General features: G+C 72.5%; 52 protein-coding genes and 1 riboswitch (2 of these 53 only partly in view). Of the genes, 12 read left to right on the top strand and 40 right to left on the bottom strand.

The features are described from left to right. Both OHS82_RS34720 and OHS82_RS34715 read left to right on the top strand, forming a co-directional pair. Positions 1-231 carry the 3' portion of a hypothetical protein gene (locus OHS82_RS34720; protein WP_057583713.1) on the top strand. It extends 225 nt beyond the left edge of the window, so only the last 231 of its 456 coding nucleotides appear in the window; its start codon lies beyond the left edge, outside the window; the stop codon is at positions 229-231. 290 nt (positions 232-521) lie between these two features. After that, the gene (locus OHS82_RS34715) at positions 522-719 is read left to right on the top strand and encodes a hypothetical protein (protein WP_107105371.1); all 198 of its coding nucleotides are present in this window, start codon (positions 522-524) and stop codon (positions 717-719) included. 254 nt (positions 720-973) lie between these two features. Here the strand turns inward: OHS82_RS34715 and OHS82_RS34710 are convergent, their stop codons facing one another. The 3 genes from OHS82_RS34710 to OHS82_RS34700 all read right to left on the bottom strand — a co-directional run bounded on the left by OHS82_RS34710 (position 974) and on the right by OHS82_RS34700 (position 3,364). Continuing rightward, positions 974-1,633, bottom strand: a complete 660-nt coding sequence (locus OHS82_RS34710) for a TetR/AcrR family transcriptional regulator (RefSeq protein ID WP_057583709.1) — start codon at positions 1,631-1,633, stop codon at positions 974-976. A 74-nt stretch (positions 1,634-1,707) separates the two neighbouring features. After that, positions 1,708-1,848 (bottom strand): SCO1431 family membrane protein, encoded by a 141-nt coding sequence (locus OHS82_RS34705; RefSeq protein WP_266723913.1) that lies wholly within the window; start codon positions 1,846-1,848, stop codon positions 1,708-1,710. Positions 1,849-1,939: 91 nt separating this feature from the next. Further along, positions 1,940-3,364, bottom strand: coding sequence for a peptidase C39 family protein (locus OHS82_RS34700; protein WP_328435185.1), 1,425 nt, complete (start codon positions 3,362-3,364; stop codon positions 1,940-1,942). Between the two features lie 276 nt (positions 3,365-3,640). Between OHS82_RS34700 and OHS82_RS34695 the strand changes: the two genes are divergently transcribed. Beyond that, the gene (locus tag OHS82_RS34695) at positions 3,641-4,297 is read left to right on the top strand and encodes a uridine kinase family protein (RefSeq protein ID WP_057583707.1); all 657 of its coding nucleotides are present in this window, start codon (positions 3,641-3,643) and stop codon (positions 4,295-4,297) included. Between the two features lie 438 nt (positions 4,298-4,735). Beyond that, the gene (locus OHS82_RS34690; RefSeq protein WP_057583706.1) at positions 4,736-6,604 is read left to right on the top strand and encodes an AAA family ATPase; all 1,869 of its coding nucleotides are present in this window, start codon (positions 4,736-4,738) and stop codon (positions 6,602-6,604) included. A 173-nt stretch (positions 6,605-6,777) separates the two neighbouring features. Here OHS82_RS34690 and OHS82_RS34685 read toward each other — a convergent pair whose 3' ends face one another. The 9 genes from OHS82_RS34685 to OHS82_RS34645 all read right to left on the bottom strand — a co-directional run bounded on the left by OHS82_RS34685 (position 6,778) and on the right by OHS82_RS34645 (position 14,144). After that, positions 6,778-7,863 carry a hemolysin family protein gene (locus OHS82_RS34685; RefSeq protein WP_057583704.1) on the bottom strand — a complete coding sequence of 362 codons (1,086 nt, stop codon included), beginning with the start codon at positions 7,861-7,863 and terminating at the stop codon, positions 6,778-6,780. Beyond that, positions 7,860-9,185: a hemolysin family protein gene (locus OHS82_RS34680; protein ID WP_057583702.1), complete on the bottom strand. Its 1,326-nt coding sequence runs from the start codon at positions 9,183-9,185 to the stop codon at positions 7,860-7,862. The genes OHS82_RS34685 and OHS82_RS34680 overlap by 4 nt, the downstream gene beginning before the upstream one ends. 205 nt (positions 9,186-9,390) lie before the next feature. Continuing rightward, complete coding sequence (locus tag OHS82_RS34675; RefSeq protein WP_057583700.1) at positions 9,391-9,858, bottom strand: PH domain-containing protein; 468 nt, start codon at positions 9,856-9,858, stop codon at positions 9,391-9,393. Positions 9,859-9,872: 14 nt separating this feature from the next. Next, entirely contained in the window at positions 9,873-10,721 is an 849-nt protein-coding gene (gene hisG / locus OHS82_RS34670) for an ATP phosphoribosyltransferase (RefSeq protein ID WP_057583698.1), read from the bottom strand. Between the two features lie 67 nt (positions 10,722-10,788). After that, positions 10,789-11,061, bottom strand: a complete 273-nt coding sequence (locus tag OHS82_RS34665) for a phosphoribosyl-ATP diphosphatase (protein WP_057583788.1) — start codon at positions 11,059-11,061, stop codon at positions 10,789-10,791. A 34-nt stretch (positions 11,062-11,095) separates the two neighbouring features. After that, entirely contained in the window at positions 11,096-11,581 is a 486-nt protein-coding gene (gene ribH / locus OHS82_RS34660; RefSeq protein WP_057583696.1) for a 6,7-dimethyl-8-ribityllumazine synthase, read from the bottom strand. Between the two features lie 30 nt (positions 11,582-11,611). Beyond that, positions 11,612-12,901 carry a bifunctional 3,4-dihydroxy-2-butanone-4-phosphate synthase/GTP cyclohydrolase II gene (locus OHS82_RS34655; RefSeq protein ID WP_057583694.1) on the bottom strand — a complete coding sequence of 430 codons (1,290 nt, stop codon included), beginning with the start codon at positions 12,899-12,901 and terminating at the stop codon, positions 11,612-11,614. Further along, a complete protein-coding gene (gene pnuC, locus OHS82_RS34650; protein WP_057583692.1) occupies positions 12,898-13,539 on the bottom strand; it encodes a nicotinamide riboside transporter PnuC in 642 nt (213 codons plus the stop codon). The genes OHS82_RS34655 and pnuC overlap by 4 nt, the downstream gene beginning before the upstream one ends. Then, the gene (locus tag OHS82_RS34645; RefSeq protein WP_057583690.1) at positions 13,536-14,144 is read right to left on the bottom strand and encodes a riboflavin synthase; all 609 of its coding nucleotides are present in this window, start codon (positions 14,142-14,144) and stop codon (positions 13,536-13,538) included. The genes pnuC and OHS82_RS34645 overlap by 4 nt, the downstream gene beginning before the upstream one ends. Before the next feature lie 145 nt (positions 14,145-14,289). Further along, positions 14,290-14,420, bottom strand: a riboswitch (FMN riboswitch). A 235-nt stretch (positions 14,421-14,655) separates the two neighbouring features. Here OHS82_RS34645 and OHS82_RS34640 point away from each other — a divergent pair. Both OHS82_RS34640 and OHS82_RS34635 read left to right on the top strand, forming a co-directional pair. Continuing rightward, entirely contained in the window at positions 14,656-15,558 is a 903-nt protein-coding gene (locus tag OHS82_RS34640) for an RNA polymerase sigma-70 factor (protein ID WP_328435184.1), read from the top strand. A gap of 113 nt (positions 15,559-15,671) precedes the next feature. Then, complete coding sequence (locus tag OHS82_RS34635) at positions 15,672-16,415, top strand: SDR family oxidoreductase (protein ID WP_057583686.1); 744 nt, start codon at positions 15,672-15,674, stop codon at positions 16,413-16,415. Between the two features lie 58 nt (positions 16,416-16,473). Here the strand turns inward: OHS82_RS34635 and OHS82_RS34630 are convergent, their stop codons facing one another. After that, positions 16,474-17,991 (bottom strand): ROK family transcriptional regulator, encoded by a 1,518-nt coding sequence (locus tag OHS82_RS34630; protein ID WP_057583684.1) that lies wholly within the window; start codon positions 17,989-17,991, stop codon positions 16,474-16,476. 135 nt (positions 17,992-18,126) lie between these two features. Between OHS82_RS34630 and OHS82_RS34625 the strand changes: the two genes are divergently transcribed. Then, positions 18,127-19,347 carry an MFS transporter gene (locus tag OHS82_RS34625; RefSeq protein WP_057583682.1) on the top strand — a complete coding sequence of 407 codons (1,221 nt, stop codon included), beginning with the start codon at positions 18,127-18,129 and terminating at the stop codon, positions 19,345-19,347. Here the strand turns inward: OHS82_RS34625 and OHS82_RS34620 are convergent. Both OHS82_RS34620 and OHS82_RS34615 read right to left on the bottom strand, forming a co-directional pair. Then, positions 19,307-19,765, bottom strand: a complete 459-nt coding sequence (locus OHS82_RS34620) for an acyl-CoA thioesterase (protein ID WP_328435183.1) — start codon at positions 19,763-19,765, stop codon at positions 19,307-19,309. The two genes, OHS82_RS34625 and OHS82_RS34620, sit on opposite strands and share 41 nt — an antisense overlap. A gap of 245 nt (positions 19,766-20,010) precedes the next feature. Further along, on the bottom strand, positions 20,011-21,132 hold the full coding sequence (locus OHS82_RS34615; protein WP_328436138.1) for a glycoside hydrolase family 6 protein: 1,122 nt from the start codon (positions 21,130-21,132) through the stop codon (positions 20,011-20,013). A gap of 142 nt (positions 21,133-21,274) precedes the next feature. Here OHS82_RS34615 and OHS82_RS34610 point away from each other — a divergent pair, with 142 nt between their 5' ends. Continuing rightward, on the top strand, positions 21,275-21,988 hold the full coding sequence (locus tag OHS82_RS34610; protein WP_057583676.1) for a DUF5995 family protein: 714 nt from the start codon (positions 21,275-21,277) through the stop codon (positions 21,986-21,988). A gap of 18 nt (positions 21,989-22,006) precedes the next feature. Here the strand turns inward: OHS82_RS34610 and OHS82_RS34605 are convergent, their stop codons facing one another. The 8 genes from OHS82_RS34605 to OHS82_RS34570 form a co-directional block, all read right to left on the bottom strand. After that, on the bottom strand, positions 22,007-23,704 hold the full coding sequence (locus OHS82_RS34605) for a flavin monoamine oxidase family protein (protein WP_328435182.1): 1,698 nt from the start codon (positions 23,702-23,704) through the stop codon (positions 22,007-22,009). Between the two features lie 62 nt (positions 23,705-23,766). Next, entirely contained in the window at positions 23,767-24,555 is a 789-nt protein-coding gene (locus OHS82_RS34600) for a carbon-nitrogen hydrolase family protein (RefSeq protein ID WP_057583672.1), read from the bottom strand. 241 nt (positions 24,556-24,796) lie between these two features. After that, positions 24,797-26,023, bottom strand: a complete 1,227-nt coding sequence (locus OHS82_RS34595) for an MFS transporter (protein ID WP_242433422.1) — start codon at positions 26,021-26,023, stop codon at positions 24,797-24,799. Between the two features lie 106 nt (positions 26,024-26,129). Further along, positions 26,130-27,608 carry an HAD-IA family hydrolase gene (locus OHS82_RS34590; RefSeq protein WP_057583667.1) on the bottom strand — a complete coding sequence of 493 codons (1,479 nt, stop codon included), beginning with the start codon at positions 27,606-27,608 and terminating at the stop codon, positions 26,130-26,132. Between the two features lie 22 nt (positions 27,609-27,630). After that, positions 27,631-28,710, bottom strand: coding sequence for an ABC transporter ATP-binding protein (locus OHS82_RS34585; RefSeq protein ID WP_057583666.1), 1,080 nt, complete (start codon positions 28,708-28,710; stop codon positions 27,631-27,633). A 4-nt stretch (positions 28,711-28,714) separates the two neighbouring features. Continuing rightward, on the bottom strand, positions 28,715-29,527 hold the full coding sequence (locus OHS82_RS34580) for an ABC transporter permease (protein ID WP_328435181.1): 813 nt from the start codon (positions 29,525-29,527) through the stop codon (positions 28,715-28,717). Further along, the gene (locus OHS82_RS34575; RefSeq protein WP_328435180.1) at positions 29,515-30,411 is read right to left on the bottom strand and encodes an ABC transporter permease; all 897 of its coding nucleotides are present in this window, start codon (positions 30,409-30,411) and stop codon (positions 29,515-29,517) included. Before OHS82_RS34575 ends, OHS82_RS34580 begins: the two co-directional genes overlap by 13 nt. Beyond that, positions 30,408-31,565, bottom strand: a complete 1,158-nt coding sequence (locus tag OHS82_RS34570) for an ABC transporter substrate-binding protein (protein ID WP_057583664.1) — start codon at positions 31,563-31,565, stop codon at positions 30,408-30,410. The genes OHS82_RS34575 and OHS82_RS34570 overlap by 4 nt, the downstream gene beginning before the upstream one ends. Before the next feature lie 211 nt (positions 31,566-31,776). Between OHS82_RS34570 and OHS82_RS34565 the strand changes: the two genes are divergently transcribed. After that, a complete protein-coding gene (locus tag OHS82_RS34565) occupies positions 31,777-32,517 on the top strand; it encodes a GntR family transcriptional regulator (protein WP_057583663.1) in 741 nt (246 codons plus the stop codon). Between the two features lie 31 nt (positions 32,518-32,548). Here the strand turns inward: OHS82_RS34565 and OHS82_RS34560 are convergent, their stop codons facing one another. The 6 genes from OHS82_RS34560 to rpe form a co-directional block, all read right to left on the bottom strand. Further along, positions 32,549-33,001 (bottom strand): Lrp/AsnC family transcriptional regulator, encoded by a 453-nt coding sequence (locus OHS82_RS34560; RefSeq protein ID WP_020128883.1) that lies wholly within the window; start codon positions 32,999-33,001, stop codon positions 32,549-32,551. A gap of 10 nt (positions 33,002-33,011) precedes the next feature. Further along, positions 33,012-34,487, bottom strand: a complete 1,476-nt coding sequence (locus tag OHS82_RS34555; RefSeq protein WP_057583662.1) for an amino acid permease — start codon at positions 34,485-34,487, stop codon at positions 33,012-33,014. A 351-nt stretch (positions 34,488-34,838) separates the two neighbouring features. Continuing rightward, positions 34,839-36,278 (bottom strand): GuaB1 family IMP dehydrogenase-related protein, encoded by a 1,440-nt coding sequence (locus tag OHS82_RS34550; RefSeq protein ID WP_057583786.1) that lies wholly within the window; start codon positions 36,276-36,278, stop codon positions 34,839-34,841. A 130-nt stretch (positions 36,279-36,408) separates the two neighbouring features. Continuing rightward, positions 36,409-36,714: a barstar family protein gene (locus tag OHS82_RS34545; RefSeq protein WP_057583661.1), complete on the bottom strand. Its 306-nt coding sequence runs from the start codon at positions 36,712-36,714 to the stop codon at positions 36,409-36,411. A 124-nt stretch (positions 36,715-36,838) separates the two neighbouring features. Then, a complete protein-coding gene (locus tag OHS82_RS34540; protein ID WP_079041594.1) occupies positions 36,839-37,882 on the bottom strand; it encodes a sugar-binding transcriptional regulator in 1,044 nt (347 codons plus the stop codon). Between the two features lie 90 nt (positions 37,883-37,972). Then, a complete protein-coding gene (gene rpe, locus OHS82_RS34535) occupies positions 37,973-38,659 on the bottom strand; it encodes a ribulose-phosphate 3-epimerase (protein WP_057583659.1) in 687 nt (228 codons plus the stop codon). Between the two features lie 161 nt (positions 38,660-38,820). On the opposite strand from rpe, the gene OHS82_RS34530 reads away from it, so the two are divergent. Both OHS82_RS34530 and argG read left to right on the top strand, forming a co-directional pair. Continuing rightward, positions 38,821-40,983, top strand: a complete 2,163-nt coding sequence (locus OHS82_RS34530; RefSeq protein WP_057583784.1) for an MMPL family transporter — start codon at positions 38,821-38,823, stop codon at positions 40,981-40,983. 27 nt (positions 40,984-41,010) lie between these two features. After that, positions 41,011-42,465 carry an argininosuccinate synthase gene (gene argG / locus OHS82_RS34525; protein WP_266723855.1) on the top strand — a complete coding sequence of 485 codons (1,455 nt, stop codon included), beginning with the start codon at positions 41,011-41,013 and terminating at the stop codon, positions 42,463-42,465. A gap of 115 nt (positions 42,466-42,580) precedes the next feature. Here argG and OHS82_RS34520 read toward each other — a convergent pair whose 3' ends face one another. Together OHS82_RS34520 and fmt are read right to left on the bottom strand one after the other, a co-directional pair. After that, the gene (locus OHS82_RS34520; RefSeq protein ID WP_079041596.1) at positions 42,581-44,008 is read right to left on the bottom strand and encodes an RsmB/NOP family class I SAM-dependent RNA methyltransferase; all 1,428 of its coding nucleotides are present in this window, start codon (positions 44,006-44,008) and stop codon (positions 42,581-42,583) included. A 170-nt stretch (positions 44,009-44,178) separates the two neighbouring features. Then, positions 44,179-45,111, bottom strand: coding sequence for a methionyl-tRNA formyltransferase (fmt, locus tag OHS82_RS34515; protein WP_328435179.1), 933 nt, complete (start codon positions 45,109-45,111; stop codon positions 44,179-44,181). A 221-nt stretch (positions 45,112-45,332) separates the two neighbouring features. On the opposite strand from fmt, the gene OHS82_RS34510 reads away from it, so the two are divergent. After that, positions 45,333-45,881, top strand: a complete 549-nt coding sequence (locus OHS82_RS34510) for a hypothetical protein (protein ID WP_057583657.1) — start codon at positions 45,333-45,335, stop codon at positions 45,879-45,881. 289 nt (positions 45,882-46,170) lie between these two features. Here the strand turns inward: OHS82_RS34510 and OHS82_RS34505 are convergent, their stop codons facing one another. The 9 genes from OHS82_RS34505 to carB form a co-directional block, all read right to left on the bottom strand. After that, positions 46,171-48,351, bottom strand: coding sequence for a primosomal protein N' (locus OHS82_RS34505; RefSeq protein ID WP_328435178.1), 2,181 nt, complete (start codon positions 48,349-48,351; stop codon positions 46,171-46,173). Between the two features lie 320 nt (positions 48,352-48,671). Then, positions 48,672-49,880, bottom strand: coding sequence for a methionine adenosyltransferase (metK, locus tag OHS82_RS34500; protein ID WP_328435177.1), 1,209 nt, complete (start codon positions 49,878-49,880; stop codon positions 48,672-48,674). A 239-nt stretch (positions 49,881-50,119) separates the two neighbouring features. Then, positions 50,120-51,322 carry a bifunctional phosphopantothenoylcysteine decarboxylase/phosphopantothenate--cysteine ligase CoaBC gene (coaBC, locus tag OHS82_RS34495; protein ID WP_057580329.1) on the bottom strand — a complete coding sequence of 401 codons (1,203 nt, stop codon included), beginning with the start codon at positions 51,320-51,322 and terminating at the stop codon, positions 50,120-50,122. Between the two features lie 122 nt (positions 51,323-51,444). Then, positions 51,445-51,717, bottom strand: coding sequence for a DNA-directed RNA polymerase subunit omega (gene rpoZ, locus OHS82_RS34490; RefSeq protein ID WP_003988945.1), 273 nt, complete (start codon positions 51,715-51,717; stop codon positions 51,445-51,447). A 52-nt stretch (positions 51,718-51,769) separates the two neighbouring features. Continuing rightward, a complete protein-coding gene (gene gmk, locus OHS82_RS34485) occupies positions 51,770-52,363 on the bottom strand; it encodes a guanylate kinase (RefSeq protein ID WP_079041349.1) in 594 nt (197 codons plus the stop codon). Positions 52,364-52,422: 59 nt separating this feature from the next. Further along, on the bottom strand, positions 52,423-52,746 hold the full coding sequence (locus OHS82_RS34480; RefSeq protein WP_003977346.1) for an integration host factor: 324 nt from the start codon (positions 52,744-52,746) through the stop codon (positions 52,423-52,425). Between the two features lie 290 nt (positions 52,747-53,036). Continuing rightward, positions 53,037-53,879 (bottom strand): orotidine-5'-phosphate decarboxylase, encoded by an 843-nt coding sequence (pyrF, locus tag OHS82_RS34475; protein ID WP_328435176.1) that lies wholly within the window; start codon positions 53,877-53,879, stop codon positions 53,037-53,039. After that, on the bottom strand, positions 53,876-54,982 hold the full coding sequence (locus OHS82_RS34470) for a quinone-dependent dihydroorotate dehydrogenase (protein ID WP_057580332.1): 1,107 nt from the start codon (positions 54,980-54,982) through the stop codon (positions 53,876-53,878). Before OHS82_RS34470 ends, pyrF begins: the two co-directional genes overlap by 4 nt. Positions 54,983-55,108: 126 nt before the next feature. After that, positions 55,109-56,617: the 3' portion of a carbamoyl-phosphate synthase large subunit gene (carB, locus tag OHS82_RS34465; protein WP_057580333.1), read on the bottom strand. The gene runs 1,800 nt beyond the window's last position; only the last 1,509 of its 3,309 coding nucleotides appear in the window; its start codon lies beyond the right edge, outside the window — the gene reads right to left on this strand; its stop codon occupies positions 55,109-55,111.

Genomic DNA, 56,617 nt, shown 5'->3' with positions numbered 1-56,617 from the left:
CTGTGCGCCTCACCGTGGAACCCGTTCGGGCTCACGGTCTGCGCCGGCACGGGGCGCACGGCGGCCGAGGCCCGCCCTGCGGACGAGTCCGCGGAACTCCAGGAGCAGGACACCGCACTCCTGCTGACGCTCCCTCAGGGACTGGACTGGCGTACGCAGCCCTTCTCGCACGTCGGCGGCCCGGGTTCGCGCCCGATGCGCGTCCCGGTGATGCGCCGCGCGGCCGCCTGAGCGGCGCTCCCGCGCCCGCTCCCTCTGCTCCGATCCCGTAACGGGACCGCACCATGACCGGCAGGAGGGCGTGGTGCAGGTTCGGCGCGCCCTGCTCGACCGGACGGGCACCCCCGGGAGTACGTCTGCGCGGACGTCGCAGCGACCCGGGGGCACATCCCGAACTCACGCGCACCCCTGTGCGCCGGTGACTCCGTCGCGCGGACCCGCGTTGCCCTGGTATGACCCCCACCTACTCGGCTGCTCCCGGGCGTCACCGCCAGCTCTTCGCACCGACGCATCCGGAGCCCGTGCACGCAGAATCGGTTCCGCTGGCCCCGCCGCCCCCTCAGGACCCGCCCATCTACCGTGACCTGCTGCGGACCTGGGCCGACCGGGGCCGCACCCTGCCGGGGCGTCACGACCCGGAGTGGGTGCGGCTGACCGCGCCGCAGGTGCGGCGGGGACAGTTCAGCGGGCTCGCGGATCCGGTGGGCGACGGGCGATGACCCGCCGAACGGCGAGCTGAGCCAGGGCGTCAGGTGGCCCGCCGGGCAGGTCACGGCTGGGCCGGAGGGCCGGGGGCCGAAAGGGCGGGGGCCGAAAGGCCGGGGGCCGAAGGGCCGTGAGCCGGAGGGGCGTGAGCCGGAGGGGCGTGAGCTCTCACGCCTGAGCAGTCGCCCCGGCGGGTCCGCCCCGTCGGCGGGTGGGCCGCTGTGCGTGCGCCCCGCCGACGGTGCGCGCTGTGCGCCTGCCCTGCCCGTCAGCCCTCGCGGCGGGCCGGCTTCGGCGCCGGAAACGCGGGGTCGAGGTCCTCGATGGCGCGCAGGGCGCCGCCCAGGGTCTTCACCAGCAGCTCGACCATGACCTCTCGGGTGAGCTCGGGACGGTCGATCCACTCCAGCGTGACCCCCTCCACGCTGCACACCCAGGCGAGCAGGGCCATACGCGGCAACGGCGGCACGTCACTGCGGCCGTACGCGCCCTCGGCGATGGTCGCCACCATCGCCGCACGGACACCGTCCCGGATGCCGTGGACCTCGGTGTCGAAGCCGACGCCGCCGCTCACGATCGTGCGGTAGGCGGCCTGGTTGTGCTCGGCATAGCGCAGATAACCGTCGATGGTGCGCTGCACCCGGTCCACCTGGGACAGTTCCAGGCCGCTCGCCGCGAAGGTGACCAGATCGGCGACGGAATCCTGGATGATGGCCAGGTAGTAGCCGCGCTTGGACTGGAAGTAGTAATAGATCAGCCCCTTGGCGACATGCGCCTGCCGGGCGATGTCGTCCATCGAGAGCGTGTCGTACGACGTGTCGGCGAACAACTTCCGCCCGATGGAGATGAGTTCGGCGCGACGCGCCAGTGAGCGCTCGGTGCCGCGCGCCCGGGGGCGCACGACTTCGCGCTGTTCACTGATATTCAATTTCGACCCTGGTCTCGGGCAGTCGGCGGGACATCCGCAGTATGTCAGGTCAACCGTGCGTCAGATCGCACCCGTCAGAGCAGTCCGAGCTGGGTGACCAGCATCGCGAGGACCGCGACGAGTACCCAGCCCAGAGCGTGCTCCAGGATCTTCGGACCGTCGGTTTTCGGGCCGCCGGTACGGGTGCGAGTGGCAGTGGCTGTCTGAGCGGTCATGGTGTCTCGCTGAAGTCGGACGTACTGGTGGATCCCCCCACCGATCCGACCACCCTGCCACTCGCCGGGCCTTTTGTGGCAGAGATCTTGCTCACATCCGGATTCCCACCGCCGTCAGGGCCTGGCGCTGGCGGGCGCTGGGACGCGCCGGGAAGTAGAGGTAGCAGACGCCGCCCGTGCCGGAGACGACCTTTCCCGTCGCGTTGTGACGCCTGGTCCTGAGCCAGACGTTCTCGAACTCCCGCCGCGGATACACCCGGCGCACCGTCGCGTCGTCCGCCGAGAACGGGTCGTTGGCGATCACGTCGCCCCCGGCGGTGAAGCCGATCACGGTCATCAGGTGCCCGGAGGTCCCGTACCCGGCTCCGGTGAGCTCCTCCTTGAGGAAGGACTGTGACGTCATGGCCGGGATCCCCGCGCCGATGAGCGTCTCGAGGTCGGTGAGGGAGCCGAGCCGGGTGACCACGCCCTGCAGATCCTCGAAGGTGGCCGCGTAGGCGGCGTTGAACGGCCAGTTGCCGCAGCCGGCGTACTGGTGGTCATAGGTGTGCCTGGCCGCGTGGCACACCTGCGGGTCTGCGTAGGAGGGGTCGACCCACGCCAGCTGCTCGTCGGTGAGCCGCCCGCCCCAGTACTCGACGATCATCTGCGAGGAGGTGGGGCTGCACCAGGCCTCGCCGCCGTTGTCGTACTCGGGGTACTGGCCCTTGTGGACCTCCTGCGAGTAGCGGGGGACCCGCAGTTCCCGCGCGAGGCCGGGCACGGAGGCCGGCACGGTGAAGCGGTCCGGCACGTCGGAGCCCATCGCCCCCAGCCGCCACACGGTCGGCGTGACATCGGTGCCGGGGCGGCGGTACAGGGTGAGCCGGAGGCGGTAGGCGTCGAGACGCAGACCGCCCGCGGCATCGTCGATCGCGAGCGTGTCGGTCCACACGGTGCTTCTGCCGTCGCTCTGGCCGTCGACCGAGGACCGCTTGATGTCCTGGTCTCCGGAGGCCCAGCGACCCATCACGTACCAGGGCGTGTCCGTGCCGTCGGAGTACGTGCCCTCGATCTCGACCTGGATCCAGCTGCCGGCGGGTGTGCTCGCGTTCCAGGAGGCGATCACCTCGGTGGCGGGGACGGCGAGCCGGTGGAGGGGCGACGTCCAGGTCGCGTACTCCCAGGACGCGGTCGTCCTGCTGTGCGGGTCGGTGTGGTCGACGACGCCGAGCGGGGCGGCGGCGATGGCGACGCCCGGGCGGATCCCGGCCAGGGCACGGGCGCCCTCGGCGACGCCGGAGCGCCAGTCGGCGTACGTGGTCCAGCCGCGGTAGTCGACGGATCGGGCCGGCGCCGCTTCGGCGCCCGGGGCGCCGGTCGCCTCGGTACCGGTCGCCTCGGTGCCGTCCGCCTCCGTGGCGGACGCGGAGGGCGACGGTCCCCCTGCCACCGCGGCGGCGACCGCGGCAGCGAGGACCGTTCTGCGGGACGGCTGTTCGACTCGGCTCGCGGCTCGGCTCGTGGCTCGGCTCATGGGACTGCTCATGGGTGGAGACTCCCGGGGGTCTGTGCGGTCCGTACGACTCTGTACAGCCCGGTGTCGCTCTGCGGCTGTTCGGCCACTATGAGGGGAGCCGAACGCGGCTTCCAGCAGGTGGGCCCGTGCCGCGCCCACCACCATCGGTCTGGCCCACCGACGGCGGCGGCTCCCCGTAGACTCACCCGCCGTACCGAAGGATCACCGCGCCGAAAGCACCGCCCGTACCGAAGGATCACCGCGCCGAAGGACCGGCGCACCGCCCGCCGCTCCATGGGCCTCGGCCCCGCCCACCCCCCAGGATCCGTCATCCGCCAGCTCGCCTCCCGGCTCCTCCGTCTGCCGCCGTCCTGCGGACCGGTGCGTCTGATCGGCGTCGACGGGCACGCCGGCTCGGGGAAGTCCACCTTCGCCGGACGCCTGGCGCAGGCGCTGGACGGCGCCCCGGTGCTGCACCTCGACGACATCGCGTCCCACGACCAGCTGTTCTCGTGGACCGGCCGCCTGCTCTCCCAGGTGATCGAGCCCTTCCGCAGCGGCGAGAGCGCGCAGTACACGCCCTACGACTGGCATGCCCACCGGTTCGGCCCGCCCCGCACCCTGCCCGCCGCCCCCGTCGTGCTGGTCGAGGGGGTAGGCGCGGGCCGCCGCGCGCTGCGGCCGCACCTGGGGTGCCTGCTGTGGATGGAGGTGCCGCCCGAGGAGTCCTGGGCACGCGGCCGGGCGCGTGACGGAGAGGAGCAGCGCGCGTTCTGGGACGGGTGGGTTCCGGCCGAAGTCCGTCACTTCGCCGAGGACCCGTCGCGGCCGCACGCCGCCCTGCTGGTACGGCAGTTGGAGCAGGGGTACGAGGTACTGCCGGGGCCTGCGAAGGGTTCCGGTCCGGACCGCGATGTCACCCATCGTGAGGAACCGCCCGCGATGTGGTGAACTTGTGAAAACCCTTGCGTCCGAACTTCGCCAAGTACTCCGACTCTGCTTGACCGGCGGCCCGTACAGGTCTTACGTTCTCAATGCGCGGCGATCGTAGCCGCTCTCGGACGCGAAGCCCCCGGTTGTTCCCCCGTGATCGGGGGCTTCGTTCTGTCCGGACCCTGCTCCGGGGCCCCTTTTCGGACCTGACGTGACGTGATCCGCTCACCCAGGGTCACCGCGCGGTATGCGCCCCGTCTGCTTCCACCGCGTCGAACGGCCTGTGCGGCGCCCTACGGCGAGCCCCTCTCCCGCAGGTACGATGCCTTCGGTGCGACCTGGGCGACTGCTGCGCGCACCTGGCAACTCCGGTCCGCGGCACAGCGGTTCGACCAAGGCAGCCGACGGGCGACGTCCGCCGGCATACCGACGGGGGCACGGTCTGTGGGGGACGTGATGGACTTCGGCACGCAGGGCCCCGAGGCTCCCGCCGACCTCGCCTGGCTTCGAGGCGTGGACGCCTACACCATGGGCGCCTATCCGCAGGCGGAGGAGGAGTTCCGCACGGCGGTGCGGATCGATCCCGGCATGGCCGACGGCTGGCTCGGACTGCACGCACTGCGCGTCGACACGACGACCGCGCTGCTGCGGATGTTCCGCCACCGCGAACGGTTCGGGGAGCAGCGCACACGGCACCGCCGGACCCTCAACTCCTGGTACTGGCTGGGCTGGTGGGTGCAGCCGGTCCTGGAGAGCCCCCGCGATCTGCTGCTCGCCCACGCCTCGCACTGGCTCGACGGTCGCCATGTGCCCGAACTGGACCGGGCGCTCGCCGGGCTCCCGCCCGTCGACGCCGACCACCAGGTCCGCTTTCTGCACGCCTGTCGCGCTTACCTGGTCAAGGACTGGGAGCAGCTGGTCCGGTACACCGACTCGCTGCTCGACGACCCGCTGCTGTGCATCGAGGCCGGCCTGTTCGGCGGAATGGCCCGGGTGCGACTGGAGATGTACGGCCAGGCCGAGCCGCTGCTCTCGGCGGCTCTGATGCGCTGCCGCAGCGAGCAGCCGCAGCGCAAGGAACTGCGGTACTGGCTGGCCCGGGCGCACGAGGGCACCGGCCGTTCCGCGGCCGCCCTCCCCCTCTACCGGGCGGTGCACCGCGTGGACGCCGCGTTCATGGACACCTCGGCGCGGCTCGCCGCGATCGCGGAGGGCGACGGATACGACGACACGGCGGATCTGGCGGCGATCGCGCTCACCGGGCTGGGGCAGGACACGGCGGACGGGCCGGACGGATTCGATCCGCTGTTCGGCACGGAGGGCCGCGACCTGCGGCTCGAGCCCTCGGATCCGCCGCCCGTCGTGCCCATGCCCTCGGTGACCGACCCGTCGGTGCGCGAGAAGCACGTCGTCCGCTTGTCGTCACCGCTGCCGGCCGGTCCCACCGATCCCGCGTTACTGGAGGAGGCTCTCGCCGAGCTGGAGCGCATGGTGGGACTGGAACCGGTGAAACGCCAGGTCAAAGCACTCTCCGCGCAGCTCAACATGGCGCGGCTGCGGACCGGGCAGGGCCTTCCGGTCCAGCCGCCGAAGCGGCACTTCGTGTTCTCCGGCCCTTCCGGCACCGGCAAGACGACGGTCGCCCGCATCCTCGGCCGCGTCTTCTACGCCCTCGGTCTGCTGGGCGGCGACCACCTGGTGGAGGCCCAGCGGGCCGACCTGGTCGGCGAGTACCTCGGCCAGACCGCCGTGAAGGCCAACGAGCTGATCGACTCCGCCCTCGGCGGGGTGCTCTTCGTCGACGAGGCGTACTCGCTCTCGAACTCCGGCTACGGCAAGGGCGACGCGTACGGCGACGAGGCGTTGCAGGTGCTGCTGAAGCGGGCCGAGGACAACCGGGACCACCTGGTGGTGATCCTGGCCGGCTATCCGGAGGGCATGGACCGCCTTCTGGCGGCCAATCCCGGGCTGTCCTCCCGTTTCACGACCCGTGTCGACTTCCCCTCCTACCGTCCTCTCGAACTCACCTCCATCGGAGAGGTGCTGGCCGCGGAGAACGGCGACGCGTGGGACGAGGAGGCGTTGGACGAGCTGCGCTCGATCGCCGGGCACGTGGTCGACCAGGGCTGGATCGACGAGCTCGGCAACGGGCGTTTTCTGCGCACCCTGTACGAGAAGAGCTGCGCCTACCGGGACCTGCGTCTGTCGGCCTATCCGGGCGCGCTGACCCGGGACGACCTGTCGACGCTGCGGCTGCCCGACCTGATGCAGGCCTACGGAGAGGTGCTGTCGGGGCGGGGGCCGCAGGACCCGTCGGCCATCTGACGCATCCGGCGCCCTGACAAGGGCCTGCGGGCCGCCCCGGCGCGGGTCGCCGCGCCGACGCCGGCCGGGCAGCTCGCTCGTCGGCTTGTCGACTCGCCGGGCCGAGCCGCCGGGGCGGGCCGGCCCGGCGGCGGCGCATGCCGGACCGCGTCCGCCCGGCCGGCGGGTCCCGGTCAGCTCGCCAGGGCCTCCTCCGGTTCGTCGCTCGCCCTCGGCTCCGTCAGCCGCACCTCGGGAACCTCGCGGTGGGCGGGGTCCGTGACCTCGCCCACCAGCAGTTCCAGCACGTCCTCCAGGGCGACCAGGCCGAGGACCTTGCCGGAGGCGTCGGCGACCTGCGCCAGATGGGTCGCCGCCCGGCGCATCACGGTCAGCGCGTCGTCCAGCGGGAGTTCGGAGCGGAGCGTCGTCATGGGACGCCACAGCTGCTGCGGCACCGCCCGCTCGGAGTCCTCCTGGTCGAGGACGTCCTTCACATGCAGGTAGCCCATGAAGGCGCCGGTCTCCGCGGCCACGGGGAAGCGGGAGTAGCCGGTGCGGGCGGTCAGCTCGACGATCTCGCCCGGGGTGACCGCCGGACCGACCGTGACGAGGGACTCGCGTCGGAGCAGGACGTCGGTGACGGGACGGGAACCGAGCTCGAGGGCGTCCTCCAGGCGCTCTTGCTCCTCCGGGCCGAGCAGACCGGCCTGGCCGGAGTCCTCCAGCAGACGGTTCAGCTGCTCGCTGGTGACCACGGCCTCCACCTCGTCCCTGGGCTCGACGTGGAAGAGCCGCAGGATGCCCCGGGCACAGGCGCCGAGCGCGACCGTGATCGGCCGGCACAGCCGGGCGAAGGCGACCAGGCCAGGGCTGAGCCACAGCGCGGTCTTCTCCGGCGCCGCCATGGCGAGGTTCTTCGGAACCATCTCGCCGATCACGAGATGGAAGAACACCACGGCCGCGAGGGCTATGACATAGCCCAGCGGATGGATCATCCCGTGCGGGAGGTGAACCCACTCGAACAACGGCTCGAGCAGCTCGGCGACGGTCGGCTCTGCGACCGCACCCAGGGTGAGGGAGCAGACGGTGATGCCGAACTGGGCCGCCGCCATCATCTGCGGCAGGCGCTCCAGCCCGTAGAGGACCTGGCGGGCCCGCGTGGTGCCCAGCGGCTCGATCTGGCTGCGGCGGACGGAGACGAGCGCGAACTCGGCGCCGACGAAGAAGCCGTTGGCGAGCACGAGCAGCGCGGCGAAGACGAGTTGCAGGGCGCTCATCGGGCGACCTCCACGACCTGGCCGGTGCGCACCAGCCGGACCCGTTCGGCCCGGTAGTGGCCGACCCGGCGCACCGAGAGCCGCCAGCCGGGCAGCTCCGTCCGGTCGCCGACGGCGGGAATGCGTCCGAGCAGGTCGGCGACGAGTCCGGCGACCGTCTCGTACGGTCCTTCGGGGACCTCGAGGCCTATCCGCTGGAGGGTGTCGACCCGACAGCTGCCGTCCACGTCCCAGGCGGGCCTGCCCTCCTCGGGCGGGGCGGCGGCGAGTTCGGGGGAATCCTGGCCGTCGTGCTCGTCGCGGACCTCGCCGACGATCTCCTCGACGATGTCCTCGAGGGTGACCACGCCGGCCGTGCCGCCGTACTCGTCGACGACGACGGCGATGGGCTGCTCGCTGCGCAGGCGGGCCAGCAGGGGCTGCACCGGCAGCGTCTCCGGGACCAGCAGGGCCGGGCGGGCGATGCGGACGACGGGAGTGCGCAGCCGGTCGTGGACGGGGACCGCCAGGGCGTCCTTCAGATGGGCCATGCCGACGATTTCGTCGATCTTCTCTCGGTATACCGGGAACCGGGACAGACCGGTGGCCCGGGTCAGGTTCACCACGTCCTCCGCGGTGGCCGTGGACTGCAGGGCGCTGACCTTCACGCGCGGGGTCATGACGTGCTGCGCGGTCAGTTCGGCCAGCGAGAGAGTCCGTACGAAGAGGTCGGCCGTGTCCTGTTCGAGGGCGCCGGCCCGGGCCGAGTGGCGGGCCAGAGAGACGAGCTCGCCGGGGGTCCGCGCGGAGGCCAGCTCGTCGGCGGGCTCGACCCCCAGGGCCCGTACCAGGCGGTTGGCGACGGTGTTGAGGGCGGCGATCACCGGCCGGAAGAGGCGGGCGAAGACGTGCTGCGGGCCCGCGACGAAACGCGCGACCTGCAACGGCTTGGACACCGCCCAGTTCTTGGGCACGAGTTCGCCGATCACCATCTGCACGGCGGACGCCAGCAGCATGCCGACGACGACGGCGACCCCGGAGACGGCGCCCTCGGGGACGCCGATCGCCGTGAACGGGCCGCTGAGCAGCTCCGCGAGCGCCGGCTCGGCGAGCATGCCGACCACGAGGGAGGTGATGGTGATACCGAGCTGGGTGCCGGAGAGCTGGAAGGAGAGCTCCTTCAGCGACTCGACGACCGTGCCGGCTCGCCTGTCGCCCTCGGCGGCGGCCCGCTCCGCGTCCGGACGCTCGACCGTGACAAGGCCGAACTCGGCGGCGACGAAGAAGCCGTTGGCGAGGATGAGCAGGAACGCGGCTGCCAGGAGCAGCAAGGGGGTGGTCATGATGCCGCCGCCTCCGAACCAGGTCGGGTGGGGGCGGCGCAGGTACTACAGGACGAACCGTCCATCGCCGGAGGGAGTCACTCCTCGGGTAGAAGGAACCCCCGTGAGCCCGGCAGGGCACAGCAGGGGCGGGGGCGCGAGGGTGCGCCTCCGTCACCAGATTAATCAAGACAGGGGGTTCTGCGGCAGGGCAGCGGGCCCCGAGTCAGCCCTGATCTTGCTCGGGGGGCGTCTCGGGGTCGCGGATCGTGCGGGCCTCGGCGAGCGCCCGAAGCGCCCGCGCGTCGCGGATCGCCTGCTGCTTGTCGATGCCGGGCTGGATGCCGAGAGCGGGCAGGCTGGTGCCGTCGCTGAGGTTCAGGAACACCCACGGATCGCCCGGACGGAGGTTCACCTGGAGGATCTCCGCCCAGGCCAGACGCCTGGAGCTGGCGATGTTCACGACGGTGACGCCGGCGTCGTCGGCGATCACCCGCACCCGGGCGAGCTGGGCCAGCACCCAGAACACGAGGGCGCCGGTGAGGATGAAACTGAGCCGCTCCCCCGGACCGAGCTGCTCCAGGAGCATCGCGACGGCGGAGATGACGACGAGGATCGCCACTCCGGCCGTGAGCAGCACCACACGGGTGCGGCCCGGCCGGAAGACGACGGGGAGCGCAGGCAGGTCGGACATGTTCCCGGGGGAGGTCAGAGGCGGCAGGCGTGGATGGCCGTGGTCAGGATGGCGCGGGCGCCGATGTCGTACAGGTCGTCCATGATCCGCTGCGCCTCCTTGGCGGGGACCATGGCGCGGACGGCGACCCAGCCCTCGTTGTGCAGCGGGGAGACGGTCGGCGACTCCAGGCCCGGGGTCAGCGCGACGGCCTTCTCGAGCTGCTCGACGCGGCAGTCGTAGTCCATCATCACGTACGTGCGGGCCACCAGGACGCCCTGCAGGCGGCGCAGGAACTGCTGCACCTTGGGCTCCTCGGCGTCCGCGCCGGTGCGGCGGATCACGATGGCCTCGGACTTCATGATGGGTTCGCCGAAGACCTCCAGACCCGCGTTGCGCAGCGAGGTGCCGGTCTCGACGACGTCGGCGATGACCTCGGCGACGCCCAGCTCGATCGCGGTCTCGACGGCGCCGTCGAGGTGGACGACGGACGCCTCGACGCCGTGGTCGGCGAGGTGGCCGGCCACGATGCCCTCGTAGGAGGTGGCGACCGTCTTGCCCTTGAGGTCCTCCACGCCGGTCGCCGCGCCGGGCTTCCCGGCGAAGCGGAAGGTGGAGCGGGCGAAGCCGAGCGGCAGGATCTCCTCGGCGTCGGCGCCGGAGTCGATCAGCAGGTCACGGCCGGTGATGCCGATGTCGAGGCGGCCGGAGGAGACGTAGATCGCGATGTCGCGGGGACGCAGGTAGAAGAACTCCACCTCGTTGACCGGGTCGACGATCCGCAGTTCCTTGCTCTCCCGGCGCTGCTGGTAGCCGGCCTCATGCAGCATGTCCCCCGCAGGTCCGGACAGGGAACCCTTGTTGGGGACGGCGATGCGCAGCATGAGGTCGGCTTCCTTCGCGTGGAACGGGAAAAAGGGGGGCGGGCGGGGCGGGGTCGGGAATGCGGTTCTACAGGTGGGCGTAGACGTCGTCCAGCGAGATTCCGCGGGCGACCATCATCACCTGGACGTGGTAGAGCAGCTGCGAGATCTCCTCCGCGGCCGCCTCCTTGCCCTCGTACTCGGCGGCCATCCACACCTCGGCGGCCTCTTCGACGACCTTCTTGCCGATGGCATGGACGCCCTTCCCGACGAGTTCCGCGGTACGGGAAGTGGCGGGGTCGCCGCTGGCGGCCTTCTGCTGGAGCTCGGAGAAGAGCTCCTCGAACGTCTTCTTGGACATGGTGCTGCCCACCCTAGCCGTTCTCCCGGTCCGCCTACCGCCAGGGTTCGGATACTGAACGGAGGGTGGCCGCGGTCGCCACCGCCGCCGTCACCGCCTCGTGTCCCTTGTCCTCGTTGGAGCCCTCGATGCCGGCCCGGTCCAGGGCCTGCTCCTCGGTGTCGCAGGTGAGGACGCCCATGCCGACGGGCACGCCGGTCTCGACGGAGACCTGGGTGAGTCCCTGGACGACCCCTTGGCACACGTACTCGAAGTGCGGTGTGCCGCCGCGGATGACGACGCCGAGGGCGACGATCGCGTCGTAGCCCCGCCCGGCCAGCACCTTGGCCACCACCGGCAGTTCCCAGCTGCCGGGGACCCGCAGCAGGGTCGGCTCGTCGATGCCGAGGTCGTGCAGGGCGCGCAGCGCGCCGTCGACCAGACCGTCCATCACCTTCTCGTGCCACTGGGCCGCGATGACGGCGACTCTCAGGTCACCCACATTGCGTACGGACAGCTCCGGTGCGCCCTTGCCGCTCACGTTCTCGTCTCTCCTCGGTGCCGGTCGTGCTTACTGGTTGCCGCAGGGGGACACGGGGGCCGCGTCCAGCCAGGGCAGGTCGTGTCCCATCCGGTCCCGCTTGGTGCGCAGGTAGCGGATGTTGTGCTCGCCCGCCTGGACGGGCATCGGCTCGCGCTCGACGACCTCGATGCCGTGCCGGACGAGCGCCTCGCTCTTCTCGGGGTTGTTCGTCATCAGACGGACGCTGCGCACGCCGAGGTCCTCGAGGATCTGCGCTCCGGCCCCGTAGTCGCGGGCGTCGGCGGGCAGGCCCAGCTCCAGGTTGGCGTCGAGGGTGTCGTGGCCCTGTTCCTGGAGTGCGTAGGCCCTCAGCTTGGACAGCAGACCGATGCCCCGGCCCTCGTGTCCGCGCAGGTAGACCATCACGCCCCGGCCCTCGCTCTGGATGCGCTCCAGGGACGCGTCGAGCTGGGGGCCGCAGTCGCAGCGCAGGGAGGCGAAGACGTCGCCGGTGAGGCATTCGGAGTGGACGCGGACCAGGACGTCCTCGCCGTCGCCGATGTCACCGTGGACCAGGGCGACGTGCTCGACGCCGTCGACGGTGGAGCGGTAGCCGTAGGCGGTGAACGTGCCATGCACGGTGGGCAGTCGGGTCTCGGCCTCGCGGCGGACCGTCGGCTCGGCGCTGCGCCGGTAGGCGATCAGGTCCTCGATGGAGATGATCGTCAGGCCGTGCTTGCGGGCGAACGGGATCAGTTCGGGCAGGCGCAGCATCCGGCCGTCCTCGCCGGCGATCTCGACGATGGCGCCGGCCGGGCGCAGTCCCGCGAGCCGGGCGAGGTCCACGGCGGCCTCGGTGTGGCCGTTGCGGGTCAGCACGCCGCCGGGCTGGGCGCGCAGCGGGAAGACGTGGCCGGGGCGCACGAAGTCGGCCGGCCCGGCCTCGCCGCTCGCCAGCAGCCGGAGCGTGGCGGCGCGGTCGGCGGCGGAGATGCCGGTGGTGACGCCGTGGGCTGCCGAGGCGTCCACGGAGACCGTGAACGCGGTGGTCATCGACTCGGTGTTGTCGTCGACCATCTGCGGGAGCTTCAGACGCTCCAGCTCGTCGCTCTCCATGGGGGCGCAGATCAGGCCGCGGCACTCGCTCATCATGAAGGCGACGATCTCGGGCGTCACCTTCTCGGCGGCGACGACGAGGTCGCCCTCGTTCTCGCGGTCCTCGTCGTCGACGACCACGATGGGCCGGCCGGCCGCGATGTCGGCGACGGCCTGCGCCACGGGGTCGAGGCTGAGGTCTTCCAGGCCTTCGGTGCTGTACAGGATCGGTGCCGTGCTCATGCCGGCGCTCCTTCCAGAGCGGGTTGCGAGGCCTTGCGGGACCGCAGCCACCAGTCGCGCATGCCCCACAGGACGAGCGCGCCGTAAATGACGTAGACGAAGCCGGAGAAGGCGTAGCCGTTGGCGAAGTTGAGGGGGACGCCGACGACGTCGACGAGGAGCCAGGCGATCCAGAACTCGACCATGCCGCGCGCCTGGGCGTACATGGCGACGATGGTGCCGACGAAGATGTAGGCGTCCGGCCAGGGGTCCCAGGACAGGGACGGGTTGGCCTTGAAGAGGAGCGCGACGGCGACCGTGCCCGCGGCGGCGGCGCCGACCATGGCCGCGCGCTCGGGCCAGGTGGCGAAGCGGGGGGTGATCTGGCCGTCCGCGGACCGCCCCTTGCTGCGGTTCCACTGCCACCAGCCGTACAGGGCGACGACCATGACGACGACCTGTTTGCCGGCGCTGCCGGCGAGGTGGCCGTAGAAGGCGACGAAGAGGACGAGCCCGGAGAGGAACTGCACCGGCCAGGTGAGCAGCGAGCGGCGCCACCCGAGGGCGAGGGTGATCAGGCCGAGGATGTTCCCGATCATGTCCGACCAGATGATGTGCTGGTCGAACGCGACGAACGCTTCGGAGTTCAGCCAGTTCACTTGCCCGCTCCCTGCTGTGCGGTGGTCAGCAGGCGCTCGACGTACTTGGCGACGATGTCGACCTCGAGGTTGACCGGGTCGCCGGGCTGCTTGAGGCCGAGCGTGGTCAGCGCGAGGGTGGTGGGGATGAGGCTGACGGTGAAGTGGTCCCGGCCGGCCTCGACGACCGTGAGGCTGATGCCGTCGACGGTGACGGAGCCCTTCTCCACGACGTACCGGGCGAGTTCGGCGGGGAGGGAGACCTTGACGATCTCCCAGTTCTCGGACGGCCTGCGCTCCAGCACCTCGCCGGTGCCGTCGACGTGCCCCTGCACGATGTGCCCGCCGAGACGCGAGCCGACGGCGGTGGGGCGTTCGAGGTTGACCCGGGAGCCGACGGCGAGTGCGCCGAGGCTGGATCGGTTCAGGGTCTCCGCCATGACGTCGGCGGTGAACTCGTCGCCCTCGTGCTCGACGACAGTGAGACAGACCCCGTTCACGGCGATGGAGTCGCCGTGCTTCGCGCCGTCGGTGACGACGGGGCCGCGCAGCCGGAAGCGGGAGGCGTCGCCGAGATTCTCGACGGCGGTGACCTCACCCAGTTCTTCGACGATTCCGGTGAACACTTCCCGGGTCCTCCTGCCTCATAGGGCACGGACTCCGGGGCCTGTCGATGACGACAGCAGGTACGGGCAGCGACACCGGGACGACGCCGGACAGACTCGTTCAACGACGAGTACATATACGGCGACGCGCACGAATGCCCGCCCGCCGCGCACTGCCTCCCATCCGGACTTTAACCGTCGGTCCAGGAATTTCACCTGGTCAACCGGCCGCTGGAAGCGGACGGGTCGCGGACTGTAACCGCCGGTTCGGACTTTCACCGACCCCGGAGTGCGCTGCTTTTGGTACAGGGTCAGTCTGCCACGGCCGGTAGGCGTCCATACAGGTGAAGGATGTGGGCTGGCTCACAGGACGCCCCTCGCCCGCTCAACACCCCATTGGTCCATACCTATTGACGGATTGGTCTAGTCCTTTCTAGGCTCGAGCCGTGCGGCCCGGCGGCGGTGACGACGGCCCTTGCCCGCCGCCGGGCCCCCTCGCACGGCCGACCGCCCGCTCTGCCAGGGTGCGCCCATGGAGCAGGGTGAACCCAGGACGGCCGCGAGCGCCGACGAGTTCGAGGCGCACCGGTCCCGGCTGTTCGGACTGGCCTACCGGATGCTGGGCTCGGCCCACGAGGCCGAGGACGTGGTGCAGGACGCCTACCTGCGGTTCAGCGGAGCCGACCGCGCGGCCATCGGGCACCCCGCGGCCTGGCTGGCGAAGACCGTCACCCGCCTGTGCCTGAACCGGCTCACCTCGGCGCGCGCCCGGCGCGAGACGTACGTCGGCGAATGGCTGCCGGAACCGGTCCTCACCTCGGACGGCACGCTCGATCCCCTGGAGTCCGCGCAGCAGCGCGAGGCGGTGTCACTGGCGATGCTCATGCTGCTGGAGACGCTCACCCCGCAAGAGCGGGCGGTGTATGTGCTGCGGGAGGCGTTCGCCTACCCGCACCGGGAGACGGCCGAGGTCCTCGACCTGAGCGAGGCCCATTGCCGCCCGTTGCACCGGCGGACGGTGCAACGGGTGACGGCGGCGCGCCCGCGCTTCGAGGCCGCGCCCGCACGCCGGGCGGAGCTGGTCGCCTCGTTCGTGAGGGCGGCGCGGGACGGCGACCTGGGGGCGCTGGAGAAGGTGCTCGCCGCCGACGTCGAGTGGTGGAGCGACGGCGGAGGACGGGTGCGGACCGCCCTGCGGCCGATCCTGGGCCGCGAGAAGGTGCTGCGCTTCCTGGACGCCGGGTTCCGGACGTTCGCGGCCGGCTTCTCGTTGACGGTCGTCGAGCTCAACGCCGCACCGGGCGCACTGGTCCACGACGACGGCGCGCTGATCGCCACGCTCGGCTTCGAGGGCCGCGGGGACGAGATCACAGCCGTACAGGTCATGATGAACCCGGACATAAACTTTGTGGGCCGTCAGCTCGGCCGGATGTAGCACGGGGCGCCGCTCTTCCGCCGGCGCTGTCACATTCCGCGGGGGCTGAGCGGTCTGTGCTGCCGGAGGACGTTCCGGCAGGGAGCGTCCGCTGTCCGGAGGGACTGAACAGCATGAGCACGATCCTGGTGACCGGCGGGACCGGAACCCTCGGCCGGCTCGTCGTGGAGCGGCTGCGAGCGGGCGGGCACGAGGTGCGGGTGCTCAGCCGGCACGCCGAACCGTACGCCGTCGACCTGCGCGAGGGCGGACCCGGCCTGGACACGGCCGTGGCGGGCGTCGACACGGTCGTGCACTGCGCGAGCTCGCCGCGCGGCGGCGACGAGCGGGCGGCCGCGCACCTGATCGCCGCGGCGCGCCGGGCCGGGGTGGCACACCTGGTGTACATCTCGATCGTCGGCGTGGACCGAGTGCCGTACCGCTACTACCGGGCGAAGCTCGCCGTGGAGGAGCTCGTGGCGGAGTCCGGGCTCGGCTGGACGGTGCTGCGCGCGACGCAGTTCCACGATCTCCTGGTCCAGGCGTTCCAGGCACTCGCCAAGGTCCCGGTGCTGCTGCTGCCCGCGCGGGTGAGCGACCAGCCGGTGGAGGTGGCGGAGGTCGCCGACCGGCTCGCCGAACTGGCCGCCGGTGCGCCGGCCGGGCGGGTCGACGACGTGGGCGGCCCCGAGGTGCGCACGGCCGAGTCGCTGGCCCGCGCGTTCCTGAAGGCGAGCGGCAGGCGGTGCGCGGTGGTGAACGTACCGCTGTGGGGCGCGGCCTACCGGGGCTTCCGCTCCGGGGGCCATCTGGCCCCGGAGCGGGCGGTGGGCAAGGTCAGCTTCGAGGACTATCTGGCCACCCGCGTCCGGCGCTAGTCGCGCCGCGTCCGGAGTCGCGCCGCGTCCGGAAAGGTCTGCCGGGTGACCTTTCCGGTCACGGCACCAGGACCCGGGGCGCTTCGGGGCTGCCGGTCGCCGCCGTTGCGAACAGGTCCTCCTGGGCGGATTCGCGGGCCGTGAGCAGCGCCCCGCGCAGCACCGCGCCGCCGCCCAGGACGCCGGGCCGCACCTCGGTGGGCAGCGGGGCCATGTGCCGCAGCCGCCGGGCCACCCGGTCGGCCAGCACTGCCCCGCCGGCCTGGCCGACCTCACCGCCGAGCACCACACAGCCCGGGTCGAGGACGGCGACGACGGAGGCCGCGCCGAGGGCCAGCCGGTCGGCGAGGGCGTCGAGGAAACGCGCGGCGGCGACACGCCGCGCCGACGTCTCGCCCGCCTCCACGCACGCCTCGGCCGCCCCGCCCGCCGTCGTCCGGGCCGCCGTCTTCCGGGCCCCCGCCTCGCCCGCCTCCGCGGACGCCCCGCCCGCTCCGCCCGCTGCCGTCCGGGCCCCCGCCAAGCCCGCCCCGGCCGCCGTCGTCCGGACCGACGCCTCGGTCGCCATGAACGCCCCAGCCGCCGTCGTCCGGGCCCCCGCCTCACCCGCGGCGGTCCCCGCCGCCTCCTGCGTCAAGGACTCCGGTTCTCCGGCGTGCTCCCCTTCCGTGCCGCGCACCGCGGCAACCGCCTCCCGCACCAGGGCCGCGGCCACCGGTTCCTCGGTGTGCGGTCCCGGTGTCAGGCCGAACGTCTGCGCCAGGCCGGCGATCGCCGCCGAGCCGGCCAGGGAGTGGAAGCCGCCCTCGCAGTCGGTCGCCGAGGGCAGCCCGCTCGTGCCGGGGACCGGCAGGAAACCGATCTCGCCTGCGCCGCCGGAGGCGCCCCGACGCAGGGCTCCGTCCAGGACGACGGCCGCGCCGGTGCCGTGGCCCAGCCACAGCAGGACGAACGTGTCGCGGTCGTGGGCCGCGCCCTCGCGCTGCTCGGCCAGGGCGGCCAGGTTGGTCTCGTTCTCGATGTGCGCGTGGGCCTGCGGGAACCGGTGCTGGAGGGCGGCGACCAGACGGCGGTGCCACTCGGGCAGGCCGCTGGAGTCGCGCAGTTCACCGCTCGCGGGGTCGATCAGTCCGGGCGCGCCGATGCCCAGGGTGTGCAGCCGGTCGGCGCCCGCCTCCTTCACCACGCGCTCGACCAGCGCGACCGCGCGTTCCACGGCCGTTCCGGTGCCCGTGTCGCCGCCGATCGGCACCGAGGCCTCCGCGAGCACCCGGCCCACCAGGTCGGAGACCAGCACGGCGACCCCCTCCGTCCGCACGTCCAGCGCGGCCAGCTGCGCGCGGTCGGCGACGATGCCGTAGAGCTTGGCGTTGGGCCCGCGGCGCTGCTCGCCGGCCTCTCCGACCACCCGGATCAGCCCGGCGGCGGTGAGGCGTTCGACGAGGTCGGCCACGGTGGGACGGGACAGGCCGGTCAGTTGTTTCAGCTGCCCCGCCGTCAACGGGCCTTCGCGCTGCAGCAGCCGCAGGGCGAGCCGGTCGTTGATGGCCCGGGCGGTGCTCGGGGTTGCGGGCATGGCGGGAATCCTCCCACGGCCGAGGAGGACCCGGTCGGCGGACCGGCCGGAGGTCCTCTATTTATCAGGCAGGGTTCCTGATAGTTTACTTCGGCGGTGCGCGGGCGCCGTCGACGGAGCCGGGAGGGCGGGAGAATGAGCGGAGTGGGCGAAGTGGTCTGCACACCGGTGAAGGTGCGGCGCGCCCGGTACGCCGTGGCGGCCGTGTTCACCGTGCACGGCGCCGTCACCGGGTCCTTCGCCACCCGGGTGCCCTGGATCCAGGACCACGCCGACGTCTCCGCCGGCCGGCTCGGATTCGCCCTGGCCTTCACCGCGTTCGGCGCGGCCTGCGCGATGCCGCTGGCCGGCTCGGTCACCCACCGCTTCGGCAGCCGTGCGGCCCTGCGCGGACTGCTCGCGCTGTGGACGCTGTCGCTCGTCCTGCCCGCCCTCGCCCCGAACCTGCCGACGCTGTGCCTGGCGATGTTCACCTACGGCGCGGCCGCGGGCATGGCGGACGTCGCGATGAACGCCCTCGGGGTCGAGGTGGAGCGGCTGCTCGGAAAGTCGATCATGTCCGGGCTGCACGGCATGTGGAGCGCTGGTGCGCTGATCGGCTCGGCCGGCGGTACCCTCGCCGCCCACCTCGGCGTGGACGCCCGCGTGCACCACGCGCTGGCCGCGGCCGCCCTCACCGTGCTCGGGCTGCTGGTCTGTCAGTGGGTGCTGGACATCCGGCCGGCCGCGGACGAGGAGCCGCCCCCGCGGTTCGCGCTGCCGCCCCGCCCGGCGCTGCTGATCGGCGCGGTCGGCTTCTGCGCGGTGTTCGCGGAGGGCGCGAGCCTTGACTGGTCGGCGGTGTACCTGCGCGACCGGCTCGAGTCGTCGGCCGGGGTCGCGGCGGCCTGCACGACCGGCTTCATGCTCACGATGGCGGTGGCGCGGATCGCGGGAGACGCGGTGGTCGACCGGTTCGGCGCGGTGCGCACCGTGCGGGCGGGCGGCGTGCTGGCCGCGCTCGGCGGGCTGCTGATCGTCGTCGCGGGGCATCCGGCGGTGGCCATCGGCGGGTTCGCGCTGATGGGGCTCGGCATCGCGGTCGTCGTGCCGCTGTGTTTCGCCGCGGCCGGCCACAGCGGGCCCAACCCCAGTCAGGCCATCGCGGGCGTCGCGACGATCACCTACACCTCCGGGCTGATCGCCCCGAGCCTGATCGGCGGAGTCGCCCAGGCGACCAGCCTGATGGTGTCGTTCGTCGTGGTGACCGTGCTGGCGTGCGGGCTCGTGGCCTTCGCGGGCGTGCTGCGCGGCGGGCAGCGGACGGGCGCGAAGGTCAGTCCGCGGGCCGCAGCAGTGCCCGACCCCCGGCCCTGAGGGTCTCGCTCCAGGGAGCGGGACGCATGGTCGCCGCGTCCAGCCGGACGAGGACCCGGGCGCCCCGCGCGTACGTGAGCGTCCCGTCCGTCGAACAGAAGCGGAAGCCGTAGGTCAGGCCGGTGGTGCCGAGCCGCTCCAGCCACAGGTGCACGGCGTACGCGCCGGGCCTCGTGACCGGCGCCTCGTAGCTGATGCGGAGTTCCTTGACGGCGTTGCAGGCGTCGCCGGCCGCCTCCCAGTCTCCTTCGAAGCGCACCCCGTACTCCTGCCACAGCTGGGTCCAGGCGCGCTCGACCATCAGCGGGTAGCGGGCGTTGTGCAGCAGTCCGAGCGCGTCCAGGTCGTCGAAGTGGACGGTGACCGGGACGAGGCGGCCGTACGACACGGCGGGGGCGAGCGGGGCTTCGGCGGTCACGGCGGGGCTCCTGTGCAGGTGAGGGGGACGATCCCCATCGTATGCGCTCCCTAAGCGGGCGCTCACCCTTCCCCCTGGTGATCGCCCCGGCAGCCCCTCGGCCGCGCGTCCACGGGAGATCTGGCTCAACGCCCGTGTCGATCTGCGCTCGGCACGATCGTCGTCGTCGGCTCCCACGCGCTGCGCGCGTTCGCGGCCGCCCACCTCAGGACCGGGCCGCCGCTGCCGGACGAGGGCGCCAGCAGCTACGACGACGCCAGCTCATAGGCGTACTCGGGGCTGAACTCGCCCGCCGCCCCCTTGCAGCCGTCCGACTCCCCCGGCAGCTTCACCCACAGATAGGCGTCGATCCGGGCCTGGCCGGTGTCCAGGGTGGGCGCCCTGCCGATCCTGCGGCCGGCCGGGTCGCACCACTCGTCGTCGGCCGGCGCGCCGTTGCCGTTGCGGCTCGTGTCGATGACTGCGCCCAGACCCGCCGGACCGCCCAGTGCGTCCAGCACCCGGCGCGCGTAGGCGGCCTCGTCGGCGGTGCCGCGGAAGTTGGAGACGTTGCTGAAGATCCCGTCGGAGGACGCGGCGGAGGCGGCGCCGGCCTGCTTCAGCAGCGCGGCCTGCTCGGCCGGCGGGTTCCAGTGGGAGTGGCCGGCGTCGTAGTAGACACGGGCCGCCGGGTTCGCCGCCTTCAGCACGCGCCCCGCGCGGGCCAGGGCGGCGAAGCGGCCGGCGCGCGCGCCCGCGTCGAGACAGTCGGCCTGGGCGATCGAGTCCGGCTCCAGGACGACGACCACCTCACCGGAGCCGAGCCCGGCGGCGAACCGGTCGATCCAGCCGTCGTAGGAGTCGAGGTCGGGCGCGCCGCCCTCGGAGGCGCCGCCGCAGTCCCGGTCCGGGATCGCGTACGCCACGAGGACGGGGACCCGGCCCTCGGCGGCGGCGCCCGAGGTGACCGCGCGGACCCGTGCGGCGAGCGTGCCGGGCGCGTAGTCGGCGAACCACACCGCGGCCGGCCGGTTCGCGATGCGGGACTCGATCACGGAGGTGCGCGGGTCGGCCGGATGGGCGCGGACCCAGTCGAGGACCTGGGACTCGGAGTGCCGGTACAGGCTCGTGGACGCGGCCGGCGTCCGCGGCTCGCGCGCCGCGCGGCGGACGGCCGAGGGGGTCGGCGTCGCGGTGGGCGACACGGTGGTGGGAGCCGCGGAGGCGGACGGGAGAGGCGGAGGGGAGGGGGACAGCAGCGTCGCGCCGGTCTGCGGCCGGACGCCGTCGGTGTCGCGGCCATGACCGCGCTCGTCGCCGTCGCCGAGCGCGGTCACCATCCCGGCCGCGGCGCCGAGGGCGACCACGACCGAGGCGACCAGGACCATGGCGCTGCGCCGCCCGGCCCGTCGCTCACGTACCCCTGACACCGTGCTGTTCCCCTCCCGCGCGACGGTCCCGTTCCCCCGTTCCGGGGAAGCGTCGGGCTCGTCGGCACGCGGGCCAGCCTAGAACTGCCACCCTGCCCCCATGCCGCAATCGGAACAGTTCACCCCTCCCGTCGACGCGGGGGTCCGCCCGGCCGACCCGCGCCTCGACGGCGTGCTCGCCCGGATGCGGGCCCTCGACGCGGCCCTGCCTGCGCGCGACGGGGTCGCGGTCTTCAACCGTGTCTACCTCGCCGTGACCGAGGAGGTCGGCCGGCGCGTCGACCGGGGCCGCTTCCCCGACCCGTACGCCGCGATCACGCTGGACGTACGGTTCGCCGAGCGTTACCTGGACGCGGTGGATCCGGTGCCCGGCGACCGGCGTCCGCCCGCCTGCTGGCGCCCGCTGCTGCAGTTCCGCCGTCACCCCGGCGTACGTCCGCTGCAGTTCGCGCTCGCCGGCATCAACGCGCACATCGGGCACGACCTCGCGCTCGCCGTGGTGGACGCCTGTCGTAGCCTCGGCTGCGAACCGGCCGAGCTGGAGGACGAGTTCGATCGCGTGGGCGATCTCCTCGTCTCGCTGGAGGAGCGGCTCCGCGAAGAGCTGATGCCGGGCCCCGATCTGCTGCAGATCGCCGATCCGCTCACCCATCTGCTCGGGGCCTGGAGCCTGGAACGCGCCCGGGACGCCACCTGGACGGCGGCCCGGGCGCTGTGGGCGCTGCGCCGACTCCCCGACGTGGCGGTGGAGTTCACCGACCGTCTCGACACGGCCGTCGGCTTCGCGGGACGGATGATGCTCACCCCGCTGTGAGGCGCGCCGGCAGGTGACTCAGTCCTCCGGGAGCTCCACGGGCGCGATCTCGTCGTACACGTCGCCCGGGCCCGGGTTGGTGGCGTCGGTCGCGCCGCCGAAGTGGCGCATGACGCCCCAGACGGCGTTGAGCGCGGTCTGCACGGCGCCCTCGGCCCAGCCGGCCGTCCAGGAGATGTCGTCTCCCGCGAGGAAGACGCCCCGCTTGTCCTCGGGCAGCCGGTCCTGCATGAAGTGGGTGAACAGCCGCCGCTGGTAACGGTAGTGACCGGGGAGGTTGGCCTTGAACGCGCCCATGAAGTAGGGCTCGTTCTCCCAGGACACCGTCACGGGGTTGCCGATGACGTGCTTCCTGATGTCGACGTTCGGGTAGATCTCGCCGAGCGACTTCAGCATGACCTCCATCCGCTCGTTCGCGGACAGCGGCAGCCACTTCAGGCTGTCGTCGCACCAGGTGTACGAGAGGCAGATGACGGCGGGCTTGTCGGGGCCGTCGTCGAGCAGGTACGTCCCGCGCGTCATGCGGTCGGTGAGCGTCATCGACATGACGTCCCGGCCGGTGGTCTCGTCCTTGTCGAGCCAGAACGGCCGGTCGACGGGCACGAACAGCTTGCTGGACTCCATGTAGTGGGTGCGCTCGATCGCGGTCCAGTGGTCGATCGGGAAGAGCGAGTCGTCGCAGGCGATCTTCGACAGCAGCATCCAGGACTGGGCGGTGAAGACCGCCGCCCGGTAGGTGCGGATGTCGCCGTTCGCGTCGGTCACGGTGATGCGGTCACCCGCGGTGCGGTGCAGCCGGGTCACGGCGGGTCGCGGCTCGCCGCCCTCGTGCAGGGAGCTGAGCGAGGTGCCGTACGGCCAGTGGACGATCTTCTCCGGTTCGCGCTCCCACAGGCGCAGCGGCAGCTGCTGGGAGCCGCCGACGATGCCTCGGTGGTGGTCGTCGGCCTCGGTGTAGACGACGCGCAGGATCTCCAGGATGGAGTTGGGGAAGTCGGTGTCCCAGCCTCCGGTGCCGAAGCCGACCTGACCGAAGATCTCCCGGTGGCGGAAGGATTTGAAGGCCTCGGAGTCGCAGAGGAAGCCGTAGAAGGTCTGGTTGTCGAGCTTCTCGACGAGCCCGGCCCAGATCTCGCGGATGCGCGGCACGTCCCGCTCGCGCATGGCCCGGTTCATGTCGGAGAAGTCGGCGCCCTCTTCGAGGCAGGTGTTCCAGGCGGCGGCGACGTCACGGTAGACCTGCGGCAGGTCGTCGATGTTCTCGGCGTAGTGGGACTCGCCCTTGAGGTCGACGACCGTCGAAGGGGTGGCCTCCGCGAGGGGGTTGGGGAACGGCTGGGTCTGCAGCCCCACCAGGTCGATGTAGTGCTGGAGCGCTGTCGATGACGGCGGGAAGCGCATCGCTCCCATCTCGGCGGTGAGCGAGGGGTCGCAGCCCTCGAAGCCGACGGTGCGCAGTCGTCCGCCGATGCGGTCGGCCTCGTAGACGACCGGCTTGAGCCCCATCTTCATCAGCTCGTACGCGGCCACGATGCCGGACAGCCCGCCGCCGATGACCGCGACCTCGGCGCCGTGCTCGGTCGCCGGGATCTGACCGAGGCCCGCCGGATGGGCGAGGAAGTCGTCGTAGGCGTACGGGAAGTCCGGACCGAACATGGTGATCGGCGGCTGCTGCTCGTCTGCGTGCTCGACGGCGTTGGGCACGGTGGACGTCATGGGGTGCGGACTCCTTGCGGCAAAGATGAGCTGAGGATGTGCGGCGTTCGGCGTTGCGGAGGTCAGGCCAGGGACCCGTAGAGACCGGGGCGGCGGTCCCGCAGGTAGGGGTTGGCCTCACGGGAGGCGGCGAGGGCGACCGGGTCGGCGTCGGCGAAGACCAGCTCCTCGGCGCGGCCCGCGCGCGCCCGGGCGACGCCGTCGGGTCCGGCCAGGGTGGAGAGTCCGACGAACTCGAACTCCCCTTCCCGGCCGACCCGGTTGACATAGGCGACGTACATCTGGTTCTCGAAGGCGCGCACCGGGATCATCGACTCGGCGACGAACTGGAAGGGATGCATCTGCGCGGTCGGCACCACGAGCAGGTCGGTGCCGGCGAGCGCGTGCGCCCGCACGTTCTCCGGGAACTCGACGTCGTAGCAGATCAGGAGGCCGACGGTGAGGCCGTTCAGCTCGGCCTGGACGACGGGCCGCCCGCCCTCGGCGAAGTGCTCGCGCTCGAAGCAGCCGAAGAGGTGGGTCTTGCGGTAGTTCGCGAGGCGGCCGCCGTCGGCGGAGATCAGCTGGACCGCGTTGTACACGGTCGCGCCGGAGCGCTCCGGGTAGCCGTAGGCGATCGCGATCCCGTGCCGCGCGGCGGTCTCGGCGACGGCGTCCGCGGAGTCGCCGTCGGCGGGCTCGGCGAGGCGGGCGACGTCGTCGCCGATGGCGTACCCGGTGAGGAACATCTCCGGCGTGACGAGCAGCCCGGCGCCCGTGGCGGCGGCCCGGTCCGCGGCCTCGTCGAGGACCTTGAGGTTCTCGACGACGGAGCCGGGGCGGCCGGAGCTCTGGAGCAGGGCGGTGCGCATGCGTGATCCTCACCGGACGAAAGGGTGGTTGTGGGGGCCACCTAGACGGTACGGGCGGCCGCGCGGGCCGGACAAGGAGGAGCCGTTGCGCGACGGTGAGCGGTTCGTTGCGTGCGTGACGGGTGGGACGGCGATTCGTTGCGCGCCGTCCCCGCCCTCTGCGCTCACCGGGCCCGCCGATCAAGCACTCACTGCTCTCTCCCCCGGCCTCGCGTCACCCCCTCTCTCCCCCGGCCTCGCGTCACCCCCCTCGCCCGCGTGCTCCGACGGCCCCGCGACAGTGCACTCGCCGTCTTCCCCGCCGGCCCACCGCCAGGGCCGTGACCAGGTACGGCAGCGCGCACAGGGCGAACACGACGCCGTGCGGGAACCGCGCGCCCAGGACGCCGTACGCGCCGTACACCGCGACGGTCACCAGCTCGGTGCCCAGGCCGGCGATCGAGGTGAGGGTGGCCCGTGCGCCGCCCTCGATGCGCTGCTGGAGCCGGACGTCGGCCAGGACGGTCGCCGCCTGGAAGCCGCCGAAGGCGAGGCCGACGAGGGCGATGCCGGCCTGCGCCCCCGTCAGCGCGCCGGCCGCCAGGGCGAGCGCGGCGCCCGCGAGGACCGCCGCCAGCCCGGTGCGGCCGAGGCGCTCCGCCGCACCGGCCAGCAGACTGCCCGCCGTCACCCCGGCCCAGATCGTCATGAGCAGGTACGGGACGGCAGCGTCCGCCGCCCCGGTCTCCCTGACCAGGAGCGGGGTGTACTCGTCGAGCGCGCCCCACACCGCCGTGACGGCGGGGACGAGCAGCAGGGCGCCGAGAAGGGGACGGTCCCGGCGCAGTCCGGTGAGCAGGGAGAGTGCGGTGCGCGGCGTCCGGGCCCGGTCCTCGTCGCGCTCGCCCCCGTCGGCGTCCGTGCCCCGGTCCCCGCCCGCATCGCCGCCGGCGGGCTCGTCGCCGCCGTCGCTCCCGGCGGACGCCGGGGTGCGGTGCTCCGGGAAGCAGGTCGCCGTCGCGGCGCAGAGCAGGCACGCCAGCACGCTGGCCGCGCCGACGGCCGGGTATCCGCCGGCCGCGAAGACCGGGCCGGCCAGTCCCATCGCCGCCATCACGGCCACCTGGCCGAGAGCGTGCGCGCGCCCCATGACCCCGGCGTACCGGTCGGCGGCGCCGGCCCGGTCCAGCTCCTCGTAGACCAGTGCCTCCAGCGCGCCGGAGCCCAGCGCGCCACGGGCGCCCCACAGGACGAAGCCGGCCGCGAAGGCCCAGTACGACGGGAACAGCACCCACAGCGCGAAGCCGGCCGCGCCCAGCAGGGGGCCCGTCCACAGCAGCAGCCGTCGGGAGACGGCGTCCGCCCAGGCGCCGGAGGGCACCTCGAGCAGGACGCCGGTCAGCGACCACAGCACGAAGAGGGAGGAGATCTCCCCGACGGACAGCCCGGCGTCCGCGAACAGCAGCGCGTACACCGGGTACAGGAGCACGAACTCGTCGAGGAACGCGTACGCGTAGAGCGTGGCGGTCAGTCGACGGACGTCGGAGCCGGTCGTGGATCAATGTCGCCAGGTCATGTCATCGATGGTAGGCGCTTCACGTCCCCTCGCCCACCGGTTTACCCGGGACCGCCGTGGGGGTGATCGCGAACGTGGTGACCACCGCGGCGTGGTCGGAGGGCCAGTCGTTGTCCTCGACGTCCGGCCACGGCCGGATGCCGCCGGTCACCAGGGTCCGCGAGTCGAGCACCCGCAGGCCCCGGTGGAGCACGAAGTCGATCCGGTCCTGCGGTTCCGGCCGGCCGCTGCCGTCCTCGTGCTCCGCGTGCACCGGGGACCATGTGTGACCGGGCTCCCGCACGGGGTCGGGGTGCGCCTCGCGGTAGGAGTCGGCGAAGCCCGCCTCCTCGGCGGCCCTCGTCACCGGCCATCCGGCGTCCGGCCGGTCCAGGTGGGAGGGGCAGTTGAAGTCGCCGACGAGGACGACGGGCAGGTCGGGGCCTTCTCCGATCCGGCGCAGGGCGTCCTCCAGCCGTGCGAGCCGGCCCTCCTCGTGGGCCGTCAGGGCGTCTGCGGCGAGCCCGTCGAAGGCGGCCTCGTAGGGCCCGTAGGGCGCGCAGTCCAGATGGACCGTCCACACGTCCACCTCCCCGCCGCGGACGCGGATCCGGGCGCCCGCCGCTCCGTAGAAGCCCACGTCCGGGTCGCCGAGGCCGGCCGTGATCGGGTGGCGGCTGATGATCCCCAGGTTCTCCCCGGCCCGGTGGTGGTGCCAGCCGAGGGCCTCGGCGAGCTCCTCGGCGGCGCTGCCGTACGTCTCCTGGAGCCCGACCACGTCCACACCGGCCTCGGTGAGGATCTTGAGCTGCTTGGCCCGGTGGTCGCGGACCTTGGTTCCCCCGTGCCAGAGGTTCCACGTCATGACGCGGAGCCGGTCCGGCAGCAGGGAGCGCAGCCGCTCAGGGGTGACGCCTTCGAGGCCGGCCACGACGGTCCGGCCGGGGGCCGGCGCGATCGGCGCGAGCGAGGGCACCGCCAGGACCGCGCAGCCGGCCGCCTCGGCGGAGGCCACCCCGGTCTCGGTGTCCTCGACGGCCACGCAGGCCGTGGGGTCGACGCCCAGGGCACGGCAGGCCGCGAGGTAGGGGTCGGGGGCGGGCTTGGTGTGCTCGGTGTCGTCGGCGGTGACGGTGACGGCGAACCTGCTCGCGCCGAGCGCGTCGAGCACGAGGTCGGCGACCGCCCGGGGCGACGCGGTCACCAGCGCCGTCGGCACGCGCTCCCGGGCCAGGGCGTCGAGCAGGGCGAGCGCGCCGGGGCGCGGCACTATGCCGGCGCGGACGCGGTCCGCGAACTCTCGGTGCAGCGCCTCGGCGAGGCCCGCCGCGGGCCGTCCGGTGCCGGCGGCCAGCCAGTGGGCGGTGTGCTCGACGGGGCGGCCGAGCACCTCCGGCCGGTCCGTCTCGGTCAGCGGCCGTCCGGCGACCCGTTCCACCGCCTCCCACCAGAGCCGCTCGGTGTCGACGAGCGTGCCGTCCATGTCGAACAGGGCGGCCTGGAGCGGGAGTCGGGTCACGGTTTCCTCTTTCGGCACGGGATCAGGAAGCACGTTCGGCCACGAGCACCGGGCGGTCCGGCAGCGACACGGTCACCGCGGTCCCCGCCGCGAGCCCGGCTGCCTCGTGGGCGGGCAGGTCGGCCTTCACCTCGGTGGCGTCGGCGAGCCGGACGGTGAGCCGAACGGCCGCGCCCAGGAAGGAGGTGGCGACCACGCGGGCGCTCCCGGCGTCCTCGGCCCGCACCCGCACCGCCTCCGGCCGCACCAGGACGTCCACCTCGGTGACGGCCGGCACCCGGCCGTCGACGGGCAGCCGACGCCCGAGCACCTCGACGGTGTCGCCGTCCAGGTGTCCCGGTATCCGGCTCGTCGTGCCCACGAACTCGGCGACGAAGGCCGTGGCCGGCCTGCCGTACAACTCGGCCGGGGCGGCGCACTGCTCGAGCCGTCCGGCGTGCATCACGGCGACCCGGTCCGCCATGGACAGGGCCTCCTCCTGGTCGTGGGTGACGAACAGGGTGGTGATGCCGAGCTCCTGCTGGAGCCGCCGGATCTCCTCGCGGAGGGTCAGCCGCACCTTGGCGTCGAGCGCGGAGAGCGGCTCGTCGAGGAGCAGGACCCGCGGTCGCAGGGCGAGCGCCCGGGCCAGCGCGATGCGCTGCTGCTGACCGCCCGAGAGCTGGTGCGGGAACCGCGCACCCTTGTCGGCGAGTCCCACCAGCTCCAGCAACTCCGCGGCTCGCGCCCGCCGTTCGGCGCTGCGCACCTTGCGCATCCGCAGCCCGAAGGCCACGTTGTCGAGCGCGTCGAGGTGCGGGAAGAGGCTGTAGGACTGGAAGACCATCCCGGCGTCCCGGCGGTGGGCCGGAACCCGGGTGACGTCCTCGCCGTCGACGAGCACCGCACCGGAGTCGGGGTGTTCGAATCCGGCGAGCACCCGCAGCGCGGTGGTCTTGCCGCAGCCGGAGGGGCCGAGCAGGGCGAGGAGTTCACCCGGCGGGACGGTGAGGTCGAGGCCGTCGAGGGCGACGGTCGGGCCGAACTCCCTTCGCAGTCCCCGGAACTCGACGGTCGCCGCCTGCTTCGCGGCCTTCGTCGCTGTCGTATCGAGCACGGTCATGGGTTCATCCCCGGGAAGTAGGACGGGTGCGCCCGCCGAAACCGGCGAGGACGAGAAGGAGTGCCCAGGTCACGAGCAGGCTGAGCACGGACACGGCGACGGACATCTGGGCCTGCGAGCCGCTGACGTTCACGATCCACACGGCGAAGGGCCGGAAGCCGAGCAGCTGCGCCACGGTGAACTCGCCGAGCACCAGGGCCAGCGTGAGGAAGGAGGCGTTGAGCAGCGCGCCGCGCAGGTTGGGCAGCACGGCCCTGACCAGCGCCTGGGGCCAGCCGGCGCCACAGCTGCGGGCGGCCTCGACGAGGGTGCGCACATCGACGGAGCGCAGCCCCGCGTCCAGGGCGCGGTACACGAACGGCAACGCCATCACCACGTACGCCAGCACGAGGACGACGGGGAAGCCGGGGTCCTGGATGGCCACGAACGTCTGGAAGAGGGGGGTACGCGAGAGGTGTTCGGGCCCCCATTTCAGGACCGTCCCGATGCCGGCGACGAAGGCGATGGGCGGCACCACCAGCGGCAGCGCGCACACCACCTCGACGACCGGCCGCAGCCGGGGCGAGCCGAGCCGCAGCGCCACCATGGCGGGCACCATCAGGAGCAGGACGACGGCGATGGTGGCGGCGGCCAGCTCCAGGGAGAGCAGCAGGCTGGACCCGAAGCCCGCGGTGGAGAAGATCTGTGTGTAGGCGTCGAAGGTGACGCCCTGTCCGGGCACGTCGACGGTGAAGACGACCGACGCGGCCAGCGGCACCAGGAAGTACAGTCCGGCGAGGCCGAGGACACCCCACCGCCACAGGTTCAGGCGAGCCATCGCGCGCTCCGTCGTTGCAGGGGCAGGTACACGGCCATGACCAGTCCGGCGACCAGGACCATGTCGAGGCTGAGGGCGAGCGCCACGTTCTCCTGCCCGACGAGGACGTTGCCGGAGATGGCGTCCGCGATCTGGAGGGTGACCAGCGGGATGGAGCTGCCCACCATGGCCGCGGCGGTGGCGTACGCGGCGAAGGCGCTGCCGAAGAGCAGCACGAGGCCGCCGAGGAGCGAGGGCAGCAGAACGGGCAGGGCGACGTGCCGCCAGTACTGGGCGGACGTCGCGCCGTTGTTCTGGGCCGCCTCACGCCACTGGGAGCGCAGTCCCTCCAGGGCGGGGGTGATGGTGAGCACCATCAGCGGGATCAGGAAGTACAGGTAGACGATCACCAGTCCCCAGAAGCTGTACAGGTCCCAGCCCCGGTCGGTGAGACCGAACTGCCGGGTCAGCACACCGGCGTTGCCGAGCGTGGCGACGAAGGCGAAGGCGAGCGGGACGCCGCCGAAGTTGGCCAGCACCCCGGACGCGGTGAGCACGGCCTCGCGCAGCGCGCGGAAGCGGGAGGTCACGACGGCCTGGGCGAGCGGCAGCCCGAGCAGGGCTCCCAGGAAGGCCGACACGGCGGACAGTTTCACGCTGCCGAGCAGGGCCGTCAGGTACGCGCCCCGCAGGGAGGCCGTCAGGTTGTCGACCGTGTAGGAGGTGCCGCCGGTGGCCGGGTCCTTGGCGGTGAACGCGCCGTCGAGCATGGCCACGGCGGGCAGCCCGAAGGCGAGCGCGGTGAAGGCGAGCAGCGGGACGACCGCGAGCCAGCCGAGGGCACGGCGCCGCCGCTTCACCGGAGCGGCGGCCGCCGTGTCGACCCGTACGGCGGTGGTGGTCATCCGGAGACGGCCTTGGCCCAGCCCTGCCCGAGGACCGTCTTGGCCTTGCTCTGCTGGGTCTCGGTCGGGAAGGAGGGCGCCCCGGAGACCTCGGGCAGCTTGGCGGCCGCCGTCTTGTCGAGGGTGCCGGCCTTCTCCATGGCGGTCATCAGGGCCGGACGGGCGTACCCCTTGAGCCACAGGTTCTGGCCCTCGGCGCTGTAGAGGTACTCCTGCCACAGGCGGGCCGTCGCCGGGTGCGGGGCGTCCTTGTTGATCGCCTGGGAGTAGTACTGGGAGAACTGGCCGTCGCTCGGGACGGACACCTTCCAGTCGACGCCCTTGGACGTGAACTCGTCGGCGTATCCGGCGTTGAGGTAGTCCCAGTCGATGCTGATGGGCGTCTCGCCCTTCTCGACGGTGGCCGGGGTCGACTCGACGGGAGTGTAGTTGCCGTTCTTCTTCAGCTTGGCGAAGAAGTCGAGGCCGGGCTGGATGTCGTCGAAGGAGCCGCCGCTCGCGAGGGCCGCCGCGTAGACGCCGCCGAACGCGGAGCCGGACTTGGTGGGGTTGCCGTTGAGGGCGACCTGGCCCTTGTACTGCGGCTTGAGGAGGTCCGCGAAGGTGGTGGGGCAGGTCTTGACGCGCTTGGCGTCGCAGCCGATGGAGATGTAGCCGCCGTAGTCGTTGTACCAGCGGGCCTGCGCGTCCTTCTGGCCCTCGGGGATGTCCGCGAAGGAGGCCACCTTGTAGGGGGCGAGCAGCCCCTGCTGGGCGGCGCTCAGCGCGAAGGAGCTGCCGAGGTCGAGGACGTCCGGCGCGCGGTCCTGGCCCTTGCGCGAGGTGACGGCGTTGATCTCGTCCTGGCTCGCGCCGTCCGGGTTCTCGACCGCGACCTTGATGCCGTACTTCTTCTGGAAGCCGTCTATGAGGGCGCCGTAGTTGGCCCAGTCGCGGGGCAGCGCGATGGCGTTGAGCGTGCCCTCCTTCTTGGCCGCCTTCACCAGCGCGTCGAGTCCGCCGAAGTCGGCGGCGGAGGTGGCGGTGGCGGCGTTCTTGCCGTCGGCGGTGGTGGAGGTGGTCTCGGGGGCGGCGCCACAGGCGCTCAGTGCGAGGGCGGCGAGGGCGGCGAGGACACCGCCGCGGACGGCGGTTCTCGGCAGGGGCACGGTCACGGCTTCTCCAGGGGACGCGCGAGAATGCAGGAGATGAGGCGAACTTGTCTGAACAAGTTCGCCTCAGTACGCACGCCGCTGGTGTCCCCTTCGTAAACACTGGCGAAACCCTGAGCCCCGATTTCACGCACAGTTGCGACTGCCGCCGAGCAGCCCTGCAGGTCGACTAGGCTGGTCAGGCTGTGTACAGCTGTCGACGCCGAGGGGAAGCATGGCCGCGCTGCACGAGGAGATCGCCGACGAGCTGCGCCGGGCGATCGACCGCGGAGAGTACGCGGTCGGCGCGCGGCTGCCCGCCGAAACCGACCTCGCGGCGCACTACGGCGTCTCCCGCGGCACGGTCCGCCAGGCCGTGGCGGCACTGACCGCCGAGGGGCTGATCGGCTCACGCCAGGGCGCCCGCCGCGTGGTCCTGGCCAGCCGCCGCAGCCAGAGCTTCGCCGAGCTGCGCAGCTTCGCCCAGTGGGCGCGGGCGATGGGCCGCGAGGCGAGTGGCCGGGTGGTCGCCCAGGAGTACCGCCCGGCCACCGCCGAGGACGCCGTGCATCTCCATCTGCGCGCCGGCACGCCCGTGTTGCGCGTCCTGCGGCTGCGCGGCCTGGACGGCGAGCCGGTGCTTCTGGAGCGGACCGTGTACGCGGACTGGATCTCCCCGGCCGTCGAGTCGATCGAACCGGACTGCCCCTCGGTGACCCAGCGCCTCCTCGACGACACCGGCCTGGTCTTCGCCTACGGAGAGCACGTCATCGACGCGGTGGCGGCGGGCGCCCAGGACGCCGACCTCCTCGGCATCCGCCGCACGAGCCCCCTGCTGCGGGTCCGCCGGGTCACCACGACCCGCGAAGGACGGCCGGTGGAATGGTCGGACGACCGCTACCGCCCGGACGCCGTCAGCTTCAGCGTGCACAACTCGATAGGGAACAACGCCCTCGCCCGCAAGACGGCCGAGTAGGCCGCCGCAGGCCCGCTCGGCTCGGGTCGGCTCAGGTCGGCGAGCCCGCGGAGAAGCGGCGCAGCAGCGGGGAGAGCACCAGCACGGACTTCGTCCGCTCCACGAACGGCTCGCCCGCGATGCGCTCGAGGACGCGCTCGAAGTGGCGCATGTCGGCGGCGAAGACCTGCGCCACCGCGTCCGCCTCACCGGTGACGGTGGAGGCGGCGACGACCTCCTGGTAGCGCTCCAGCCCGCGCTGGATGGTCTCCGGGGAGGTGTTGCGCCGGCAGTAGATCTCGACGAACCCCTCGGTCTCCCAGCCGAGGGCGGCAGGGTCGACCCGCACGGTGAAGCCGGTGATGGCGCCGGTGGCCCGCAGCCGGTCCACGCGCCGCTTCACGGCGGGCGCGGACAGGCCGACCAGCTGCCCGATGTCCGCGAAGGAGCGGCGGGCGTCCTCGGCGAGGGCGTGCACGATGCGTTCGTCGAGATCGTTCAACACAGTGGGTCGTTCACTTCTCAGATGGCGCGGGGGTCGCGAGTCGGGAGCGGCGGTGGCCGTAAAGGAAGTAGAACACGAGCCCGACCGCCATCCAGACACCGAACACCGCCCAGGTGACGGCCGACAGGCTGCCCATCATCCAGACGCAGAAGCCGAAGCCCAGGGCCGGCAGGACCGGGGACAGCGGAACCCGGAAGGTCCGCGGCATCTCGGGACGGGTCCGGCGCAGCACCACGACCGCGATGTTGACGAGTCCGAACGCGAACAGCGTGCCGATGCTGGTCGCGTCCGCGAGCTGCCCCAGCGGGACGGCCGCGGCCAGGACGCCGCAGAACAGCGACACGACGACCGTGTTGGCGCGGGGCGTGCCCGTCTTCGGGTGGACCTTCGAGAACACCCTCGGCACCAGGCCGTCCCGGGACATCGCGAACAGGATGCGGGTCTGCCCGTACAGCACGGTCAGCACGACGCTGGCGATGGCGATGACGGCGCAGAAGGCGAGGAGCGTCCCCCAGAAGGACTGCCCCGTCACCTCTCGCATGATCTGCGTGAGCGCGGCCTCGGAGTCGCCGAACCGCTGCCAGGGCTTTGCGCCGACGGCCACGGCGGCGACGAGGACGTACAGCGCGGTGACGATGACCAGCGAGAGCATGATGGCCCGCGGCAGGTCGCGCTGCGCGTTCTTGGCCTCCTCGCCGGCGGTGGAGGCGGCGTCGAAGCCGATGTAGGAGAAGAACAGGGTGGCTCCCGCGGCGCTGACGCCCGCCATGCCGAGCGGCATGAAGTGCGCGTAGTTGCCGGAGCGGAAACCCTGGACGCCGATGGCGCAGAACAGCACCAGGGCGGCGATCTTCACGGTCACCATGACGGTGTTGGCGCGCGCCGACTCCTTGGCCCCGCCCAGCAGGAACGCCATGGCCAGCAGGACGACGACCAGGGCGGGCAGGTTGAAGACGCCCCCGTCGCCGGGCGGCGCGCTCAGCACGTCCGGGATGGTCACGCCGATCGTCCCGTCGAGCAGTTCGTTGAGGTACTCGCCCCAGCCGACGGCGACGGCGGCGACCGAGACGCCGTACTCCAGCACCAGACACCAGCCGCAGATCCAGGCGATCAGCTCGCCCATCGTTGCGTACGCATACGAGTACGAGGACCCTGCGACGGGGATCGTGCCGGCCAGCTCGGCATAGGACAGCGCGGAGAAGAGCGCGGTGAGACCGGCGATCACGAACGAGAGGGTGACGGCCGGACCGGCCTTGGGAACGGCTTCGCCGAGGACGACGAAGATGCCGGTGCCGAGCGTGGCACCAATGCTGATCATGGTGAGCTGCCACAGTCCGAGAGTGCGCCGGAGGGCCCCTCCCTCCCCCTGGCCGCCCTCGGCCACCAGGCGTTCCACGGGTTTGCGCCGCATCAGCCGTGCGACGGCCCCCGGGCGCGCCGAGGCGGTGTGACTGCTCTGCTGCGCGGGTGCGCCTTGGTCGAGCACGCGCTGACTCCTTCGTCGCTGCCTCTCGGCGCGACGGGGACCGGCGGCGCACCCGCGCGAGCGGGGACCCACCGAGCGGGGTCCCCGCCACGCCACGTACAGCGCACGACTGTACGAGCAGGGCCGTCGCGCTCGTAATGCTGCAACCTTGCGCACACACGCAAGATCGTTGCGTCTGTCGCGCTGGGGCGCCTGTTTCGTTGCGGGCCAGCTGAACGCACCCGTTCGAGGGGTGCGGAGCCGTGTCGACGTGCGGCTCCGCCGCGCGGGCGCGACGAGCGGCCACGGACCGCGACCCGGCCCGACCCGGCCCGGCCCGATCCGGCCTGGCCGGCGGAGCGTGCCGCCGAGCTACCAGCTGGCGTGCAGCGGCTTCCCCTCGGCGTAACCGGCCGCGCTCTGGATCCCCACGACGGCCTTCTCCGCGAACTCCTCGAGGGAGCCGGCGCCGGCGTAGGTGCAGGAGGAGCGGACGCCCGCGATGATCGAGTCGACCAGGTCCTCGACGCCCGGGCGGGCCGGGTCGAGGAACATCCGGGAGGTGGAGATGCCCTCCTCGAACAGCGCCTTGCGGGCCCGGTCGTAGGCGGACTCCTCCGAGGTGCGGTTGCGCACGGCCCGCGCGGAGGCCATGCCGAAGGACTCCTTGTAGGGACGGCCGTTCGCGTCGTGCTGGAGGTCGCCCGGGGACTCGAACGTGCCCGCGAACCAGGATCCGACCATGACGTTGGACGCGCCCGCGGCCAGCGCCATGGCGACGTCACGCGGGTGACGGACGCCGCCGTCGGCCCACACGTGCTTGCCGTACTTGCGCGCCTCGGTCGCGCACTCCAGGACGGCCGAGAACTGCGGCCGGCCCACGCCCGTCATCATGCGGGTGGTGCACATGGCGCCGGGGCCGACGCCGACCTTGATGATGTCGGCGCCCGCGTCGATCAGGTCCTTGACGCCCTCGGCCGAGACGATGTTGCCGGCGACGATCGGCACCTGCGGGTCGAGCGCGCGCACGGTGCGGACGGCGCTGATCATCGACTCCTGGTGACCGTGCGCGGTGTCGATGACGAGCGTGTCCACGCCCGCGTCGAGCAGTTGCTTGGCCTTGCCCGCGACGTCGCCGTTGATGCCGACGGCCGCGGCGATGCGCAGCTTGCCGTGGGCGTCTACGGCCGGCGTGTACAGGGTGGCGCGCAGGGCGCCCTTGCGGGTCAGGATGCCGGCGAGCTTGCCCTCCCGGTCGACGGCGGGGGCGTAGCGCCGGTTGGCCGCGTCGAGGGTGTTGAAGGCCTCGCGCGGGTCGATGCCGGCGTCCAGGAGCAGCAGGTCGCGCGACATGACGACCTCGAGCTGGGTGAAGCGGTCGACGCCGGTGAGGTCCGCGTCGGTGACGACGCCGACGGGGCGGAGGTCCTCGTCGACGACGACGCCCGCGTTGTGGGCGCGCTTGGGCAGCAGGGCGAGGGCGTCGGCCACCGTCTGGTGCGGGGCGAGCACGATGGGGGTGTCCAGCACCAGGTGCCGGCTCTTGACCCAGCCCACGACGTCGGCGACGACGTCGATGGGGATGTCCTGCGGGATCACGACGAGTCCGCCGCGCCGGGCCATGGTCTCGGCCATCCGGCGGCCCGCCACGGCGGTCATGTTGGCGACGACCAGCGGGATCGTGGTGCCCGTGCCGTCCTGGGCGCCCAGGTCCACGCTCTGCCGTGACCCGACCGCGCTGCGGCTCGGCACCATGAAGACGTCGTCGTAGGTGAGGTCGTGGGCGGGCTGGATGTCGTTGAGGAAACGCACGTGCTGCACATCCCGGTCGATCAGTGGTGACCCCCGGACAGGTCAGCCAGGGGGAGAAGCACGTACTTCATTCTCCCACGAAGGCGCCGACGTGATGCCCGGACGGAACGTCCAAGCAGCTCACCGGGTGTTAGGAGGATCCTCCGAGGGCGAGCACGACCGACAGCGCGGGGGTCCGGTCCGCCGCCGAGGCGAACACCTCCTGCGCGATCTCCCACTCCTCCGGCCGCGCCCCGGCGTAGCGCCGCCAGTTCCGCACGACGACCAGCACGGGTCCGGACTCGGGTCCGTCCGGCAGGCCGGTGAGACTTTCGGCGAGGGCGTCCCAGTTGCGCGCGAACCGGTCGGACAGCTCCAGGTGCCGGGCGCAGCGGTCCATCAGGTCCGCCTTGTCCGTGACGCCGTCGAGGTCCAGCGTGAGCACGTGCTCCGTCATACAGGCACCGTCCTGAGCCAGTCGTGGTGGTGGGGGGAAGAGCAAAGGCGCGGGGGAACAGCACAGGGGCGGGGGGAACGGCAGAGGGGGGCGGCCCCCGTGACCGCCCCCCTCTGATCGTCCGTCAGCTCCCGTCCGGATCAGCCCGGTTGAGGGCCGACTTGGGCGTCGGCCCCGCCGTCATCAGATAGTCGGCCGCGGAGGTGTCCGTCACCAGGCTGGTGACGAGCCCGGACCGCAGCACGGCGTCGATCGCGGCGGCCTTGCGCTGGCCGCCCGCGATCGCGACGACCTCGGGAATCCTGCGCAACTGGTCCGTCTTGACGGTGATGCACCGCTCCCCGAGGTCGCGTCCGACCCTGCGGCCGTCGGCGTCGAAGAGGTGCGCGGACATCTCCGCGGCGACGCCGAGCGAGGCGTAGTGCGCCCGCTCCTCGTCGCTCAGCATGTCGTGCACCGTCGAGATGCCCGGCTCCCAGGAGCCGATGGAGACACAGGCGACCGTGACCTTGTCGAAGTACTCGAAGGCCCGGGCGATCCCGGTCTGGTGGCGCAGCGCGGTCGCGGTGGCCACGTCCGGCAGCAGCATCGGCGCGTAGATGGGGTGGGCGTCGCCGCCGGACACCTGGGCGGCGCGGCGGACGGCCTCGACCGAGCCGCGCTCGGCGGTGCCGGCGTCGTACACACCCGTCAGCTGCACGACCGTGCAGGGCGGCAGCCGGTCCAGCGCCGCCGCCATGTGGATGGTGGACCGGCCCCAGGCCAGCCCCAGCACGTCCCCCTCGTCGACCAGTTCGCCGAGCAGGTCGGCGGCCACCTCTCCCAGGTTCTCGGGATCCGTGGCCTCCTCGGCCTCGGCCGGGGACTCGACCACGACGGCGTGCCTGAGGCCGTAGCGGGCGCGGAGCGCGTCGGAGCGCTCCGCGTCCAGTTCGGCCGGCACGCGGATCTCGATCCGTACGAGATCCCGTTCGAGGGCGGTCTCCAGCACCCGGGCCACCTTGAAGCGGCTGACGCCGAACTCCTCCGCGATCTGGATCTTGGACTTTCCCTCTAGGTAGAAGCGGCGGGCCATGGCCGCCGCCTGCACCAGCTCAGCGGGTCCCATCCGCATGGCTGACCGGCCCGCCGACATACCCGACACGGCGATCTCCTCACTGCTGTTCACACTCTGGATACGCCGTTCATCCTCGCAGATCCGGCGCAGTTGATCAGCTCTGATGAGAGCCGTTCACATTCCTGTCGGTAACTGGTCGGTTCAGTGGCGGCACGCCCATGAGGCTCCCCGGGTCGCCTTCTCCGCCTGAGCCCGCAGGCCACGCACCGCCTCGGCCGGATCCTCGGCCCCGTAGACGGCGGATCCGGCCACGAAGACGTCGGCGCCCGCCTCGGCGCACCGCTCGATCGTCGAGGCCGACACCCCGCCGTCGATCTGCAGCCAGAGGTCGAGTCCGTGCTTGCTGATCAACTCGCGGGTGCGGCGGATCTTGGGCAGCATGATGTCGAGAAAGGCCTGACCCCCGAAGCCCGGTTCGACGGTCATGATCAGCAGCATGTCGAGTTCGGGCAGCAGGTCCTCGTACGGCTCGATGGGCGTCGCGGGCCTGAGCGCCATGGAGGCGCGGGCGCCCTTCGCGCGGATCTCGCGTGCGAGTCGCACCGGGGCGGCGGCCGCCTCGACATGGAAGGTGACGGACGAGGCGCCCGCCTCGACGTACTGCGGGGCCCATCGATCGGGGGCCTCGATCATCAGATGGCAGTCCAGCGGAGTGTCCGTCGCACGGGCCAGTGACTCTACGACCGGCACACCGAGCGTGAGGTTCGGGACGAAATGGTTGTCCATCACGTCGACGTGGAGCCAGTCGGCTCCTTCGACCGCCTTCGCCTCGTCCGCAAGGCGGGCGAAGTCGGCGGACAGGATGCTGGGGTTGATCTGCGGGGCCATGACCCAAGCCTGCCATGCCCCCCGGGGGTTGCGGGCACCGGTTCCGCGGGGGGAACGTGGTGCCTCGTCCACGGGCCCGCCCCGGCCGATCACGCAGGCCGGCGCGCCCCGCACAGGGCGCGGTCCCGCGCGGCGGTCTCAGACCGGTTCGGGGGGTGGTCATGACCGGGAACCGCGGTATCGCCCACCTCGTCTGCGGGCGGCGTGCGAAGTGGCTGGTGCTGGCGCTGTGGGTGGTGGTGCTGTTCCTGACCGCGCCCTTCGCACAGAAGCTCGCCGACGCGCAGGACAACGACGCGGCCTCCTGGCTGCCGGGCTCGGCGGAGTCCACCCAGGTCCTGGAGATCTCGAAGGACTTCCGGCCCGAACAGATCCCCGCCGTCGTCGTGTACGCCCGTGACGGCGGCCTGACGGTGCAGGACCGGGCCGCGATCGACCGTGACGCGGCCGAGATCAGGGGGCTCCACGACCACGGCATCCGGGGCGCCGAGACCCGCGGACCCGTCTACGACCGTGCGACCGATCCGCGGGCCGCGCAGATCTTCGTGCCCATCACCATGGACGAGAGCGGCTGGCAGCGCATCGCCCCGGCCGTCGACTCGATCCGTGACGTCGTCGGCGACGGCGGCGCCGGACTGGCCGTGCACATCACCGGCCCCGGCGGCACGTCGGCGGACTTCTCGAAGGCCTTCGAGGGCATCGACTCCACGCTGCTGGTGTCGGCGATGGCGGTGGTCGTCGTCATGCTCCTGATCACGTATCGCAGCCCCAGTCTTCTGCTCGTCCCGGTGATCGGCGTGGTCGCCGCCCTGTTCACCGCGCAGGCGCTCATCTACTTCCTCGCCCAGCACGCGGGCCTCACGGTGAACGGGCAGAGCGCCGGCATCCTGACCGTGCTCGTGTTCGGCGCCGGCACCGACTACGCCCTGCTGCTGGTGGCCCGTTACCGGGAGGAGCTGCGCCGTCACGAGGACCGGCACGAGGCGATGGCCCTGGCCCTGCACCGCGCGGGCCCCGCGGTCCTGGCGTCGGGCGCCACGGTCGTCCTGAGCATGCTCGTGCTGCTGGCCGCCGAGATGAACTCCACGCGCGGCCTCGGCCCGGTCGCGGCCATCGGGGTGGCGGTGGCGCTGATCGCGATGATGACGCTCTTCCCGGCCCTGCTGGTCATCTGCGGGCGCTGGATCTTCTGGCCGGTGATCCCGCACTTCGGCTCGGACGAACCGACCGAACACGGCGTCTGGGCCCGCACGGGCCGGAGTTTCGCCCGCCGCCCGCGCATGATCTGGGCCGTGACGGCTCTCGTGCTGGCGGTGTGCTCGCTCGGCCTGATCCAGCTGCGCGCGGAGGGCATCAGCAACGCCGACGCCTTCACCGGCACACCGGACTCGATCACCGGCCAGAAGGTGTCGGGCCGGTACTTCCCCGCCGGCAGCGGGGACCCACTGATGATCGTCTCCGACCAGGACCGGGCCAAAGAGGTGCGCCGGACGGTCGCCGCGACCGAGGGCGTCGTGCCGACCTCCCTCGGTGTGCCGCCGGGCGCGAAACCCGTTCACGAGGGCCGGGTGCTCCTCGAGGCGACCATGACCGCGCCGGCGGACAGCGAGGCGGCGAAGCAGACCGTGGAGCGGGTCCGGGACGCGGTGCACGAGGTGCCCGACGCCGACGCCCTGGTGGGCGGCGGCACGGCGGCCCTGCTGGACATGGACAAGGCGACGACGCACGACAACCTTCTGATCATTCCGCTGGTCCTGGTCGTGGTCCTGCTGATCCTGTGCGGGCTGCTGCGCGCCCTGATCGCCCCGCTGGTGCTGGTGGGGACGGTGATCCTGTCCTTCGCCGCGGCCCTCGGCATCAGCGCGCTGGCGTTCCGCCATGTCTTCGACTACGCGGGCGAGGCCACCGACTTCCCGCTGTTCGTCTTCGTGTTCCTGGTGGCCCTGGGCATCGACTACAACATCTTCCTGACCACCCGCATCCGCGAGGAGGCCGCCCGGCAGGGCACCCGCGCGGGCGTGGTGACGGGCCTGGCGGCGACCGGCGCCGTGATCACCTCGGCGGGGCTGGTGCTGGCCGGCACCTTCGCCGCCCTCGGCACGCTGCCGATGGTCGCCTTCGCGGAGATCGGCTTCGCCGTGGCCCTGGGTGTCCTCCTGGACACCTTCATCGTGCGGTCGGTGCTGGTCACCTCGCTGTTCCTGGACATCGGTCCGAAGGTGTGGTGGCCGCACCGGCTGTCCCGGGAGACGGCCGGGCGCCCGGAGGCGGCCCCTGGGGACGGGCACCCCGGAACAGTCCGGAAGGACGAGCCCTTTGCATGACCATGCGAGTTCATGCATAATCTTCCTATGTCCAAGGTCCTCACCTCCCTTCCCGCCGGCGAGCGCGTCGGCATCGCCTTCTCCGGCGGGCTCGACACCTCCGTCGCGGTCGCGTGGATGCGCGACAAGGGCGCCGTCCCGTGCACCTACACCGCCGACATCGGTCAGTACGACGAGCCCGACATCGCCTCGGTGCCCGGCCGCGCGAAGACCTACGGCGCCGAGATCGCGCGCCTGGTCGACTGCCGCGCCGCGCTGGTCGAGGAGGGCCTTGCCGCGCTCACCTGCGGGGCGTTCCACATCCGCTCGGGCGGGCGCTCCTACTTCAACACCACCCCGCTCGGCCGTGCCGTCACCGGCACCCTCCTGGTCCGGGCGATGCTCGAGGACGACGTCCAGATCTGGGGCGACGGCTCGACCTTCAAGGGCAACGACATCGAGCGGTTCTACCGCTACGGCCTGCTCGCCAACCCGCACCTGCGGATCTACAAGCCCTGGCTCGACGCGGACTTCGTGACCGAGCTCGGCGGCCGCAAGGAAATGTCGGAGTGGCTCGTCGCCCACGACCTGCCCTACCGGGACAGCACGGAGAAGGCGTACTCCACCGACGCCAACATCTGGGGCGCCACCCACGAGGCCAAGACGCTGGAGCACCTCGACACCGGCGTCGAGACCGTCGAGCCCATCATGGGCGTGCGGTTCTGGGACCCGTCGGTCGACATCGCCGCCGAGGACGTGACGATCGGCTTCGACCAGGGCCGCCCGGTCACGGTCAACGGCAAGGAGTTCGCCTCCCCCGTGGACCTCGTGACGGAGGCCAACGCCATCGGCGGCCGGCACGGCCTCGGCATGTCCGACCAGATCGAGAACCGGATCATCGAGGCCAAGAGCCGCGGCATCTACGAGGCGCCCGGCATGGCCCTGCTGCACGCGGCCTACGAGCGTCTGGTCAACGCGATCCACAACGAGGACACCGTCGCCCAGTACCACAACGAGGGCCGGCGTCTCGGCCGCCTCATGTACGAGGGCCGCTGGCTGGACCCGCAGGCGCTGATGATCCGCGAGTCGCTCCAGCGCTGGGTCGGCGCGGCCGTCACCGGCGAGGTGACCCTGCGGCTGCGGCGCGGGGAGGACTACTCGCTCCTCGACACCACCGGTCCGGCGTTCAGCTACCACCCGGACAAGCTGTCGATGGAGCGCACCGAGGACTCCGCGTTCGGCCCGGTGGACCGGATCGGCCAGCTCACCATGCGCAACCTGGACATCGCCGACTCCCGCGCCAAGCTGGAGCAGTACGCCGGCCTCGGTCTGATCGGCACCGGCAGCCCCGCCATCGGCGCGGCGCAGGCGGCCGCTACCGGCCTGATCGGCACCATGCCGGAGATGCCGGAGGGCGGCGCCGAGGCGATCGCCTCCCGCGGCGAGGTCTCCGAGGACGACGCGCTGCTGGACCGCGCGGCGATGGAGTTCGGCACGGACTGACCCGAGCGGGCACCCGTCCACGCGGAAGCCGGCCGCACACCATGGGTGTGCGGCCGGCTTCCGCGCGAGCCCGTCCGGACCTCAGCCGGCCTTTCGCACGGTTCGCGCGCGGACGTCAGCCGGTCTTCCTGATCAGAGCCAGGTACATGGCGTCGGTGCCGTGCAGATGCGGCCACAGCTGGACGTCCGGTCCCTCGCCCAGCGCCGGGACGCCCGGCAGCAGCGGCCGCGCGTCGATCAGCTCGGCCTGCGGGTACTGCTTGAGGATGTCCGACACCACGGCCCGGGTCTCGGCGAGATGCGGCGAGCAGGTGGCGTATCCGACGACGCCGCCGATCCGGACGGACTCCAGCGCGGTCCGCAGCAGCCCGCGCTGCAGCGGGGCGAACCCGTCGAGGTCCTCCGGCCGGCGCCGCCACCGCGCCTCGGGCCGTCTGCGCAGCGCGCCGAGACCCGTGCACGGCACATCCATCAGCACCCGGTCGAAGGACCCCGGCCGCCACGGCGGGCGCGTGCCGTCGGCGGCGATGACCTGGGAGGGCCCGGGATTGCCGGCCAGGGCCTTGGCGACCAGTCCCGCCCGGTGCGGCTGCTTCTCGGAGGCGAGCAGGACGGCCCCCCGCTCGGCGGCGAGAGCGGCGAGCAGCGCGGCCTTGCCGCCGGGTCCGGCACAGCCGTCCAGCCACTTCGTGTCGGGCCCGTCGAGCGGCGCGGCGGCCAGGGCGAGCGCCACGAGCTGGCTGCCCTCGTCCTGCACCCCCGCCCGCCCGTCCCGTACGGCGTCGATGGCGCCGGGCTCGCCGCCCTCGGTGAGCCGCACGGCGTACGGCGACCAGCGCCCGGCGACCGCCGCGTCCTCCCGGAGCAGCTCCTCGGTCGTGGCGCGTCCGGGCCGGGCGACGAGCGTCACCTCGGGCCGCTCGTTGTCGGCCTCCAGCAGGTCCTCGATGCCGGCCCGCCCGCCGCCCAGGGAGTCCCACAGCGCGGAGACCACCCAGCGCGGGTGCGAGTGCACGACGGCGAGGTGGTCCTCGGGGTCGTCGTCGTAGGGCGGTGCGACCTTCTCGATCCACTCGTCCAGGTCGTGCTGGGCCACCTTGCGCAGCACGGCGTTGACGAACTTGGCGCGCCCGTCGCCGAGCACGACCCGCGCGAGGTCCACCGAGGCGGACACGGCCGCGTGGGTCGGGATGCGGGTCCCCAGCAGCTGGTGCACACCGAGACTCAGAACGTCGAGGACCGGCGGATCCACCTCGCGCAAGGGCCGGTCGACGCACGCGGAGATCACGGCGTCGTACGTCCCCTGCCGGCGCAGCGTCCCGTAGACCAGCTCGGTGGCGAGGGCCGCGTCGCGCCCGTCGAACTTCTCGGGCCCCTCCTTCTCGCGTGCCTTGCGCAGCAGCGGCGGCAGCACGAGGTTGGCGTAGGCGTCCCGTTCGTCCACGGCACGCAGGGCCTCGAAGGCCAGCAGACGGACGGGGTCCTTCTGGGGCCGGCGGTAGGGCTTGCCCGGCTTACGGGGACGTGGGGGCTGCTCGCTCACGAGAAAGGTGCTCCGGATGACAGAAGGGAAAGGTGCGTCGAGAGGGACATCGGGGGCGACGGCCGGCTCGCGCAGCGCGCCCCATCGGGGAGGACGCGTCGGAGAGGGCCCGTCGAGGGGGACAGGGACGGCGGAAAAAGGGTGCGTCCAGCGTACGTCGGCTGCCCGGGCTACGCCCCGACGGCCTCGCCGTCCCCGATCCGGACGCCCCGCGCCCAGTCGGCGGCCCGCATCGGTTTCTTCCCCTGCGCCTGCACCCACAGCAGCTCGACGGCGTACGAGCCGGTGCCGACGTGCACGCTGTTCTTGCCCACGGCGAGCGCGCCCGGGGCGAGGTCGGTCCGCTCGGGGACGGGCCGGACCTGGACGAGCTTGAGCCGTTCGCCGCGGAAGGTCGTCCACGCCCCGGGGGCCGGGGTGCAGCCCCGCACCACGCGGTCGACGCGCAGGGCCGGCGTGGCCCAGTCGACCTGGGCGTCCTCGACGGTGATCTTCGGCGCGAGGGTGATCCCGTCGGCGGGCTGCGGAACGGCCTTCAGGGTGCCGTCCTCGATCCCGTCCATGGTCGCGGCGAGGAGGCCGCTCCCGGCGAAGGCGAGCCGGGTGAGCAGGTCGCCGCTGGTGTCGGTGGGGCGGATCTCCTCCGTCACCGTCCCGTACACCGGTCCGGAGTCGAGCCCTTCCTCGATGAGGAAGGTGGCCGCGCCGGTGATCTCGTCCCCGGCCATGACGGCGTGCTGCACAGGAGCGGCGCCGCGCCAGGCGGGCAGCAGCGAGAAGTGCAGGTTGACCCATCCGCGCGCCGGGATGTCCAGCGCCACCCGGGGCAGCAACGCCCCGTAGGCCACGACGGGACAGCAGTCGGGCGCGATCTGCCGCAGCCGCTCCAGGAACTCCGGCTCCCGCGGCCTGACGGGCTTCAGCACCTCGATGCCGGCCTCCTCGGCCCGCTGGGCCACGGGCGAGGCGACCAGCCTGCGTCCCCGCCCGGACGGCGCGTCGGGTCGCGTGACGACAGCGGCCACCTCGTGCCGCCCGGAGGCGATGAGAGCGTCCAGGGCGGGAACGGCGACCTCGGGGGTACCGGCGAAGACGAGCTTCATGAGTGGGCGGTGCCTCTCGAAAGGACGAACGACGGGCAACACACGAGTTTATGCCGCCGACGAAACCCCGGAACCCGCACGGGCCGGCCGCCCGGCCCCTCCCGACGGGGGGGCGTACGCATATGCCCATACGCCCCCACACCGTGACCAGCGGAGCGAACCCGCGTTGGTCAAGAAAGAGTTGACACACCTTCTTCAACGCCGGTTCGAGAGGCTTGTTCATGGCCGACCATGCAACCCACGACGCCCAGGCCCGGGCCAGCCTGCACTTGCTGGTGCGGGACATCGAGCGCGTCCGCCGGCAGGTGGACGCACTGCGCACCCTCACCGCGCAACTGGGCAACGTCTACCGCCCCCGCCGCTCCGGCCCCTCCACGGGCTTCGTCGTCTACGGCCGCGCCCCCGCCCCGACGGTCCGTCTCGCCCAGGAACTGCGGGACAGCGTCGAGACGCTGGTGACCGCGGCGGTGGACTTCGACCGTTCGCTGGGCTTCTCGTGGGACGCGGTGGGCTCCGCGCTCGGGGTCACCAAGCAGGCGGTGCACCGCCGTTACGGCGCCCGCCGCGCGGCCGCCGCGCAGGCGGCCACCGCAGAGGTGGAGCGGCCGACGGAGCCGGCCGGCACGCGCACGCTCAGCGTGACCACCAGCATCCCCACCGTCCCCACGGTCCCCGCCGCCCGCTCGATGCCGACCCAGCCGACGGCCGGCAGCCCTTCCCTGCGCGACGAGGTGAGGCCGACCGCCTTCCCCGGCCCCCGCAACGGCTGACGCGGGCACCGCGCCTCCCCCGCCCCACCTGCCCTCTCGGCCCCCTCCGAGAGGGCAGTCGCATTTCGCGCCAACGGTCCCGGCGCCCCGCTCCCCCGTGCCGCGCCGTCGCCGGCCTTCGCCCTCGGGGCCCTCACGCCGATCACTCCCCGGTGCCGACGGTCACGTAGCCGCGGCCGGCCCGCCCACCGGGCCCGGACGCACCGCCGCCGGACCGCCCTCCTCGCTCTGGAGACGGCGGGCCCGGGAGGTGCGGAACACCCGGGGGCCGACTTCGGCGACCTCTCCCTCACCCGATGTCCGGCGGGTCGATCCGCACCCGGACGGCCTCTTCCGCGCCCCGCCCGGAACGCCCCGCCCCGCCCGACCTGGCCATCCGCGCCGCCTGCGCCGCCTTCAACGCGGCGGCGAGTGCGGCGCCGCTCCCCGGCGGCACCCGGATCAGCGCCCGCTCCCACTGCTCCCCGGGCGGCGGCGCCCCCGGACGGCGGGGCCGCCCGGCAGGCTCGGCCGGAACCGGGACCGGCCCCAGCACCTCCGCCTCGCCCGGCAGGTCGACGGCGGCGAGGAACGCGGTCACCGCCTCCGCCGTCCCCGACACCGCCGCCATCCGCGACACCGGCGGAAAGCCCAGCTCGGCCCGCTCGGAGAGCTCCCGGACCGCGTGTCCCACGGGATCCCAGCGCACCAGCGCCTGCACCGGCCGCAGCGTCGGCTCGGCGACGACGACCACCGTCCCGCCGTCGCCCTGCGGCCGGACCAGGGCGGCGGCGGCGACCCAGCGGCGCAGCGCGTCCTCCCCGGCCCGCAGGTCGGGCCGGCCCAGCATGGCCCAGCCGTCCAGCAGCAGGGCCGCCGCGTACCCGCCCTCGGCCACCGGCTCGGCGCCCGGCGTGGACACCACGAGCGCGGGCGACCCGGGCACGGTGTCCAGCACATGCTCGCGCCCCGACGTCCGCACCGGAACGGCGGGGAACGCCCGCCCCAGCTCCTCCGCCGTCCGCCGTGCGCCCACGACCTGGGCCCGCAGCCGGAACGAGCCGCACTCGGGACAGTGCCAGGCGCCCTCCTCACGCCCGCACCAGCCGCACCACGGAGCGCCGCCGTCCCGCGCCTCCAGCGGTCCGGAGCAGTGCCGGCACCGGGCGGCGGCCCGGCACTGCGCACAGGCCATCCGCGGCACGTAGCCGCGCCGGGGCACCTGTACCAGCACCGGCCCGTTCTTCAGTCCCTCCCGGACCGCCTGCCAGGCGAGGGTCGGCAGGCGGGCTGCCCGGGCCGCCTCGTCCCGGGCGAGATCCTGGTCGCCCACGGTCCGCACCAGTGGAGCGGTGCGCCGCACCTGCTCCCGAGGGGCGGCCAACGGCCGGGCCCACCCGCTCTCGACGAGCTGGGCGCCCTCCACGGTGCAGCTCCAGCCGCCCATCAGAAAGCCGCACCTGTCCTGAGCCGCCCTCAGCAGCAGCACCTCCCGCGCGTGGGGCTGCGGCGCGTGCAGCTCGCTGTGGGTGTCGTCCCCGTCGTCCCAGAGGGCCAGCAGACCGAGGTCCTGGACCGGCGCGAACATCGCGGCCCGGGTCCCGACGACCGCCCGCACGGACCCGCGCCGCACGGCGAGCCACTCCCGGTACCGCTTCTCGGGCCCGGCGTCCGCGGTGAGCAGCGCGTGCCGCCCCTCCCCGAGCACGGCCGTCAGCGCGGCGTCGACCCGGGCGGCGGCCCGTCCGTCGGGGACGACGACCAGGGCTCCGCGCCCCGAGGCGAGTGTCGCGGCGACCGCCCGCGCCAGCTCCCCGCTCCACTCGGGCCCGGGCAGCGCGTTCCACACCGCGCGCGGCGCTCCGCCGGACGCCAGGGACTCGAGGAACGCGCCACCGCGCTCGTACCGGTCCCAGGAACCGGGCGTCGGCGGGGCGGGCGGCGGCAACGGCGCGGGCGAGGGCCGCTGCTCGGCCCGGGCGTTGCGCGGCGGGACGGCGAGCTGCAGCACGTCGGCCAGGCTGCCTGCATACCGGTCGGCGACGGCCCGCGCCAGCCCCAGCAGCTCCTGGCTCAGCACCCGTTCGGGCGACACCACCTGGGCGAGCGCCGCGAGCGGCCCTGAGTAGTCGGACGCGGCGCGCCGCTCGATGAGGAAGCCGTCGATGAGGCCCCCGCCCTCGCGGCGCCCCTCCCGCACCCGCCCGCGCCCCGCTCCGAAGCGGACCCGCACCCGCACCCCCGGCTGGGCGTCGGCGTCGAGTTCGGCCGGCACCGCATAGTCGAAGTACCGGTCCAGATGCAGCACGCCCTTGTCGACGAGCACCCGCGCGACCGGCAACTCCTCGGCCAGCGCGGCCCCCCGCCACGTCCGGGGCTTGGCCCGCGGCGCCTTGGCCTGCCGGACGCTCTCCCGGATCAGCGCGAGCTGCTCCGGCGGCGCGCCCTCCCCGGCCGCACCTCCGCCCCCCTGCCCGTTCTCGCTGCTCACACCTGCATTCTTACCAAACCCCACTGACAACCGAGGGCGCCGCGAAGACGCCCCGAAGTCATGCTCCCGAGATCAGGCAGGCCCCCGGCACGGGCCCCGCCCGGTTTCCCCGCGCGCCCGAGGAGGCGCTCCACGCGGCAGCCGCAGACCTCGTACCGGCAGGTCGCCCCGGGAGGTCACCGGGACGGGAAGCACCGCGGGACGTCGCGAGGCGTCCCCGCCGCGCGTGGGCGCCGACGGGACGACGCCCCCGAGACACGCCAGGGGCCCGGCCCCCGAGGGAGGGACGGGCCCCTGCGAGTCGCCGTGGCGACCGAGTGCTACAGGCCCGCGGCCTGGCGCAGCGCGTCCACGCGGTCCGTGCGCTCCCACGTGAAGTCGGGCAGCTCACGGCCGAAGTGGCCGTACGCGGCGGTCTGGGCGTAGATCGGGCGCAGCAGGTCGAGATCGCGGATGATCGCGGCCGGACGAAGGTCGAAGACGTCGTCGATGGCCTTCTCGATCTTCTCGACGTCGACCTTGGCGGTGCCGAAGGTCTCGACGAACAGCCCCACCGGCTCGGCCTTGCCGATCGCGTAGGCGACCTGGACCTCGCAGCGGGCCGCCAGACCGGCCGCCACCACGTTCTTCGCCACCCAGCGCATCGCGTACGCGGCCGAGCGGTCGACCTTGGAGGGGTCCTTGCCCGAGAACGCGCCGCCGCCGTGCCGGGCCATGCCGCCGTAGGTGTCGATGATGATCTTGCGGCCGGTGAGGCCGGCGTCGCCCATCGGACCGCCGATCTCGAAACGCCCGGTCGGGTTCACCAGCAGCCGGTAGTTCTCGGTGTCCAGCTTGATGCCCTCGTCCAGGAGCGCCTTCAGCTCCGGCTCCACGACGAACTCGCGGATGTCGGGCGCCAGCAGCGAGTCCAGGTCGATGTCGGACGCGTGCTGCGAGGAGACGACGACGGTGTCCAGACGGACCGCCTTGTCCCCGTCGTACTCGATGGTGACCTGGGTCTTGCCGTCGGGACGCAGGTAGGGGATGGTCCCGTTCTTGCGGACGTCCGACAGACGCTTCGACAGCCGGTGCGCCAGGAAGATCGGCAGCGGCATCAGCGTCGGCGTCTCGTCGGAGGCGTAACCGAACATCAGGCCCTGGTCACCGGCGCCCTGACGGTCCAGCTCGTCCTCGTCGCCCTCGACCCGGGACTCGTACGCCGTGTCGACACCCTGGGCGATGTCCGCGGACTGCGCCCCGATGGACACCGAGACGCCGCAGGAGGCGCCGTCGAAGCCCTTCTTGGAGGAGTCGTAGCCGATCTCGAGGATCTTGTCGCGCACCAGCTGGGGGATCGGCGCGTAGGCCTTGGTGGTGACCTCGCCGGCCACATGCACCAGACCGGTCGTGATCAGGGTCTCGACGGCGACCCGGGAGGCCGGGTCCTCACGCAGCAGGGCGTCGAGGATGGTGTCGCTGATCTGGTCAGCGATCTTGTCGGGGTGACCCTCGGTCACAGACTCCGAAGTGAACAGGCGACGGGACACAACGCTCCCTGGGGTTGCAGCGGCTGCTGGCTGATCATTGGCGGACGCGACAGGAGCTGCGCCCGGCGTCGTCCGAGAACAGTTTATCGGTCGTGCCCCGCCACCGGCCCACCCGTCTCGCCTCTCGGGAGCGCTGTGACCTGCGGCACGGGCATTCTGCCGAATGCCCGCCACCCTTGGCCAGGGGACGCGGACCCGAATCCGGCCGGGCCCGGCGTGATCGCGGGCACGCCGACCGGTCAGCTCAGGCGCTGTGCCACCAGGTCCCACACGATGTCGGCCAGGGCCTCCTTCGGGCCATGGGCCACAGGGGTTTCACTGCCGTCGGCCCCCAGCACGACGGCCTCGTTCTCCTCGGAGCCGAACGTCCTGCGCTCCCCCACCTCGTTCACCACGAGCAGGTCGCAGCCTTTGCGCCGCAGCTTCGTCCGGCCGTTCGCCAGGACGTCGTCGGTCTCGGCGGCGAAGCCGACAACCACCTGGTTGGGGCGCGCCCGGTCGGCGGACATCTCCGCGAGGATGTCCGGATTTCGCACCAGCACGACGGGGGCGGGCTCCTCGCCGTCCTTCTTCTTGATCTTGCCGGCCGCGTAGGTCTGCGGCCGGAAGTCGGCGACCGCGGCGGCCATGACGACCGCGTCGGCGTCGGCCGCGGCCTTCAGGACCGCCTCCCGCAGCTGTACGGCCGTGCCGACCGGGACCACGTCGACGCCCGCGGGGTCGGGCAGACCGGTGTTGGCCGCTATCAGCGTGACGCGGGCGCCGCGGGCTGCGGCGGTGCGGGCCAGGGCGTACCCCTGCTTGCCGGAGGAGCGGTTGCCGAGGAAGCGGACCGGGTCGAGGGGCTCTCGGGTGCCGCCGGCGCTGATCACGACGTGCCGCCCGGCCAGATCGGGCTCCCGCACTCCTCTGGCCAGAACCCGACGGCAGACCTCGAAGATCTCGGCCGGGTCGGGCAGCCGGCCCTTGCCGGTGTCGACGCCGGTGAGGCGCCCGACGGCGGGCTCGATCACGAGCGCGCCCCGGCGGCGCAGTGTCGCCACGTTCTCCTGGGTGGCCGGGTGCTCCCACATCTCGGTGTGCATCGCGGGGGCGAAGACGACCGGACAGCGGGCGGTGAGGAGCGTGTTGGTGAGGAGGTCGTCGGCGAGGCCGTGGGCGGCCTTGGCGAGCATGTCCGCCGTGGCGGGGGCGACGACCACCAGGTCGGCGTGCTGGCCGATGCGGACGTGCGGGACCTCGTGGACGTCGTCCCAGACCTCCGTCGAGACGGGGTGGCCGGAGAGGGCGGACCAGGTGGCGGCGCCCACGAAGTGCAGCGCGGACGCGGTGGGCACGACACGCACGTCATGACCCGACTCCGTCAGTCTGCGCAGCAGCTCGCAGGCCTTGTAGGCGGCGATGCCCCCGCTGACCCCCAGAACGACCTTCGGCTTGTCCACCGTTTCTCCCCGGACCTCGGCGCGCGTACGCCGCGGCTCCCGGCGTACGGGTCCATCACACACCACAGGCCCGGCAGTCGCGCTGCCGGGCCTGTGGAAAAACCCACGGTGAGCCGAAAATACTACTGCGCAGGGCCCTCGACGGCCTCGGACGTCAGCAGACCGGCGTTGATCTCGCGCAGGGCGATCGACAGCGGCTTCTCGTGGACGTGGGTGTCGACGAGCGGACCGACGTACTCGAGGAGGCCCTCGCCGAGCTGCGAGTAGTACGCGTTGATCTGGCGCGCCCGCTTGGCCGCGTAGATCACGAGGCTGTACTTCGAGTCGGTTGCCTCGAGGAGCTCGTCGATCGGCGGGTTGATGATGCCCTCGGGCGCGGAGATGGAAGAGGACACGCTCTACCTTCCGATGGATGGGAAAAAATAGGTCATGATCACAGATTCGTGATCACACAACATCCATCAAGGCTAGCAGCTCGCGCGCCACGTCCTCGACGGAGGTGTTGACCAGGGTCACGTCGAACTCCGGCTCGGCCGCGAGTTCGATCTTCGCCGCCTCCAGGCGGCGCTCGATCACCTCGGGCGGCTCGGTGCCCCGCCCGGTGAGCCTGCGCACCAGCTCGTCCCACGAGGGAGGAGACAGGAACACCAGCCGGGCCTCCGACATGGACTCGCGGACCTGCCGCGCGCCCTGGAGGTCGATCTCCAGGAGCACCGGCTCGCCCGACTCAAGGCGCTCCAGCACGGCGGCGCGTGGAGTTCCATAGCGGTTGCCGGCGAACTCGGCCCATTCCAGCAGCTCGCCGTTGGCGATCAGCTTGTCCATCTCGTCGTCGGTGACGAAGAAATAGTGGACGCCGTGCCGTTCGCCGGGTCGGGGCTTACGGGTCGTCGCCGACACCGAGAGCCAGACCTCGGGGTGTTCCTTGCGCATATGAGCGACGACCGTGCTCTTGCCGACCCCTGAGGGGCCGGAGAGCACGGTCAGCCGCGGACGTGCGTCCGGGGGGTCGGGGGTCGTCCCCCGGAGGTTTACTGCCATGCAGCGATTATTCCAGCAATCCCGGAGTGCCCGGGACTCCCTTCCGGCAGGACCGGGGATCAGGAGCCGGTGCTGCCGAACTCACGCTCCAGGGAAGCGATCTGGTTGGAGCCGAGGCCGCGCACGCGGCGACTCTCGGAGATGCCGAGCCGCTCCATGATCTGCTTGGCGCGGACTTTGCCCACGCCCGGGAGCGACTCCAGGAGGGCGGAGACCTTCATCTTGCCGATGACGTCGTTTTCCTGACCCTGCTTGATGACCTCGTGAAGGGAGGCGCCGGAGTGCTTCAGTCGATTCTTGACCTCGGCCCGCTCCCGGCGAGCCGCGGCGGCCTTTTCGAGCGCGGCTGCGCGCTGTTCGGGGGTAAGGGGCGGAAGAGCCACGCCTACGTCACCTCGGATGTCGAACTGTCGGATACGGACCGGTGAGGAACCTGGTGGCCCCACACCTGGTGAGATACGAGCAACACGCTCTGCCCGTTCACTCTCCGTCGGAGACTAGCGGCCAACTCCGCCAGAGTCAGCGAGAACAGAGGAAAAGTCCTGGTCAGCCTCCGTAGGGACGGACATTTAAGACATACTGCCCCGGATTTGAGGATGTATCCAGACTCAAGTCGTCCCCGAGCCGCCCCACCGAACCCCCGGTCGGGCGGCCGACGCCGCTCGGACGACGGTCAGGCGGCGGTCACGGCGGTCCGGACCGCGTACGCGAACCGCTCCACCGCGTCACGCAGAGCGACGACGTCGGGACCGTGCCTCAGGACTCCCCGGCTCACGTTCGGGACGACGTTGCGCACCGCGGACCCGAAGACCCGGGGAAGATCGGCCGGCGTAGCCCCCTGGGCGCCGACGCCGGGCGCGAGAAGCGGACCGTTGATGTCCAGGTCGTACGTCGAGAGGTCGCCCAGCGTGGCCCCGACGACCGCGCCGAAGGAGCCCAGGGGCTCCTCCCCCGCGTTCTCGGCGGCCAGGTGCGCCAGCATCGTCGCGCCCACGTCGCGCCCGTCGGCCCGCACCGCGTGCTGCACCTCGCCGCCCTCCGGGTTGGAGGTCAGCGCCAGCACGAACAGTCCGGCGCCGCTCTCCCGGGCCAGCGCCACCGCGGGCGACAGCGATCCGTAGCCGAGGTACGGCGAGACGGTGAGCGCGTCGGAGAACAACGGGGCGTCCTTGTGCAGGAACGACTCGGCGTAGGCGGCCATGGTCGAGCCGATGTCGCCGCGCTTGGCGTCCATGACGACCAGGGCGCCCGCCTCCCGCGCCTCCTGCACCGTCCTCTCCAGGACGGCCACCCCGCGCGAGCCGAACCGCTCGAAGAAGGCGCTCTGCGGCTTCAGCAGGGCGACCCGGTCGGCCGTCGCCTCGACGACCGTGCGGCTGAACCGCTCCAGACCGGCGACGTCGTCGTTCAGACCCCACTCGGCGAGCAGGGACGCGTGCGGGTCGATGCCGACGCACAGCGGGCCGCGTTCGTCCATGGCCCGCCGCAGACGCGCGCCGAAGGGTTCCATCGTCATGCCGTCTTCCTCACGTCGGCGCCGACCGCGTCGGCGAGAGTGGCGTAGGGGCTCGTCCTCAGGCGGGCGGCGAGGCCCTTGTGGACGGCGCGGCCCCAGAAGGGACCTTCGTAGACGAAGGCGCTGTAGCCCTGCACCAGGGTCGCGCCGGCCAGGATGCGCTGCCAGGCGTCCTCGGCGTTCTCCACGCCGCCGACGCCGACCAGCGTCACGCGGTCGCCCACGCGCGCGTAGAGGCGGCGCAGCACCTCCAGGGAGCGCGCCTTGAGGGGCGCTCCGGACAGGCCGCCGGTCTCCTTGACCAGGGAGGGCTCCGACGTCAGACCGAGTCCCTCGCGGGCGATGGTGGTGTTCGTGGCGATGATCCCGTCCAGACCGAGCTCCACGGCGAGGTCGGCGACCGCGTCCACGTCCTCGTCGGCGAGGTCCGGGGCGATCTTCACGAGCAGCGGGACACGTCGCGCGGTCACCGCGCGGTCGGCGGCCTCGCGCACGGCGCTCAGCAGCGGCCGCAGCGCCGCGGTGGCCTGCAGGTCCCGCAGCCCCGGCGTGTTCGGCGAGGACACGTTGACGACCAGGTAGTCGGCGTACGGCGCGAGCCGCTCGGCCGACTTCACGTAGTCGCCGACGGCCTCCTCCTCCGGTACGGCCTTGGTCTTGCCGATGTTGACGCCGACGACGGGCTTGAAGACCGGCGTACGGGAGGCCAGGCGCGCGGCCACGGCGAGCGAGCCGTCGTTGTTGAAGCCCATCCGGTTGATGAGCCCGCGGTCCTGCACGAGCCGGAACAGCCGCTTCCCGGGGTTGCCGGGCTGCGCCTCGCCGGTGACCGTGCCGATCTCCACGTGGTCGAAGCCCAGCATCGACATCCCGTCGATCGCGACGGCGTTCTTGTCGAAGCCGGCCGCGAGCCCGAACGGGCCGTGCATGCGCAGTCCGAAGGCCTCCGTGCGCAGCTCCCGGTAGCGGGGCGCCAGCGCCGCGGCGAGGAACGTGCGCAGCACCGGCACGCGTGCGGCGAGACGGATCCAGCGGAAGGCGAGGTGGTGGGCGTTCTCGGGGTCCATCCGGGTGAAGACCAGACGGAAGAAGAGCTTGTACATGTCTCAGGTGTCCTTCGGAGAGCCTCGTGAGCCCCGTGGAGCGCGGGCCTCGTGCGGAGGAGTCCTTGTGAAGAGGGGGCCTCATGAAGAGGGGGACACCGTTTCCGGTGTCCCCCTCTTCAGCTGCTAGTCGCGAGCCGCGGTCAGGTGTTCCGCGTGTTCCTGGAGCGAGCGGACGCCCACGTCCCCGCGGTTGAGGGCGTCGATGCCCTGGACGGCGGCGGCGAGCGCCTGCACCGTCGTCAGGCACGGCACGGACCGCGCCACGGCCGCCGTGCGGATCTCGTAGCCGTCGAGCCGGCCGCCGGTGCCGTACGGGGTGTTCACGATGAGGTCGACGTCGCCGTCGTGGATGTGCTGGACGATCGTCTTCTCGCCGTTCGGACCGGTGCCCTCGGACTGCTTGCGCACCACCGTGGCGTTGATGCCGTTGCGCTTGAGGACCTCGGCCGTGCCGGAGGTGGCGAGCAGTTCGAAGCCGTGGGCGACCAGCTCGCGCGCGGGGAAGATCATCGAGCGCTTGTCCCGGTTGGCGACCGAGATGAACGCGCGGCCCTTGGTGGGCAGCGGGCCGTACGCGGCCGCCTGCGACTTGGCGTACGCCGTGCCGAAGACGGAGTCGATGCCCATGACCTCGCCGGTGGAACGCATCTCCGGGCCGAGGACGGTGTCGACGCCGCGGCCGGAGGTGTCCCGGAAGCGGGTCCACGGCATCACGGCCTCCTTGACGGAGATCGGCGCGTCCAGCGGCAGCTCGCCGCCGTCACCGGTCGCCGGGAGCAGCCCCTCGGCGCGCAGTTCGGCGACGGTCGCGCCGAGCGAGATGCGGGCGGCGGCCTTCGCCAGCGGCACCGCGGTCGCCTTCGAGGTGAAGGGCACGGTACGGGACGCGCGCGGGTTGGCCTCGAGGACGTAGAGGATGTCGCCGGCCATCGCGAACTGGATGTTGATCAGGCCGCGCACGCCGACGCCCTTGGCGATCGCCTCGGTGGAGGCCCGCAGGCGCTTGATGTCGAAGCCGCCCAGGGTGATGGGGGGCAGGGCGCACGCCGAGTCGCCGGAGTGGATGCCGGCCTCCTCGATGTGCTCCATCACGCCGCCGAGGTACAGCTCGTCGCCGTCGTAGAGCGCGTCGACGTCGATCTCGATGGCGTCGTCGAGGAAGCGGTCGACGAGGACCGGCCGGGTGGGGCTGATCTCGGTCGACTCGGCGATGTAGGAGGACAGCCGGGTCTCGTCGTAGACGATCTCCATGCCGCGGCCGCCGAGGACGTACGAGGGCCGGACGAGGACCGGGTAGCCGATCTCGTCGGCGATGGCCTTGGCTTCGGTGAAGGTCGTGGCCGTGCCGTGCTTGGGAGCCGGGAGGCCGGCCTCGGCGAGCACGCGCCCGAAGGCGCCCCGGTCCTCGGCCGCGTGGATGGCCTCCGGAGGGGTGCCGACGATCGGCACGCCGTTGTCCTTGAGGGCCTGCGCCAGACCCAGCGGGGTCTGTCCGCCGAGCTGCACGACGACGCCGGCGATCGGACCGGCCTGCGCCTCCGCGTGGACGATCTCCAGCACGTCCTCGAGCGTCAGCGGCTCGAAGTACAGGCGGTCGGAGGTGTCGTAGTCGGTGGAGACCGTCTCCGGGTT

Origin of the sequence: Streptomyces sp. NBC_00425 (genome assembly GCF_036030735.1) — a bacterium.
GTDB lineage: Bacteria > Actinomycetota > Actinomycetes > Streptomycetales > Streptomycetaceae > Streptomyces.
Note: the sequence above shows the minus strand (reverse complement) of the source record. Positions and strands in the feature narration are given on the sequence as shown.

What these genes read in the sequence shown, in the direction of transcription:
- argG (WP_266723855.1), top strand. Translation starts at nt 41,011, where the DNA reads ATGTCCAAGGTCCTCACCTCCCTTCCCGCCGGCGAGCGCGTCGGCATC.
- OHS82_RS34655 (WP_057583694.1), bottom strand. Translation starts at nt 12,901, where the DNA reads ATGAGCACGGCACCGATCCTGTACAGCACCGAAGGCCTGGAAGACCTC.
- OHS82_RS34470 (WP_057580332.1), bottom strand. Translation starts at nt 54,982, where the DNA reads ATGTACAAGCTCTTCTTCCGTCTGGTCTTCACCCGGATGGACCCCGAG.
- OHS82_RS34605 (WP_328435182.1), bottom strand. Translation starts at nt 23,704, where the DNA reads ATGACGTCCACCGTGCCCAACGCCGTCGAGCACGCAGACGAGCAGCAG.
- OHS82_RS34665 (WP_057583788.1), bottom strand. Translation starts at nt 11,061, where the DNA reads ATGTCCAAGAAGACGTTCGAGGAGCTCTTCTCCGAGCTCCAGCAGAAG.
- OHS82_RS34575 (WP_328435180.1), bottom strand. Translation starts at nt 30,411, where the DNA reads ATGACCACCACCGCCGTACGGGTCGACACGGCGGCCGCCGCTCCGGTG.
- OHS82_RS34630 (WP_057583684.1), bottom strand. Translation starts at nt 17,991, where the DNA reads ATGCCCGCAACCCCGAGCACCGCCCGGGCCATCAACGACCGGCTCGCC.
- OHS82_RS34600 (WP_057583672.1), bottom strand. Translation starts at nt 24,555, where the DNA reads ATGCGCACCGCCCTGCTCCAGAGCTCCGGCCGCCCCGGCTCCGTCGTC.
- OHS82_RS34545 (WP_057583661.1), bottom strand. Translation starts at nt 36,714, where the DNA reads ATGACGGAGCACGTGCTCACGCTGGACCTCGACGGCGTCACGGACAAG.
- OHS82_RS34615 (WP_328436138.1), bottom strand. Translation starts at nt 21,132, where the DNA reads ATGGTCCTGGTCGCCTCGGTCGTGGTCGCCCTCGGCGCCGCGGCCGGG.
- OHS82_RS34675 (WP_057583700.1), bottom strand. Translation starts at nt 9,858, where the DNA reads ATGTCCGACCTGCCTGCGCTCCCCGTCGTCTTCCGGCCGGGCCGCACC.
- rpe (WP_057583659.1), bottom strand. Translation starts at nt 38,659, where the DNA reads ATGGCCCCGCAGATCAACCCCAGCATCCTGTCCGCCGACTTCGCCCGC.
- gmk (WP_079041349.1), bottom strand. Translation starts at nt 52,363, where the DNA reads ATGGCAGTAAACCTCCGGGGGACGACCCCCGACCCCCCGGACGCACGT.
- OHS82_RS34635 (WP_057583686.1), top strand. Translation starts at nt 15,672, where the DNA reads ATGAGCACGATCCTGGTGACCGGCGGGACCGGAACCCTCGGCCGGCTC.
- OHS82_RS34695 (WP_057583707.1), top strand. Translation starts at nt 3,641, where the DNA reads ATGGGCCTCGGCCCCGCCCACCCCCCAGGATCCGTCATCCGCCAGCTC.
- fmt (WP_328435179.1), bottom strand. Translation starts at nt 45,111, where the DNA reads ATGAAGCTCGTCTTCGCCGGTACCCCCGAGGTCGCCGTTCCCGCCCTG.
- OHS82_RS34610 (WP_057583676.1), top strand. Translation starts at nt 21,275, where the DNA reads ATGCCGCAATCGGAACAGTTCACCCCTCCCGTCGACGCGGGGGTCCGC.
- OHS82_RS34685 (WP_057583704.1), bottom strand. Translation starts at nt 7,863, where the DNA reads ATGAGCGCCCTGCAACTCGTCTTCGCCGCGCTGCTCGTGCTCGCCAAC.
- OHS82_RS34530 (WP_057583784.1), top strand. Translation starts at nt 38,821, where the DNA reads ATGACCGGGAACCGCGGTATCGCCCACCTCGTCTGCGGGCGGCGTGCG.
- hisG (WP_057583698.1), bottom strand. Translation starts at nt 10,721, where the DNA reads ATGCTGCGCATCGCCGTCCCCAACAAGGGTTCCCTGTCCGGACCTGCG.
- OHS82_RS34565 (WP_057583663.1), top strand. Translation starts at nt 31,777, where the DNA reads ATGGCCGCGCTGCACGAGGAGATCGCCGACGAGCTGCGCCGGGCGATC.
- OHS82_RS34700 (WP_328435185.1), bottom strand. Translation starts at nt 3,364, where the DNA reads ATGAGCCGAGCCACGAGCCGAGCCGCGAGCCGAGTCGAACAGCCGTCC.
- OHS82_RS34640 (WP_328435184.1), top strand. Translation starts at nt 14,656, where the DNA reads ATGGAGCAGGGTGAACCCAGGACGGCCGCGAGCGCCGACGAGTTCGAG.
- OHS82_RS34690 (WP_057583706.1), top strand. Translation starts at nt 4,736, where the DNA reads ATGGACTTCGGCACGCAGGGCCCCGAGGCTCCCGCCGACCTCGCCTGG.
- OHS82_RS34705 (WP_266723913.1), bottom strand. Translation starts at nt 1,848, where the DNA reads ATGACCGCTCAGACAGCCACTGCCACTCGCACCCGTACCGGCGGCCCG.
- pyrF (WP_328435176.1), bottom strand. Translation starts at nt 53,879, where the DNA reads ATGACGATGGAACCCTTCGGCGCGCGTCTGCGGCGGGCCATGGACGAA.
- OHS82_RS34580 (WP_328435181.1), bottom strand. Translation starts at nt 29,527, where the DNA reads ATGGCTCGCCTGAACCTGTGGCGGTGGGGTGTCCTCGGCCTCGCCGGA.
- OHS82_RS34585 (WP_057583666.1), bottom strand. Translation starts at nt 28,710, where the DNA reads ATGACCGTGCTCGATACGACAGCGACGAAGGCCGCGAAGCAGGCGGCG.
- OHS82_RS34625 (WP_057583682.1), top strand. Translation starts at nt 18,127, where the DNA reads ATGAGCGGAGTGGGCGAAGTGGTCTGCACACCGGTGAAGGTGCGGCGC.
- OHS82_RS34510 (WP_057583657.1), top strand. Translation starts at nt 45,333, where the DNA reads ATGGCCGACCATGCAACCCACGACGCCCAGGCCCGGGCCAGCCTGCAC.
- OHS82_RS34680 (WP_057583702.1), bottom strand. Translation starts at nt 9,185, where the DNA reads ATGACCACCCCCTTGCTGCTCCTGGCAGCCGCGTTCCTGCTCATCCTC.